Annotated in this window: 53 protein-coding genes and 1 rRNA gene (1 of these 54 cut by a window edge); 29 read left to right on the top strand and 25 right to left on the bottom strand. The window is 71.1% G+C overall.

Going from position 1 to position 57,118, the window contains the following annotated elements; all coding sequences use genetic code 11:
• Positions 1-710 carry the start of an oligopeptide:H+ symporter gene (locus tag AFM16_RS16025; RefSeq protein ID WP_030792755.1) on the bottom strand. The gene continues 787 nt to the left of window position 1, outside the view, so 710 of the gene's 1,497 nt are visible here — the first part of the coding sequence; it begins with the start codon at positions 708-710; its stop codon lies beyond the left edge, outside the window.
• Between the two features lie 533 nt (positions 711-1,243).
• Between AFM16_RS16025 and AFM16_RS16020 the strand changes: the two genes are divergently transcribed.
• Together AFM16_RS16020 and AFM16_RS16015 are read left to right on the top strand one after the other, a co-directional pair.
• On the top strand, positions 1,244-1,921 hold the full coding sequence (locus tag AFM16_RS16020; RefSeq protein WP_030792760.1) for a response regulator transcription factor: 678 nt from the start codon (positions 1,244-1,246) through the stop codon (positions 1,919-1,921).
• Between the two features lie 73 nt (positions 1,922-1,994).
• Complete coding sequence (locus tag AFM16_RS16015) at positions 1,995-3,269, top strand: sensor histidine kinase (protein WP_030792762.1); 1,275 nt, start codon at positions 1,995-1,997, stop codon at positions 3,267-3,269.
• Between the two features lie 68 nt (positions 3,270-3,337).
• On the opposite strand, the gene AFM16_RS16010 is transcribed toward AFM16_RS16015, so the two are convergent.
• On the bottom strand, positions 3,338-3,886 hold the full coding sequence (locus AFM16_RS16010) for a GtrA family protein (protein WP_030792765.1): 549 nt from the start codon (positions 3,884-3,886) through the stop codon (positions 3,338-3,340).
• Between the two features lie 222 nt (positions 3,887-4,108).
• On the opposite strand from AFM16_RS16010, the gene AFM16_RS16005 reads away from it, so the two are divergent.
• Genes AFM16_RS16005 through AFM16_RS39365 form a run of 4 tightly spaced genes read left to right on the top strand, consistent with a single transcriptional unit; the run spans position 4,109 to position 7,161 of the window.
• A complete protein-coding gene (locus AFM16_RS16005) occupies positions 4,109-5,248 on the top strand; it encodes a 5-(carboxyamino)imidazole ribonucleotide synthase (RefSeq protein ID WP_030792767.1) in 1,140 nt (379 codons plus the stop codon).
• The gene (gene purE / locus AFM16_RS16000) at positions 5,245-5,769 is read left to right on the top strand and encodes a 5-(carboxyamino)imidazole ribonucleotide mutase (protein ID WP_030792769.1); all 525 of its coding nucleotides are present in this window, start codon (positions 5,245-5,247) and stop codon (positions 5,767-5,769) included. The genes AFM16_RS16005 and purE overlap by 4 nt, the downstream gene beginning before the upstream one ends.
• Positions 5,770-5,774: 5 nt before the next feature.
• The gene (locus AFM16_RS15995; RefSeq protein ID WP_078633709.1) at positions 5,775-6,953 is read left to right on the top strand and encodes a dipeptidase; all 1,179 of its coding nucleotides are present in this window, start codon (positions 5,775-5,777) and stop codon (positions 6,951-6,953) included.
• A gap of 34 nt (positions 6,954-6,987) precedes the next feature.
• On the top strand, positions 6,988-7,161 hold the full coding sequence (locus AFM16_RS39365; protein ID WP_167797194.1) for a type II toxin-antitoxin system Phd/YefM family antitoxin: 174 nt from the start codon (positions 6,988-6,990) through the stop codon (positions 7,159-7,161).
• A gap of 79 nt (positions 7,162-7,240) precedes the next feature.
• Here the strand turns inward: AFM16_RS39365 and AFM16_RS15990 are convergent, their stop codons facing one another.
• Complete coding sequence (locus tag AFM16_RS15990; RefSeq protein WP_030792777.1) at positions 7,241-7,642, bottom strand: VOC family protein; 402 nt, start codon at positions 7,640-7,642, stop codon at positions 7,241-7,243.
• 37 nt (positions 7,643-7,679) lie between these two features.
• Positions 7,680-8,039, bottom strand: coding sequence for a VOC family protein (locus AFM16_RS15985; protein ID WP_078633708.1), 360 nt, complete (start codon positions 8,037-8,039; stop codon positions 7,680-7,682).
• A gap of 128 nt (positions 8,040-8,167) precedes the next feature.
• Between AFM16_RS15985 and AFM16_RS15980 the strand changes: the two genes are divergently transcribed.
• Positions 8,168-8,674, top strand: coding sequence for a CGNR zinc finger domain-containing protein (locus AFM16_RS15980; protein ID WP_078633707.1), 507 nt, complete (start codon positions 8,168-8,170; stop codon positions 8,672-8,674).
• Positions 8,675-8,802: 128 nt separating this feature from the next.
• On the opposite strand, the gene AFM16_RS15975 is transcribed toward AFM16_RS15980, so the two are convergent.
• Positions 8,803-10,146, bottom strand: a complete 1,344-nt coding sequence (locus tag AFM16_RS15975) for a UDP-glucose dehydrogenase family protein (RefSeq protein ID WP_030792786.1) — start codon at positions 10,144-10,146, stop codon at positions 8,803-8,805.
• A 225-nt stretch (positions 10,147-10,371) separates the two neighbouring features.
• On the opposite strand from AFM16_RS15975, the gene AFM16_RS15970 reads away from it, so the two are divergent.
• On the top strand, positions 10,372-11,529 hold the full coding sequence (locus AFM16_RS15970) for an acyl-CoA dehydrogenase (protein WP_078633706.1): 1,158 nt from the start codon (positions 10,372-10,374) through the stop codon (positions 11,527-11,529).
• Positions 11,530-11,602: 73 nt separating this feature from the next.
• Here the strand turns inward: AFM16_RS15970 and AFM16_RS15965 are convergent, their stop codons facing one another.
• The 6 genes from AFM16_RS15965 to AFM16_RS15935 form a co-directional block, all read right to left on the bottom strand.
• A complete protein-coding gene (locus tag AFM16_RS15965) occupies positions 11,603-12,070 on the bottom strand; it encodes a hypothetical protein (RefSeq protein ID WP_078633705.1) in 468 nt (155 codons plus the stop codon).
• A gap of 94 nt (positions 12,071-12,164) precedes the next feature.
• Positions 12,165-12,398, bottom strand: a complete 234-nt coding sequence (locus tag AFM16_RS15960) for a DUF397 domain-containing protein (protein ID WP_078633704.1) — start codon at positions 12,396-12,398, stop codon at positions 12,165-12,167.
• Positions 12,399-12,732: 334 nt separating this feature from the next.
• Positions 12,733-13,590, bottom strand: coding sequence for a helix-turn-helix domain-containing protein (locus AFM16_RS15950; protein WP_245177707.1), 858 nt, complete (start codon positions 13,588-13,590; stop codon positions 12,733-12,735).
• Positions 13,574-14,110, bottom strand: a complete 537-nt coding sequence (locus tag AFM16_RS15945; RefSeq protein ID WP_030792797.1) for a DUF6879 family protein — start codon at positions 14,108-14,110, stop codon at positions 13,574-13,576. Before AFM16_RS15945 ends, AFM16_RS15950 begins: the two co-directional genes overlap by 17 nt.
• Positions 14,091-14,309: a hypothetical protein gene (locus AFM16_RS15940; RefSeq protein WP_370628039.1), complete on the bottom strand. Its 219-nt coding sequence runs from the start codon at positions 14,307-14,309 to the stop codon at positions 14,091-14,093. Before AFM16_RS15940 ends, AFM16_RS15945 begins: the two co-directional genes overlap by 20 nt.
• 182 nt (positions 14,310-14,491) lie before the next feature.
• The gene (locus tag AFM16_RS15935) at positions 14,492-14,899 is read right to left on the bottom strand and encodes an ATP-binding protein (RefSeq protein WP_078633702.1); all 408 of its coding nucleotides are present in this window, start codon (positions 14,897-14,899) and stop codon (positions 14,492-14,494) included.
• Positions 14,900-15,062: 163 nt separating this feature from the next.
• On the opposite strand from AFM16_RS15935, the gene AFM16_RS15930 reads away from it, so the two are divergent.
• On the top strand, positions 15,063-15,920 hold the full coding sequence (locus AFM16_RS15930; protein ID WP_030792803.1) for a helix-turn-helix domain-containing protein: 858 nt from the start codon (positions 15,063-15,065) through the stop codon (positions 15,918-15,920).
• Between the two features lie 17 nt (positions 15,921-15,937).
• Positions 15,938-16,141, top strand: coding sequence for a DUF397 domain-containing protein (locus AFM16_RS15925; protein WP_030792809.1), 204 nt, complete (start codon positions 15,938-15,940; stop codon positions 16,139-16,141).
• Here the strand turns inward: AFM16_RS15925 and AFM16_RS15920 are convergent.
• A complete protein-coding gene (locus tag AFM16_RS15920) occupies positions 16,116-16,475 on the bottom strand; it encodes a MerR family transcriptional regulator (RefSeq protein ID WP_030792812.1) in 360 nt (119 codons plus the stop codon). The genes AFM16_RS15925 and AFM16_RS15920 overlap by 26 nt on opposite strands.
• Positions 16,476-16,540: 65 nt before the next feature.
• Between AFM16_RS15920 and AFM16_RS15915 the strand changes: the two genes are divergently transcribed.
• Complete coding sequence (locus tag AFM16_RS15915) at positions 16,541-17,617, top strand: alkene reductase (RefSeq protein ID WP_078633701.1); 1,077 nt, start codon at positions 16,541-16,543, stop codon at positions 17,615-17,617.
• A gap of 55 nt (positions 17,618-17,672) precedes the next feature.
• Here AFM16_RS15915 and AFM16_RS15910 read toward each other — a convergent pair whose 3' ends face one another.
• The gene (locus AFM16_RS15910; RefSeq protein ID WP_030792817.1) at positions 17,673-18,230 is read right to left on the bottom strand and encodes an acyl-CoA thioesterase; all 558 of its coding nucleotides are present in this window, start codon (positions 18,228-18,230) and stop codon (positions 17,673-17,675) included.
• 119 nt (positions 18,231-18,349) lie between these two features.
• Between AFM16_RS15910 and AFM16_RS15905 the strand changes: the two genes are divergently transcribed.
• Both AFM16_RS15905 and AFM16_RS15900 read left to right on the top strand, forming a co-directional pair.
• A complete protein-coding gene (locus AFM16_RS15905) occupies positions 18,350-19,636 on the top strand; it encodes an LCP family protein (RefSeq protein WP_078633700.1) in 1,287 nt (428 codons plus the stop codon).
• A complete protein-coding gene (locus tag AFM16_RS15900) occupies positions 19,629-20,312 on the top strand; it encodes an HAD-IA family hydrolase (protein WP_370628038.1) in 684 nt (227 codons plus the stop codon). The genes AFM16_RS15905 and AFM16_RS15900 overlap by 8 nt, the downstream gene beginning before the upstream one ends.
• 66 nt (positions 20,313-20,378) lie before the next feature.
• Here AFM16_RS15900 and AFM16_RS15895 read toward each other — a convergent pair whose 3' ends face one another.
• The gene (locus AFM16_RS15895) at positions 20,379-20,741 is read right to left on the bottom strand and encodes a four-helix bundle copper-binding protein (RefSeq protein WP_030792825.1); all 363 of its coding nucleotides are present in this window, start codon (positions 20,739-20,741) and stop codon (positions 20,379-20,381) included.
• Between the two features lie 145 nt (positions 20,742-20,886).
• Entirely contained in the window at positions 20,887-22,341 is a 1,455-nt protein-coding gene (locus AFM16_RS15890; protein ID WP_078633699.1) for an LCP family protein, read from the bottom strand.
• Positions 22,342-22,472: 131 nt separating this feature from the next.
• On the opposite strand from AFM16_RS15890, the gene AFM16_RS15885 reads away from it, so the two are divergent.
• Complete coding sequence (locus AFM16_RS15885; protein WP_030792831.1) at positions 22,473-23,528, top strand: glycosyltransferase family 2 protein; 1,056 nt, start codon at positions 22,473-22,475, stop codon at positions 23,526-23,528.
• Between the two features lie 85 nt (positions 23,529-23,613).
• Here the strand turns inward: AFM16_RS15885 and AFM16_RS15880 are convergent, their stop codons facing one another.
• The 4 genes from AFM16_RS15880 to AFM16_RS15865 form a co-directional block, all read right to left on the bottom strand.
• Positions 23,614-25,305, bottom strand: coding sequence for an LCP family protein (locus tag AFM16_RS15880; protein WP_078633698.1), 1,692 nt, complete (start codon positions 25,303-25,305; stop codon positions 23,614-23,616).
• A gap of 115 nt (positions 25,306-25,420) precedes the next feature.
• Entirely contained in the window at positions 25,421-27,229 is a 1,809-nt protein-coding gene (locus tag AFM16_RS15875; RefSeq protein WP_030792837.1) for an LCP family protein, read from the bottom strand.
• Between the two features lie 268 nt (positions 27,230-27,497).
• Positions 27,498-28,718: an LCP family protein gene (locus tag AFM16_RS15870; RefSeq protein ID WP_107419283.1), complete on the bottom strand. Its 1,221-nt coding sequence runs from the start codon at positions 28,716-28,718 to the stop codon at positions 27,498-27,500.
• 508 nt (positions 28,719-29,226) lie between these two features.
• Positions 29,227-29,985, bottom strand: a complete 759-nt coding sequence (locus tag AFM16_RS15865; RefSeq protein WP_078633697.1) for a TIGR03089 family protein — start codon at positions 29,983-29,985, stop codon at positions 29,227-29,229.
• 161 nt (positions 29,986-30,146) lie between these two features.
• On the opposite strand from AFM16_RS15865, the gene AFM16_RS15860 reads away from it, so the two are divergent.
• Positions 30,147-31,787, top strand: coding sequence for a peptidoglycan recognition protein family protein (locus AFM16_RS15860; protein ID WP_245177706.1), 1,641 nt, complete (start codon positions 30,147-30,149; stop codon positions 31,785-31,787).
• Between the two features lie 176 nt (positions 31,788-31,963).
• A complete protein-coding gene (gene manB / locus AFM16_RS15855; protein ID WP_030792855.1) occupies positions 31,964-33,046 on the top strand; it encodes a mannose-1-phosphate guanylyltransferase in 1,083 nt (360 codons plus the stop codon).
• A 136-nt stretch (positions 33,047-33,182) separates the two neighbouring features.
• Here the strand turns inward: manB and AFM16_RS15850 are convergent, their stop codons facing one another.
• The 4 genes from AFM16_RS15850 to AFM16_RS15835 all read right to left on the bottom strand — a co-directional run bounded on the left by AFM16_RS15850 (position 33,183) and on the right by AFM16_RS15835 (position 37,263).
• Complete coding sequence (locus tag AFM16_RS15850) at positions 33,183-34,199, bottom strand: DNA-3-methyladenine glycosylase family protein (protein WP_078633696.1); 1,017 nt, start codon at positions 34,197-34,199, stop codon at positions 33,183-33,185.
• Between the two features lie 116 nt (positions 34,200-34,315).
• Positions 34,316-35,620 carry a coenzyme F420-0:L-glutamate ligase gene (locus AFM16_RS15845; protein WP_078633695.1) on the bottom strand — a complete coding sequence of 435 codons (1,305 nt, stop codon included), beginning with the start codon at positions 35,618-35,620 and terminating at the stop codon, positions 34,316-34,318.
• Entirely contained in the window at positions 35,617-36,576 is a 960-nt protein-coding gene (gene cofD / locus AFM16_RS15840) for a 2-phospho-L-lactate transferase (RefSeq protein WP_078633694.1), read from the bottom strand. The genes AFM16_RS15845 and cofD overlap by 4 nt, the downstream gene beginning before the upstream one ends.
• A 132-nt stretch (positions 36,577-36,708) precedes the next feature.
• A complete protein-coding gene (locus tag AFM16_RS15835; RefSeq protein ID WP_030792864.1) occupies positions 36,709-37,263 on the bottom strand; it encodes a cysteine dioxygenase in 555 nt (184 codons plus the stop codon).
• A 722-nt stretch (positions 37,264-37,985) separates the two neighbouring features.
• On the opposite strand from AFM16_RS15835, the gene AFM16_RS15825 reads away from it, so the two are divergent.
• The 3 genes from AFM16_RS15825 to AFM16_RS15815 all read left to right on the top strand — a co-directional run bounded on the left by AFM16_RS15825 (position 37,986) and on the right by AFM16_RS15815 (position 43,691).
• A complete protein-coding gene (locus AFM16_RS15825) occupies positions 37,986-38,249 on the top strand; it encodes a WhiB family transcriptional regulator (RefSeq protein ID WP_030792866.1) in 264 nt (87 codons plus the stop codon).
• Positions 38,250-38,424: 175 nt separating this feature from the next.
• Positions 38,425-42,153, top strand: coding sequence for a glycosyltransferase (locus tag AFM16_RS15820; protein WP_078633692.1), 3,729 nt, complete (start codon positions 38,425-38,427; stop codon positions 42,151-42,153).
• Positions 42,150-43,691, top strand: coding sequence for a DUF5719 family protein (locus AFM16_RS15815; RefSeq protein ID WP_078633691.1), 1,542 nt, complete (start codon positions 42,150-42,152; stop codon positions 43,689-43,691). The genes AFM16_RS15820 and AFM16_RS15815 overlap by 4 nt, the downstream gene beginning before the upstream one ends.
• An 88-nt stretch (positions 43,692-43,779) precedes the next feature.
• Here AFM16_RS15815 and AFM16_RS15810 read toward each other — a convergent pair whose 3' ends face one another.
• Positions 43,780-44,229, bottom strand: a complete 450-nt coding sequence (locus tag AFM16_RS15810) for a metallopeptidase family protein (RefSeq protein WP_078633690.1) — start codon at positions 44,227-44,229, stop codon at positions 43,780-43,782.
• 304 nt (positions 44,230-44,533) lie between these two features.
• On the opposite strand from AFM16_RS15810, the gene AFM16_RS15805 reads away from it, so the two are divergent.
• The 8 genes from AFM16_RS15805 to AFM16_RS15765 all read left to right on the top strand — a co-directional run bounded on the left by AFM16_RS15805 (position 44,534) and on the right by AFM16_RS15765 (position 52,849).
• Positions 44,534-44,956: a DUF3499 domain-containing protein gene (locus tag AFM16_RS15805; RefSeq protein ID WP_030792877.1), complete on the top strand. Its 423-nt coding sequence runs from the start codon at positions 44,534-44,536 to the stop codon at positions 44,954-44,956.
• Between the two features lie 149 nt (positions 44,957-45,105).
• Positions 45,106-46,470 carry a phosphomannomutase/phosphoglucomutase gene (locus AFM16_RS15800; RefSeq protein WP_078633689.1) on the top strand — a complete coding sequence of 455 codons (1,365 nt, stop codon included), beginning with the start codon at positions 45,106-45,108 and terminating at the stop codon, positions 46,468-46,470.
• Between the two features lie 119 nt (positions 46,471-46,589).
• Complete coding sequence (locus AFM16_RS15795; RefSeq protein ID WP_078633688.1) at positions 46,590-46,760, top strand: Trm112 family protein; 171 nt, start codon at positions 46,590-46,592, stop codon at positions 46,758-46,760.
• Positions 46,761-46,828: 68 nt separating this feature from the next.
• Positions 46,829-47,962 carry an SIS domain-containing protein gene (locus tag AFM16_RS15790; RefSeq protein WP_078633687.1) on the top strand — a complete coding sequence of 378 codons (1,134 nt, stop codon included), beginning with the start codon at positions 46,829-46,831 and terminating at the stop codon, positions 47,960-47,962.
• Positions 47,963-48,011: 49 nt separating this feature from the next.
• Positions 48,012-49,163 (top strand): mannose-6-phosphate isomerase, class I, encoded by a 1,152-nt coding sequence (gene manA / locus AFM16_RS15785; RefSeq protein ID WP_078633686.1) that lies wholly within the window; start codon positions 48,012-48,014, stop codon positions 49,161-49,163.
• Between the two features lie 125 nt (positions 49,164-49,288).
• Complete coding sequence (locus AFM16_RS15780; protein WP_030792889.1) at positions 49,289-50,269, top strand: cation diffusion facilitator family transporter; 981 nt, start codon at positions 49,289-49,291, stop codon at positions 50,267-50,269.
• A 326-nt stretch (positions 50,270-50,595) separates the two neighbouring features.
• Positions 50,596-52,053: an adenosylhomocysteinase gene (gene ahcY / locus AFM16_RS15770; RefSeq protein WP_078633684.1), complete on the top strand. Its 1,458-nt coding sequence runs from the start codon at positions 50,596-50,598 to the stop codon at positions 52,051-52,053.
• 172 nt (positions 52,054-52,225) lie between these two features.
• A complete protein-coding gene (locus AFM16_RS15765) occupies positions 52,226-52,849 on the top strand; it encodes a hypothetical protein (RefSeq protein WP_030792896.1) in 624 nt (207 codons plus the stop codon).
• A gap of 12 nt (positions 52,850-52,861) precedes the next feature.
• Here AFM16_RS15765 and AFM16_RS15760 read toward each other — a convergent pair whose 3' ends face one another.
• Positions 52,862-53,809, bottom strand: coding sequence for an RDD family protein (locus tag AFM16_RS15760; RefSeq protein ID WP_078633683.1), 948 nt, complete (start codon positions 53,807-53,809; stop codon positions 52,862-52,864).
• A 129-nt stretch (positions 53,810-53,938) separates the two neighbouring features.
• Here AFM16_RS15760 and AFM16_RS15755 point away from each other — a divergent pair, with 129 nt between their 5' ends.
• Positions 53,939-54,946 carry a stage II sporulation protein M gene (locus AFM16_RS15755; RefSeq protein WP_030792902.1) on the top strand — a complete coding sequence of 336 codons (1,008 nt, stop codon included), beginning with the start codon at positions 53,939-53,941 and terminating at the stop codon, positions 54,944-54,946.
• A gap of 572 nt (positions 54,947-55,518) precedes the next feature.
• Positions 55,519-57,044, top strand: a 16S ribosomal RNA gene (locus tag AFM16_RS15745).
• Positions 57,045-57,118: the final 74 nt, after the last annotated feature.

The raw sequence follows: 57,118 nt of genomic DNA, 5'->3' as shown, positions 1-57,118 counted from the left end.
GCCCACAGACCGGCCTTGCGCAGGGTGGCGCTCTTCTCGGCGGCGCTCATCGGGGTCGGGACGAGGTCCGAGCGGGCGTCGAGGTGGCGGCTGCCGAGCAGGAACTGGGCCAGGCCCAGGCCCATGCCGAGCGCGGCGAGCGCGAAGCCGAGGTGCCAGTTGACGTTCTCGCCGACGGTGCCGATGACCAGCGGGGCGGCGAAGGCGCCCAGGTTGATGCCGATGTAGAAGACGGTGAAGCCGCCGTCGCGGCGCGGGTCGTCCGGGCCGTCGTAGAGGTGGCCGACCATCGTGGAGATGTTGGCCTTCAGCAGACCGGAGCCGATGGCGACCAGGCCGAGACCGGCGTAGAAGGTGCCGGAGTTCGGCAGGGCCAGCGTGAGGTGGCCGAGCATGATGATCGCGCCGGCCACGGCGACCGTCTTGCGGGGGCCGAGGACGCGGTCCGCGAACCAGCCGCCGGGCAGGGCGAGCAGGTACACGAGGGACAGGTAGACCGAGTAGATCGCGGTCGCGGTGGCCGCGCTGAGGTGCAGGCCGCCCGGTGCCACCAGGTACAGCGGGAGCAGGGCCTTCATGCCGTAGTAGGAGAACCGCTCCCACATCTCGGTCATGAAGAGAGTGGCCAGTCCGCGGGGGTGGCCGAAGAAGGTCTTCTCGGAACCGGGGGTGCCCGGGCGGACCGAGTCCTTCGTCAGGCTGGACGCCATGGTCGTTCCTTGCTGGTCGGGACGCGCGCATGCGTGAGCGGACGCGCGCCCGGTGGGGGGCGGCCGGCACCGGCGGGTCGTGGCCCGTCCACCCCACGCCCACGGGGATTCCGCTCCGGATCGCGAAGCGGTGGACGGCGACCACCGGGATCCACGCCCCTGCGCGTGTCACGCGGTCGGGGCCCGGCCGTAGGTCATTCCTTTCAAGGCCGGAGGGGACGTCCCGCACCGGCCCGCACACAAAAGAGACCCTCGGCGTCAAGCGAGCCGAAGGCCGCCCCGGTGCTACAGGCGTTGTTTCACCATACGTCAGCACAGTGCCTGATATGGAAGGACTTGAGACACGGATCACAGGCGATCATGGAACCGCGCTCGTGGTTTTGAAGGTGGAGCCATCCTGCCATCCACTGACCATAGGTCTGTACCACTGGGGACGGTGCGGGGCGGGCCCCGATGCCCGACTTGTCCCTCGGTAAGAAACGGGGCCGCCGATCACACTTCGGGCCCTGCTCCCCGCGGACTACCATCAGCTCATGACCCGTGTACTGCTCGCCGAGGACGATGCGTCCATCTCGGAGCCGCTGGCCCGCGCACTGCGCCGGGAAGGGTACGAGGTCGAGGTGCGTGAGGACGGACCGACCGCGCTCGACGCCGGGATGCAGGGGGGCATCGACCTGGTCGTGCTGGACCTGGGCCTGCCCGGCATGGACGGTCTGGAGGTGGCGCGCCGGCTGCGCGCCGAGGGCCACACCGTGCCCATCCTGATCCTGACCGCGCGCGCCGACGAGGTGGACACCGTCGTCGGGCTCGACGCGGGCGCCGACGACTACGTCACCAAGCCCTTCCGCCTCGCCGAACTGCTCGCCCGGGTCCGGGCCCTGCTGCGGCGCGGCTCCGCCGAGCCCGCGCAGCCGCCGGCCACCCACGGGGTGCGGATCGACGTCGAGTCGCACCGGGCGTGGATGGGCGACGAGGAACTCCAGCTCACGGCGAAGGAGTTCGACCTGCTGCGGGTGCTGGTGCGGGACGCGGGCCGGGTCGTCACCCGCGACCAGCTCATGCGCGAGGTGTGGGACACCACCTGGTGGTCCTCCACCAAGACGCTGGACATGCACATCTCCTGGCTGCGCAAGAAGCTCGGGGACGACGCGGCCAATCCGCGGTACATCGCCACCGTGCGGGGTGTGGGTTTCCGGTTCGAGAAGAGCTGACCGGAACCGCTTCGAGAAGAGCTGAGCCGGGCCCTCCGGCCCGGCTCGCCGACCCACCGCTGCGGAGAGCACCGTGCGCCGTCGTCTCATCCAGTCCACCCTCGCCGTCGTCCTCGTCGTGATCGCCGTGTTCGGGGTCTCGCTCGTGATCGTGGAGACCCGCACGATCAGCAACAGCGCCCAGGAGCGGGTGGACTCCGAGGCGCTGCGGCTGGCCAGCATCGTGGACAGCAGGCTGGTGGGGGCGGAGGACGTCACCTCCGAGATACTGCGCGACCAGGTGGCGCAGGACCGGTACGCCGTGGTCCGGATCCCCGGGCGGCCGGCCATCGAGGTCGGCAGCAAGCCCGGCGGTGACGTCATCGAGTCCACCGCCAAGGGCGAGGAGGGCGAGAGCGTCCTGGTCCAGGAGCCGCGCTCCACGGTCACCCGGGAGGTCGGCCGGACCCTGCTGATCATCGCGCTGGTGGCGCTGCTCGCGGTGATCGCGGCGGTGCTGCTCGCCATCCGGCAGGCCAACCGGCTCGCGTCCCCGCTGACCGACCTCGCGGAGACCGCCGAACGCCTCGGCTCCGGCGACCCGCGCCCCCGCCACAAGCGCTACGGCGTCCCCGAGCTGGACCGGGTCGCCGATGTGCTGGACTCCTCGGCCGAGCGGATCGCCCGGATGCTCACCGCCGAGCGCCGGCTCGCCGCCGACGCCTCCCATCAGCTCCGCACCCCGCTCACGGCGCTGTCGATGCGGCTGGAGGAGATCACCCTCACCGACGACCCGGACACGGTGAAGGACGAGGCGACGATCGCGCTGACCCAGGTCGAGCGGCTGACGGACGTCGTGGAACGCCTGCTGACCAACTCCCGCGACCCGCGCACCGGCTCCGCGGTCACCTTCGACCTCGACGAGGTCATCCAGCAGCAGCTCGCCGAGTGGCGCCCCGCCTACCGAGGGGTGGGCCGGGCCATCGTCAGCTCCGGCAAACGGCATCTGCGGGCGGTGGGCACCCCCGGCGCGGTCGCCCAGGTGCTGGCCGCGCTGATCGAGAACTCCCTGATGCACGGCGGCGGCACGGTCGCCCTGCGCACCCGCGTCACCGGCAACCAGGCCGTGATCGAGGTCACCGACGAGGGCCCCGGCATCCCCCTCGAACTGGGCGCGCGCATCTTCGAGCGAGCCATCAGCGGCCGCAACTCGACAGGCATCGGCCTCGCCGTCGCCCGCGACCTAGCGGAGGCCGACGGCGGCCGCCTGGAAATGCTCCAGGTCCACCCCCCGGTCTTCGGCCTCTTCCTCTCCCGCACGGCTCCCCCGAAGAAGTCTCCGGAGGACGGCGAGACGACGGTGAGGTGAGGGGGCACGGGGGCACGGGGGCTCGGTGACCGGGACGCGAGGACTCGGCCCCCGGTCCGGGCTCGCGCTCAGGCCCGCTGCCGCGCCTTCGGCTTGCGGGGCTGTTGGCGGGTCACCCGGGAGCCCTCGGCCACGAGGATGGACTCCGCGCGGGCCACGGCCTCCTTCGCGGGCAGGGTCCGGAACACCCAGGTGCGGTAGGACCAGAAGCGGAACAGGGTGGCGACGCCGATGCCGAGGAACTTGAAGATGTTGCTCTGGAGCGGGGTGTCCCAGCCGAAGCCGTAGGTCGCCGTGAACAGCAGGCCGTTCTCGATGACCAGGCCGACCACGCTGAACAGCAGGAACAGGGTCAGTTCCCGGGTCCGGCCGCTCTTGTCGCGGTCACGGTAGGTGAAGTACCGGAACCCGATGTAGTTGAAGATGATCGCCACGACCGTCGCGATGACGCTCGCGCGCACCACCGGCAGGTCCGTGACCTGGCGGACGAGGTTGAAAACGCCCAGATTGACCAGAAGCCCCGCGCCACCCACGGCACCGAACTTCGCCAGCTCGCGGAAAAGGCGCCGCAACCTGGACGAATGCACCGACGATTGCCCCGAGGAACCATGTGCCATGGTCGTACAGGCCCCCGTCCGGGTTCGGTTTCGTCAACCCAGCCATGCTAACCACGACCCCCGCCGGTTTCCTGTGGTCGGACTCACGGGTCGGGCCACGAGAGGGCGAGAACCCGGGAAACGCCCGGTGTGAGCGCGGAAAGCGAACGGTAAGAGACCCGCTCCGGCCGGCCGCGACGGCACGGGATCCGGCCGCCCCGGCGCGGCCGATACCCTGGGGGAGTGACGTTCCCGGTAGTCGGCATGGTCGGCGGGGGTCAGCTCGCTCGTATGACACACGAGGCGGGCATCCCGCTCGGCATCAGGTTCAAGCTCCTCAGTGACACCCCGCAGGATTCCGCGGCGCAGGTGGTGAGCGAGGTCGTCGTCGGCGACTATCGCGACCTCGACACGCTCCGTGACTTCGCGCGGGGCTGCGATGTGATCACCTTCGATCACGAACACGTACCCACCGAACACCTCCGGGCGCTGGAGGCGGACGGCATCCCCGTCCGCCCCGGCCCGGACGCGCTCGTGCACGCCCAGGACAAGGGCGTCATGCGGGCGCGGCTCGACGCGATCGGCGTGCCCTGCCCACGGCACCGCATCGTCGCCGACCCGGCCGACGTGGCCGCCTTCGCGGCCGAGGGGGAAGGTTTCCCCGTCGTCCTCAAGACGGTCCGCGGCGGCTACGACGGCAAGGGCGTCTGGGTCGTCGACTCGGCCGAGGAGGCCGCGGAGCCGTTCCGCGCCGGCGTGCCCGTGCTCGCCGAGGAGAAGGTCGACTACGTCCGAGAGCTGGCCGCCAACGTCGTGCGCTCCCCGCACGGCCAGGCCGTCGCCTACCCGGTGGTCGAGTCCCGGCAGGTCGCCGGCGTCTGCGACACCGTGATCGCGCCCGCCCCCGACCTCGACGAGGCGCTCGCGCTGAAGGCCGAGGAGATGGCGCTCACGATCGCCAAGGAACTCGGCGTCGTCGGCCATCTCGCCGTCGAGCTGTTCCAGACCCGCGACGGCCGGATCCTCGTCAACGAACTGGCGATGCGCCCGCACAACTCGGGCCACTGGACCCAGGACGGCGCGATCACCAGCCAGTTCGCCAACCACGTCCGCGCGGTCCTCGACCTCCCGCTCGGCGACCCGCGCCCGCGCGCCCCGTGGACCGTCATGGTCAACGTGCTGGGCGGCGACTACCCGGACATGTACTCCGCGTATCTGCACTGCATGGCGCGCGACCCCCAGCTCAAGATCCACATGTACGGCAAGGACGTGAAGCCCGGCCGCAAGGTCGGACATGTCAACACCTACGGCGACGACCTCGACGACGTGCTGGAGCGCGCCCGTCACGCAGCCGGCTACCTGAGAGGCACGATCACCGAATGAGCCCCGTTGTTGGCATCGTCATGGGGTCGGACTCCGACTGGCCCGTGATGGAGGCCGCCGCCCAGGCCCTGGACGAGTTCGAGATCGCGTACGAGGTGGACGTCGTCTCCGCGCACCGCATGCCCCGCGAGATGATCGCGTACGGCGAGCAGGCGGCCGAGCGCGGCCTGAAGGTGATCATCGCCGGTGCCGGCGGCGCGGCCCATCTGCCCGGCATGCTCGCCTCGGTGACCCCGCTGCCGGTGATCGGCGTCCCGGTCCCGCTGAAGTACCTCGACGGCATGGACAGCCTGCTGTCGATCGTGCAGATGCCGGCCGGTGTCCCGGTCGCCACCGTCTCCGTCGCCGGCGCCCGCAACGCGGGCCTGCTCGCCGCCCGGATCCTCGCCTCCCACGACGAGGAACTGCTCGGCCGGATGCGCGAGTTCCAGCAGGAGCTGAACGACCAGGCCACCGAGAAGGGCAAACGGCTGCGCACCAAGGTCGAGGGCTCCGGCAACGGCTTCGGCTTCGGGAAGTGACGCGGATGACCTCGCTGGAGCGGGCCCGGGAACTGCTCGCCGAGTTCCCGGTCGCCGACGGGCACAACGACCTGCCCTGGGCCCTGCGCGAGCAGGTCCGCTACGACCTCGACGCCCGTGACATCGCCGTCTCCCAGACCGCCCACCTGCACACCGACATCCCCCGGCTGCGGGCCGGCGGCGTCGGCGCGCAGTACTGGTCGGTGTACGTGCGCGCGGACCTGCCCGACCCGGTCCCGGCGACGCTGGAGCAGATCGACTGCGTACGCCGGCTCATCGACCGCCACCCGGCCGACCTGCGCGCCGCGCTGACCGCCGCCGACATGGAGACGGCGCGCGAGCAGGGCCGTATCGCCTCGCTGATGGGCGCCGAGGGCGGCCACTCCATCGCCAACTCGCTCGGCACCCTGCGCGGTCTGTACGAGCTGGGCGTGCGGTACATGACGCTCACCCACAACGACAACGTGGACTGGGCGGACTCCGCGACGGACGAGCCCGGGGTGGGCGGTCTGTCGGCGTTCGGCCGGGAGGTCGTCCGCGAGATGAACCGCCTCGGCATGCTGGTGGACCTCTCGCACGTGGCGGCGACGACCATGCGGGACGCGCTGGACGCCTCCTCGGCGCCGGTGATCTTCTCCCACTCCTCGGCCCGCGCCGTCTGCGACCACCCGCGCAACGTCCCCGACGACGTCCTGGAGCGGCTGCCCGCCAACGGCGGCATGGCGATGGTGACGTTCGTGCCCAAGTTCGTGCTCCAGGCGGCGGTCGAGTGGACCGCCGCGGCCGGCGAGAACCTGCGCGCGCACGGCTTCTTCGACCTGGACACCACCGCCGAGGCGATGAAGGTCCACCGGGCCTTCGAGGAGGCCAACCCGCGCCCGGTCGCCACCGTCGCGACGGTCGCCGACCACCTGGACCACATGCGCGAGGCGGCCGGCATCGACCACCTCGGCATCGGCGGCGACTACGACGGGACGGCCTTCACCCCCGACGGCCTGAACGACGTCTCCGGCTACCCCAACCTGATCGCCGAACTCCTCGACCGCGGCTGGTCCACCGCCGACCTCGCCAAGCTGACCTGGAAGAACGCGGTCCGGGTCCTGGGCGCCGCGGAGGACGTGTCCCGAGCCCTTCAGGCCACCCGGGGCCCGTCCCACGCGACGATCGAGTCGTTGGACGGGTGAGTCCGGTACCGCTCCAGGAGGGTTGCACACGACCATGAGCGTTCACATGCCCGCCGACGACCACGAGTCCTGGCAGGAGACCAGCTACCTGCTGCGCTCTCCTGCCAACGCCCGCCGTCTCAGGGATGCGGTCGCGCGCGACAAGGACGGTTCCGCCACGGTCCCCACGACGTCGGCGGAACTGCGCGCCCTGTCGGGTGACGAGTGACGAGTGACGAGTGACGACAAGAACGTGAAGATCCTCAAGGCCCGGTACCACTACCACGGCTGACGGCCGCCCCGTCACCTCAAGGCCGCTCGATCCGGCACAGGCAGAACGGGTGGCCCGCCGGGTCGGCGTACACCACGAAGTCCTTCTTCTCGCGGTCCTCCAGGTCCAGGGGGCGTGCGCCCAGCTCCCGTACCCGTTGCTCGGCCGCGTCCACCTCCGCCCAGGTGGTGCCCGCGTCCAGGTCGAGGTGGAACTGCTGCGGGTTGCGGTCGGCGCGCGGCCACTCGGGCGGGGTGTAGCCCTCGACCCGCTGGAACGCGAGACGGGGGCCGCCGGGGATCCTCAGGACGTACCAGGAGTCCCCGCCGCCCTCCTCCGCCTCCGGTGTCCCGCCCAGGAACGCCGCGTAGAAGGCGGCGAGCGCGCCCGGGTCGGGGCAGTCGAGCACCACGGAACGGAAACGGACTACGGGCGGCATGGGCCCCTCCTCGGTCGGCGGACGCGCGGCCGCCGGATCAGCAGGCGCACAGACAGAACGGGTGCCCGGCCGGGTCCGCGTACACACGCCAGCTCCGTGAGCGGTCGTCCGTGTCCAGCGGCTTGGCCCCCAGCGCCAGCACCGACTGTTCCGCCGCGTCCAGGTCCTCGACGGTCAGGTCCAGATGGAACTGCTGGGACTGCTCGGGCGCGGGCCACGCGGGCGGGACGAACCCGGGGGCGGCCTGGAAGGCGAGCGTCCGCCCGTCCGGCACCTTGAGGTCCACCCACTCCTCGTCGCCCTCGACGGTGCCGCCCAGCACCTCGGCGTAGAAACCGGCGAGCGCGCGCGGGTCGGGGCAGTCCAGGACGACGGCACCCAGCTTGGCGACAGTCATGACTCCTCCTCGATACGGGGATACGGGGGTTACCTGCTGAGATGGGTAACCGGTAACCGTTACCTCATGCTCCCGTAGTGGAGGTAACCTCGCAAGGGGATTCCCGGACCGGGAGGTAGCGTGCGGCCATGAGCGAGAGAGCGCCCGCGCCGGGAGGGCTGGCCCTGGTCGAGTCCCTGGTCAACACCCTGGACCTGGAGTCGGGCGCCGACGCCCTCGACACCGTGGAAGGGCGGGCGCGCCTCGGGCTCAGCGACGACGAACTCCCCGCCGCCCGCGCCCTGCGCGAGTCCCTGCGCGCCACCCTGCTGGCCCACGCCGGCCACCCGCCGCACCGCTCCGTGACCCCGCTCGGCGAACTGCTCTCGGCCGCCCCGCTCCGCGTGACGGTCGACGCGCGCGACGGCTCGGCCCGGCTCGCCCCCGCCGACCCGGACCCGCTGCTCTCCCGGATCGCGGCCGCCGTCGCGGAGGCGCTGGTCGCGGGCACCTGGGACCGGCTCAAGGCGTGCGAGGCCACCACGTGCCACTGGGCGTACTACGACCGCAGCCCGGCCGGACGCGGCCGCTGGTGCTCGATGCAGGTGTGCGGCGCACGCGCCAAGATGCGGCGCTACCGGGCCCGGGAAGCGTGATCCACAAGACGTTCCTACGCCATGTACCGGCCATGTGCGGCAGAATGCACGCAGACGCCGGTTCGGCCGACTGAGCCTCGGCCGAACCGGCGTCGTCCGTACGTCACATGTCGCACGTCACCCGTGTGTCAGGCGGTGGGGCGGCCCATCGCCCGGTACGTCCAGCCCGCGGCCCGCCACAGCGCCGGGTCCAGCGCGTTGCGCCCGTCGAGAATCAGCCGCACCGACGCGACCTCCCCGAGCGCCACCGGGTCCAGCTCCCGGAACTCCCGCCACTCGGTCAGATGCAGGACGACATCGGCGCCCCGGACGGCGTCCAGCGCGGTGTCGGCGTACCCGAGCGTCGGGAAGACCCGGCGGGCGTTCTCCATGCCCTTCGGGTCGTAGACGGTCACCTGGCCGCCCTGGAGGTGTATCTGCCCGGCCACGTTCAGCGCGGGCGAGTCGCGCACGTCGTCGGAGTCCGGCTTGAAGGTGGCGCCGAGCACCGCGACCCGCCGGCCCAGGAACGACCCGCCGCCCAGCGCCTCGCGGGCCAGCTCGACCATCTGCCCGCGCTGGCGCATGTTGATCGAGTCGATCTCGCGCAGGAAGGTCAGCGCCTGGTCCGCGCCCAGCTCACCGGCGCGCGCCATGAACGCCCGGATGTCCTTGGGCAGACAGCCGCCGCCGAAGCCGATCCCGGCCCGCAGGAACTTCTTGCCGATCCGGTCGTCGTACCCGATGGCCTCGGCGAGCTTGGCCACATCTCCGTCCGCGGCCTCGCACACCTCGGCCATCGCATTGATGAAGGAGATCTTGGTGGCCAGGAAGGAGTTCGCGGCGGTCTTCACCAGCTCCGCCGTCGGGAAGTCGGTGACGACGAACGGCGACCCCTCGGCGACCGGGCCTGCGTACACCTCGCGCAGCAGCTTCTCGGCGCGCTCGCTGCGCACGCCGACGACGATCCGGTCCGGGTGCAGGGTGTCGTCGACGGCGAAGCCCTCGCGCAGGAACTCCGGGTTCCAGGCCAGTTCGGCCGCCGCGCCCGCCGGGGCCAGCTCGGCGATCGTCGCCGCCAGCCGGTCGGCGGAGCCCACCGGCACGGTCGACTTGCCGACCACCAGCGCGGGCCGGGACAGATGCGGGGCCAGCGAGCCGATCGCGGACTCGACGTACGACATGTCGCAGGCGTACTCGCCGTGCTTCTGCGGCGTGTTCACACAGACGAAGTGCACATCGCCGAACGCGCCGACCTCGGCCCAGTCCTGGGTGAAGCGCAGCCGCCCGGTGGAGCCCTCGATCCCGGCGACATGCCGGCGCAGCAGCTCCTCCAGCCCCGGCTCGTACATCGGGGTCTCGCCGCGCTCCAGCTTCTCGATCTTCTCCTTGACCACGTCCAGCGCGAGCACCTCGAAGCCCAGCTCGGCCATCGCCGCGGCGTGCGTGGCGCCGAGATAGCCGGTGCCGATCACGGTGATCTTGAGGCTCATGGGTGCTCCAGGAAGAAAAGCCGGGGATGCGCGCTGCCTGAGCATAGTCGGGACGGGACGGCGCCCTCACCGGGCGGTTTCCCCGGCCGGGGGCCCGCCTCGCTCCGGCCTCGTTCCGCCTTGTTGCCCACCTCACGTGCCACGGGCACGGGCGGAGCCTTAAAATTTGAGTTACTTAACGGTAATTAGCGTGATCACCCCAGCGTTCATGGAGCGTGAGAGACCTTGGCCGGATCGGCTGACTTCGACCTGTACCGCCCGTCCGAGGAGCACGACATGCTCCGCGACGCCATCCGCTCACTGGCCGAGGCGAAGATCGCGCCGTACGCCGCCGCGGTGGACGAGGAGGCCCGCTTCCCCCAGGAGGCGCTGGACGCCCTCGTGGCGAGCGACCTGCACGCCGTGCACGTACCCGAGACGTACGGCGGCGCGGGCGCGGACGCCCTCGCCACGGTGATCGTCATCGAGGAGGTGGCCCGCGCCTGCGTGTCCTCCTCGCTGATCCCCGCGGTGAACAAGCTGGGCTCGCTCCCGGTGATCCTCTCCGGCTCCGAGGAGCTGAAGAAGAAGTACCTCGGCCCGTTGGCCAAGGGCGACGCGATGTTCTCGTACTGCCTCTCCGAGCCCGACGCGGGCTCCGACGCGGCCGGCATGAAGACCAAGGCGGTCCGCGACGGCGACCACTGGATCCTCAACGGCGTGAAGCGCTGGATCACCAACGCGGGCGTCTCCGAGTACTACACGGTGATGGCCGTCACCGACCCCACCAAGCGCTCCAAGGGCATCTCGGCCTTCGTCGTCGAGAAGTCCGACCCGGGCGTCTCCTTCGGCGCGCCGGAGAAGAAGCTCGGCATCAAGGGCTCCCCGACCCGCGAGGTCTACTTCGACAACGTCCGCATCCCCGCCGACCGCATGATCGGCGAGGAGGGCACCGGCTTCGCCACCGCGATGGCCACCCTGGACCACACCCGCATCACCATCGCCGCCCAGGCCCTCGGTGTCGCCCAGGGCGCCTTCGACTACGCCAAGGGCTACGTCCAGGAGCGCAAGCAGTTCGGCAAGCCGATCGCCGACTTCCAGGGCATCCAGTTCATGCTGGCCGACATGGCCATGAAGATCGAGGCCGCCCGCCAGCTCACCTACGCGGCCGCCGCCAAGTCCGAGCGCGGCGACAGCGACCTCACCTTCCAGGGCGCGGCCGCCAAGTGCTTCGCCTCGGACGTCGCGATGGAGGTCACCACCGACGCCGTCCAGCTCCTCGGCGGCTACGGCTACACCCGCGACTACCCGGTGGAGCGCATGATGCGCGACGCGAAGATCACCCAGATCTACGAGGGCACGAACCAGGTCCAGCGCATCGTGATGGCCCGCAACCTGCCGTAACGACCCTGCGCTGACCCTGCGCGATCGAAGGAGCCCCGGCTGTTCGACGGCCGGGGCTCCTTGGCCTCTCCGACTACGTTTCGGGGCAGGCCAGTTCGGCATGCGCACGATGCAGGGAGCACGCCACGACTGCCAGGGACAGATACGCGGGACGTTCCAGATAGAAGCCGTACGACACATCGGCACCCGATCGCAGTCGTTCGGCGGCGGCGTTCACTGCCCGTGCCAGCCGTACGGTGTCCCGGTCGGTCTCCGATGCGAACCGCGGCGCGTACTCGGCCAGCCGCTCACCGAGCCAGGTTGCCGCCTCCTTGGCCTCCTCCCAGGTCCCCCGGACCAGAGAACGAGGCTTGATGAGCCAGTACGCCGTCTCCAGCGGAGGCAGATCGGACGCGGGGAACTCGGCAGCCACCTCGCGGTAACGCCGGATCAGCTCCGGCCTGCTGCCGGCTGGAGGCGGTTCAGGGTGCGGGGGTCGACGCAGTGCTTCTTGGTCGAAGCGGTCTTTGGGACCGGCCCAGAGATAGCCGTGATGGTGCACCGGACGTTCCCGATCCGTGTCGGCGGTCGACGGAGCCACCGGCCCGGGCCGCGAAGGAGAACGTGCCCGGGCCGGTTGGGGTGAGGTCGGAGACTCAGACGCTCAGACCGAAACGCGCGGGGTCGATCCCTGCCGCGCCCAGTTCCTCCGTGCTGAACCGCAAGGGCTGCGCCTCGGGCCGCTTGCTGTCACCGAGGGCCCAAGCGTCGTCACCGATCCGGGCCAGGGTCACGCACGACTCGCCGTCCGGGTGGGTGTTGCCCCCGCACGCCTTCACGAACGAGGCCCCGTCGATGTCAAGGGCGTACAGGTCGCTTCCGTTCTGCATCTCAGCACCTTCCTGCTCAACTGATCACGGCCATGACCGACCGCCGCCGCCCATGCCGGGCGGGAGTTCATGGGGGGGGAGGAGAACGGAAAGTTTCAGCGCCTGTGTCCTTGACCACGTCCCGTGCAGCACCAGCATGCGCATGGTGGCCAAGCACCCGTGAGCAGAGGCGGAAGGCCCTGCGTCGCGTACACAGCTCGCTCCGGCCCCCAGGTCCGCCCGGAGTCACGAGAGACCCGCAGGGTCATCATGGGCTGGTCGCTGAAAAGACCGACTGGATCCGTTCGCGCTCTCATGAGTTCATCATGGCCTCTCAATGAGCCCATTTTGTGCGCTAGTTACGTTGACGCATAAACCCGCTTGCCGCCTCTTCCAGGAACGCGGAAGCATCTTCGCCTGTCAGAGCATGCGACCAGAAAAGTTCGAAGAGATTAAGGTGCTGTGTTATGTCCCGAGGATCACGCAGCACCACTTCGCCGGAAAATAGTTCGACGGTCACGAGGCGATCGTCGTAGACCACGAAGATGTTCATGGGGATGCCGGGTACATGAACCCCCTGTGGGACTATCCCGATGTCGACGTTGGGTTTCCTGTTGACCTCGGCCATGTGTGAGCACTGCGCCGCCATGGTTTTGAAGCCTGCCCGTTGCCACTTGACAGCTTGTTCGGTCAGCAGGAACCGAAAGGAACGTGATGTGTCATCCAGGATGGCCTGGCGGTCCATGCGGGCCTGCACGGCCCGTACGACATCCCTGGCTGGGTCACTGACCACCGTGGGTGAAAGGGTCTCGACGGCGTATTCGTATACGTGGAGCAGGCCGGTGGGGATCGCGGGGAGGAAGTGCCGCATCACCCGTGAAGAAGACTCAAGGGCCCTCAGTTCGGCCTGCTTGTGATAGAGGCCGACGCGCGCATAGGCCCGCCAGGACGCATAGTCCACGTTGGCTCGGCGTGCGAGCCGAAGAAGTTCGTCGGCCACTTCGTCAGGCACATCGAGGGCTTTGAGAATGCGTTCGACATCGATGACCGTCGGCAGGGCGCGGCCGGTCTCAATACGACTGATCTTCGTTTGGCTCATGTTGCAGCGCAGAGCCAGACGTTCGCCGCTGAGGCCGGAAGCGCGACGGAGACCCCGGAGGGCCTCCGCCAGATCCTTCCGCTCCCGTGCTTGCGTCTCAGGTTCGATAGGCACTGAACGGCACAGCACTTTCTAGCGCAATATCCCGCCACGCAAGATACTTGCCGATGTCCGGGTCGCGAATCAGTTCCCGATTTATCTGCGTGCCGTCGGGGCGGTAGTTGAGATGCACCACGACAGCTTCGTCGAACAGCCAGAAATCTTGGTCCGGCAGTCCAGGGTTCGGCCGATCCGTCACATCGACTATCTGATAGTCCTCCCCGGCGGCGACATTTCCGGGGATACACCATTCGAACAGGTACCGACTGTACGGCGTCAGGGGCCGGCGCACGATCTTGGCTCGGGTCATCGTCCGCCCGGCTGCCGCGTGATCCCGGATCGTCTGGTGCCACGGCGCGTTGAAGCCCTCCGGCATTGACGCACCGCCGAGGAAGTCACGGACCGTCGCAGCCTCCGCAGGCATGGTGTAGGTCTGGTGGACCTCCAGTCGGAAGGCGGAGCGCTCGAAGTTGCGGAAGTACGCCTGCCACTCCTCGCCGTCCAGCAGAACAGGGCTAGAGCCATCCACGGGCACGCGCGGCCTCCTTGAGGATGTCTTCCGGGATCAGTACGACCGACTCGCCTTTCGGGGTCGGGTGGGTCACGTCGTAGCCCTGGATGGCCAGCATGCCGGGTTCCGGGGTGGCGTACACGGTCGGACAGTCTCCGTTCCCGCACTTGTCGTCGTCGCCGCTCCTGCACGGCCCGCCCGCGATCATCCGCAGTTCATCCACTGAGACCCCTTCGGTCTGTGTGTTCAGCAAGCTACGGACCGTCATGCATGAGGGGCAAGGGTGGCCCGTCGCCCAGTCACGAAGTCGCATAGACCTGTGAGTGCGAGTCACCGGTCGACGCGGCCTGAGCAGGGAGGACGGGGCCGCTCCCGACGTACGGTGCATGACCGGCCGAGGGCCCGTCATCGGCGTAGTTCGAACCAAGTGACCTTGCCCGACCCGCCCCGATCGGCGTGGCTGCCCCACGCGTAGGCGCACCTGCTGACGAGCAACAGCCCACGGCCACCCTCTGCTTCGTCGTCCCCACCAGCGGCGGCGGGCAGCACGCCACAGGTGTCTCGCACGCTGACCCGAAGCGCGCCGTCCGCCCAGCGCACACCTACGATCGCGGGCCCGGAGGCATGCCGGTACGCGTTGCCGCACAGTTCGCTGGTCAGCAGTTCGGCAGTGTCGGCGAGGACGGGCAGGGAGTGCCGGGTGAGGATCGAGCGGACGGTATTTCGGGCGACACCGGCGCCGATGGCGTGGTGGGGGAGGGTGAGGGCGTACTCCCAAACGTCGTCGGGTGGTGGCAGAGGAGGGGCACTCATCGTTGAACTCCCTTACAGAGAGCGTCGTGAAGGGTGAGGACTCGATGCACGACGCTAGCCATGGGGAGACGAAAGGTGCAGCGTTCCCCCTTGCAATACCTCCTTCTGGGGAACCGGCTCGTTCTTCCGTTGGCCCGGCAACGGAACTGCTAGGACATCCGGTATGCCGCCACGCAAGAATCCGACCATCCGCCAGAAACGCCTGGGGGGAGAGCTGCGCAAGCTGCGCGAAAGCGCCGGCCTGTCGATCGACGCGGCAGCCCAAGTGCTGGAGTGCGGCAAGGCGAAGATCAGCCGGATCGAGACGGGCCTGAACGGCATCCGTGCCGCGGAACTCAAGGCGCTGCTCCAGGCTTACGACGTGAAGGACGACACCCTCGCCCAGGCGTTGGCCGACATGGCGCGCGAAGGCCGTCGCCGCAACTGGTGGAACCGCTACGGCGACGTGCTCAGCGGAGGCTTCGCCGACCTGATCGAGCTGGAGTCCAAGGCCGACAGTCTGCACTCCTGGGAGACCATCCTGGTACCGGGCCTTCTCCAGACCCCCGACTACATGCGCGTGCTTTTCCGCCGAGGCCGTCTCGACATGCCGGAAGGCGAGTTGGAGGAGCATGTGCGCGGCCGCACGCTCCGCCAAGGGATCCTCGACGATCCCGACCGGGCGCCGGAACTCCGGGTCGTCCTCTACGAGGCCGTGCTGCACGCCAAGTTCGGCGGACCGGAAGTCATGCGGGGCCAGCTCTCGCACCTCGCGGACATGGCGCAACGCGAGCGTGTGACCGTCCAGGTGCTCCCCTACACGACCGACTCCCACCGCGGCGTCAACGGCCCCTTCGGGATCGTCGTCCTGCCGGAGCCGGAGACGGACGTGGTCCGTACCGAGACCGCCGTATCCACTCTGTACGTGGAGGACGACGCCCAAGTGGCCGCATATAAACTCGTGTTCGACCAACTGGGGGCGACGGCCCTCAGTCCCGGGGCGTCGCTGAACCTCGTGAGGAGTCTGGCTCGGCGGCTTTGAGTGGGAGCGGGGTAGCCGTGCCGGAACCGAAGTGGCAGAAGTCCAGCTTCTCCGGCGACGACGCCAACCGGGACTGTGTGGAGGTCGCCCGTGTTCCCGGTGGCGAACTGCTGCTGCGCGAGTCCGATGAGCCGGGCGCGGTGCTCAGCGCCGACCTCGCTTCCTTGAGCGCGCTGATGGAGGCCCTGGCGCCGGTCAGCCCTCCCTGGCCGTGCGGATGACCTCGTCCAGGGTGTCCCGGGAGCGGAGGAGGTCGGTGATCGTGCGGTCGATGCGGGCGCGTTCGGCGGTGAGGTCGTCGACCAGGCGGGGGGTGGCGACGGCGGAGGGGCCGCCGTCGGTGTCGCGCATGCAGGGGAGCAACTGGGCGATCTTCGTGCTGTGCAGGCCGGCCGCGAACAGTTCCTGGATGAGGACGACCCGGTCGACGGCCGTCTCCGGGTAGTCCCGGTGTCCGCCGGGGGTGCGGGCGGCCGTCAGCAGGCCCTGGGTCTCGTAGTAGCGCAGGGAGCGCTCGCTGACGTTGGTCCGCCGGGCCAGTTCACCGATCCGCATGCCGTGCCTCCCGAGGCCCGCGCCGACTTGAATCTGACACTGATGTCAGATTCTACGGTACGGCCATGAACGCGACCAAGGACACCCCGTTCCGGCTGGGAGGTCTCACCCTCCCGCACCGGCTCGTCATGGCCCCGCTGACCCGCAACCGCGCGGAGGCCGACGGCACCCCGACCGGCCTGATGGCCACCTACTACGCGCAGCGCGCCTCCGCCGGGCTGATCATCGCCGAGGCGGCGACGCCCAACGCGGTCGGGCAGACGTATCCGAACATCACCGCGATCCACTCCCCGCGCCATGTGGCGGGCTGGCGGAAGGTGACCGACGCCGTGCGGGCCGCCGGGGGCGGGGGGATGTTCCTCCAGCTCCAGCACGGCGGGCGGGTCGGGCATCCGGCGACCAGCGGGCTGACGCCGGTCGCCCCCTCCGCCGTCCCGCTGCCGGAGACGATCTTCACGCCGGACGGGCACCGGCCCGCCGTCACCCCGCGCGCGATGACCGAGGACGACATCCGGGCCACCGTCGCCGACTTCGCGGCGGCCGCCCGCCGGGCGCGGGACGCCGGGTTCGAGGGGGTGGAGGTGCACGCGGCCAACGGCCATCTGCTGCACCAGTTCCTGGCCGGCTCCACCAACCGCCGCACCGACGCCTACGGCGGCTCGCCCGCCGGGCGGATCCGGTTCCCGGCGGAGGTCGTGGAGGCGGTGGCGGCCGAGATCGGCGCGGACCGGGTGGGCGTACGGATCTCCCCGGGCAGCACCGTCAACGGCGTCCGGGAGGACGACACGGACACCCTGCACCCGGCGCTGGTGGCCCGGCTGAAGGACTTGGGGCTCGCCTATCTGCACCTGGTGCACGCCGACCCGGACACCGCGCTGTTCCACCGGCTCCGGGCCGTCTGGCCGGGGGCGCTGATCGCCAACCCGGTGCTGCCGGACCTCACCACGGACGCCGTCGCCGCCGGCATCGACCGGGTGCTGGGCGCCGGTGCCGAGCTGGCCGCGCTCGGCCGGCCCTTCATCGCCAACCCCGACCTGGTCGAACGGCTGCGGCTCGGGGCGCCGCTGAACCCCGTACGGGAGCGGTACTTCATGTATGTGGGCGGGGCGGCCGGCTACACCGACTACCCCGCTCTCGTCTGAGCGTCCCTAGGTGGACGGCTCCAGATGTCGCGGTGTCGATCACCCCGCCGACCGCTCAGTGGTCGTACCCCTCCGCGATCCGCCGTTCGCGCAGTTCCCGGATCGCCCGGCGGCGGGCCAGGCGGTGGGTGCGGCGGATCTGGGCCTCCTGGTAGCGGCGTTCGTCGCGTTCGGTCTCCGGGAGGACCGGGGGGACCACGCGCGGTTTGCCGTCGGCGTCCACGGCCGCGAAGACCAGGTAGGCCGAGCCGACCTGGGTGGGCGGTGCCGACTCGTTCCAGCGTTCGGCGAGGACCCGGACGCCGACCTCCATCGAGGTCCGGCCGGTCCAGTTGACCTGGGCCTTCACATGGACGAGGTCGCCGACGCGGACCGGTTCGAGGAAGGCCATCTCGTCCATGGACGCGGTGACGGCGGGACCGCCGGAGTGCCGTCCGGCCACGGCGCCCGCCGCGTCGTCGACGAGTTTCATGATCACGCCGCCGTGCACCGTGCCCAGGAGGTTGGTGTCGTTGTGGGTCATGATGTGGCTGAGCGTGGTGCGGGACGCGGACGTGGGCTTGCCCGGGATGTCCGGGGTGTCCGAGTCCGCTGCGGTGACCTGGTCTGTCATGTCCTCCACCTTATGCCGAGGGGGACAAGCCGGAACTTTGTGTCAGCTTGGCAACAGCGGGGCTGTGATTTTCCGACGCCCCTATGGGGGACCCAGCCGCTGCCTGCACACTGGTCCGCATGAACGATTGGCCCGAGGGATGGTCCGACAGCGACCGCGGCTCCCGGTACGGAAACGGCAGCGCCGCCGCACAGCCCGAGAGCGCGCGCGTCATGCGGCAGGTCCGGCGCGGCCCCGCCGCCCCGCCGCACGGCGCCGGCGTTCCCCAGCAGCCGTCGTACGTCAACGGCCAGGGGTACGGCGACTACACCGACGCCCGGCAGACCGGCTACGACAGCGGCTACAACACGGGCCAGGTCTACGGCGGTCCCGGCGGTCCGGGCGGCCCCGGCCCGGAGGACCCCTACGGCTCCGCCCCGCGGCCCGCGCCGAACTGGCGGCGGCGCATCAAGTGGACCGCGATCACCGTCGTGAGCGTGCTGGTCGTCACGACCGTGGGCACCTACTTCTGGGCCGACGGCAAGCTCAAGCGCGAGGTCGACCTCTCCAAGGTCATCGACCGTCCCGAGGCGGGCGAGGGCACCAACTTCCTGATCGTCGGTTCCGACAGCCGTGAGGGCATGTCCGCCGAGGACAAGAAGAAGCTGCACACCGGCTCCGCCGAGGGCAAGCGCACCGACTCGATGATGATCCTGCACACCGGGTCCAACGGCGACACCCTCATCTCGCTGCCCCGCGACTCGGACGTGGAGATACCGTCCTTCGTCGGCTCCGAGTCCGGCAAGACGTACAAGGGCACCGGCCGGCACACCAAGCTGAACGCCGCCTACGCCGAGGACGGCCCCGAACTCCTCGTGCGCACCGTCGAGTTCAACACCGGCCTGCGCATCGACCACTACGTCGAGATCGGCTTCGCCGGCTTCGCGAACATCGTGGACGCCGTCGGCGGCGTCGAGATGGACATCCCGCAGGACATCAAGGACACCAAGTCCGGCGCCGACTTCAAGAAGGGCAAGCAGACCCTGGACGGCCAGGAGGCCCTCGCCTTCGTCCGCACCCGGTACGCGCTCGCCGGCTCCGACCTGGACCGCACCAAGAACCAGCAGAAGTTCCTCGCCGCCCTCGCCAACCAGGTGGCCACCCCGGGCACGGTCCTCAACCCGTTCAAGCTCTACCCGACCATGAGCGCGGGCCTGGACACCCTGATCGTCGACAAGGACATGGGCCTGTACGACCTGGGCTCGATGTTCTTCGCGATGAAGGGCGTCAACAGCGGCGACGGCAAGTCGATGAACATGCCGATCTCCGGTTCCAGCGGCGGCAACCTCGTCTGGGACAAGGCCAAGGTGAAACAGCTCGTCAGCCAGCTCAAGAACGACGAGAAGGTGACGGTCTCGGGTGGCTGACACCCCTGGCGCCGGACCGGCGTCCCCCGCCGGACCGCTGTCCCCCGCCGGACCGCTGTCCTCCACCAGGCCGCCGTTCGACGCCGTCCTGTGCGACGTCGACAACGTGATACGGCACTTCGACTCCGCCCATCTGGAGGCGCTGGAGCGCGCCGCGGGCCTCGCGGAGGGCACCACCAAGAAGGTGGCGTTCTCCCCGGAGGTCGACGGACCGCTCCTGCTGGGCCGGATCACCGAGCAGGAGTGGGTGGCGGCCATCGCCGAGGGCCTCGCCGGACTCGTGGACGACGAGACGGGCTGGGCCCTGGGCACCGCCCTGCTGGAGTCGCCCTTCCACGCCGACGAGGCCGTGGTGACCCTGCTGCGCCGGGCCCGGGTCCGGGTGCCGGTGGTCCTCGTCTCCAACGCCACCCTCGGCCTGGAGCGCGACCTCGACGCCCTCGGCCTGTCCGAACTCGCCGACCACGTCGTCAGCAGCGCCCGCGTCCAGCTCGCCAAGCCCGACCCGCGCATCCTGCACCTCGCGGCGGCCAAGGCGGGCGTACGGCCCGAGCGGTGCCTGTTCGTGGACGACACCGAGGAGAACGTGGCGGCGGCCGCCGCGCTCGGCATGCGGGCCGTCCACTTTCGCGAAGCGGCCGACCTGGAGCGGGAGTTGGCGCCACTGCTCGGCTGAGCGGGCCCCGGACGGCAGCACTCGGGGGCACCCGCGGGGGCGCCCCCGAGCGGTTGCGGGGCGGTGTCACATCGTGGCGCCCGCCATCGCGCGGCACATCTCGGCGCAGCGGCGACAGGAGTCGGCGCAGCGCATCATCTGGGGATCGTCCGGCATGGACATACACGCCTCGGCGCACATGTCACAGGCCGTGGCGCACATCGCGCACATCTCGGCGGCGAGCGGCGAGCGCCGCATCATCATGTCGGCGCACATCCGGGTCGTCTCGGAGCAGTCCATGAGCGCGCGCATGATCTGCATCTGGGCCTGGCCGCCCATGTTCATGCAGGCGCTCATGGTCTCCTCGCACACGCCGTGGCACGCCATGCACGCCTGGACGGCGTCCTGCATCTCCTGGGTCATGGTCGTCATGGATCCGGACTGGGTCATGGCTCCTCCTGCGGGGTGAGAGGCCGGCCCGGGCGGGCCCCGGGCCCTGCCTGCCCTTCCGTCCTACGCCCGCACGCCCCCGCCCGCCATCCGACGGCCCGGAACCGGGCACCGCGCCCAGGGACAGCCGCCCAGGGGCAGCCGCCTAGGGACAGCCCACCTCGTTGCCGCGCACCACCTCGGACTCCTTGCCCACCGGCTCCGGGCCGCGCACCGGGCGGACCTCGTGGAACTCCGTGCCGGCGATCACCTTCAGCGTGGGGCCGAGTCCGGGGACGGCCTTCAGTTCGGCGCCGGGCAGCGCGGCGGCCAGGGAGCGCGCCGAGCGGTCCCAGCGGGGGTCGTAGGCGACGACCGTGCGCCGTACGGTCCGGTCGGCGGCGTCGACGGGGCGGCGGGTGGTGCGGAAGCCCGTCGCCGCCAGGGCGGTGTCGACGCGCTGTCCGAGCCCCTTCACCGAGGTGCCGTTCTCCACCTGCACGTTGATCTGCTGCGGGGGCACGGCCACCCGCACCACCGGCGCGCTGCGCTCCCGCGGCGCCGACGCCAGCGGCTTGTCGTCGCGCAGGGCCCGGAAGAGCCGTTCCGACTTCTCGGGGTCCCACTTCAGCGTCGAGCCGATGCCGTCGACCATGAAGCCCATCCGGCCGATGGGCACGGTCGTGAACTCGGAGGACGACGGCGAGAACGTCCGCATCGCCCGCCCCAGGTCCAGCAGCTCGTCCGTGCCGAAGCCGCGGTCGGCCCGCACCGAGCCCAGCACCGCCCGGGTCACGTCCCGGAACTTCAGCGGGTTCAGCAGGATCCCGGACGAGGTGGCCTGCGCCACCAGCGACGCCAGGAAGCGCTGCTGGCGCTTCATCCGGCCCAGGTCCGAGGAGGCGTCGGCGTGCCGGGAGCGCACGTACTGGAGCGCCGCCCCGCCCCGCAGGGTGTGGGTGCCGGGCGCCAGGTCGAGGCCCGTGTACGTGTCCTTCAGCGGCTGGGCGGTGCAGATCTTCACGCCGCCGACGACGTCCACCGTCTTCATGAAGCTCGCGAAGTCGACCTCCAGATAGTGGTCGATCTTCACGTGCGTCATGCTCTCCACGGTGCGCACGGTGAGCTGCGGGCCGCCCTCCGCGTAGGCGGCGTTCAGCTTGATCGGGTGACCGCGGTGCTCCTTGCCGGTGACCTGGTCGGTGTGCGGGGGCGTCTCGGCGTAGGAGTCGCGCGGCAGGCTGACCACGCTCGCCCGCTCCCGGTCCTCCGAGATGTGCACGATCATGATCGTGTCGGTGCAGTTGCAGGGCGCCCCGCCGAGCCGGAAGCGGCGCCGCTCCGTGTCGTCGATCTTGTCGCGGCCGTCGGTGCCGACCAGCAGCACGTTCATGCCGTGACCCGCGCGCGGACGGTTCTTCATGTCCTTGAAGGGGTCCACCCGGGCGATGTCCGCGTCGAGGCTGGTGACCACCGAGTGGCCGATGCCGGCCGAGGCGAGGACGACGACGGACAGCGTGGTCGCCGCCCGCATGGCCCAGCGGGGCCGGCGTCTGCGGACGGGGCGCACCGGGGGGCGCGGCGGACGGCGCCGGGACCGGGGCGGCGGTGTGGCGGGCATGGGGACACCTCCGGGCGACGGCCTGGGCGGGGGGAGCCGTGAGTACCGTAGGCCCGTACGATCTGTCGCCCGGGGCAGCGCACCCGGCGGGGCGCACCGGTGTCCCCCGTTCGCGGTAACGTGAGCCCCCTATGAACGCCAAGTCCGACGTGCAGCTCCCCGCCGTGTCCGTCATCATGCCCGTCCTCAACGAGGAGCGGCATCTGCGCGGAGCCGTCCAAGCGATCCTCGCGCAGGAGTACGCCGGCGAGATGGAGGTCGTGATCGCCCTCGGTCCGTCCACGGACCGTACGGACGAGATCGCGGCCCAGCTCGTCGCCGAGACCGCGTCGAGCGAGAACAAGCGTGTGCACACGGTCCCCAATCCGACCGGCCGCACCCCCGCCGCCCTCAACGCCGCGATCAAGGCGTCCCGCCATCCGGTCGTCGTCCGCGTCGACGGGCACGGGATGCTCTCGCCCGACTACATCACCACCGCCGTACGGCTCCTGGAGGAGACCGGCGCGCAGAACGTCGGCGGCATCATGCACGCCGAGGGTGAGAACGACTGGGAGCACGCGGTGGCCGCCGCGATGACCTCGAAGATCGGGGTCGGCAACGCCGCCTTCCACACCGGCGGCCAGGCCGGGCCCGCCGAGACGGTCTACCTCGGGGTGTTCCGGCGCGCGGCGCTGGAGCAGCAGGGCGGCTACAACGAGGAGTTCATCCGTGCCCAGGACTGGGAGCTGAACTTCCGGATCCGCGAGGCCGGCGGGCTGATCTGGTTCTCGCCCGAGCTGAAGGTGTCGTACCGGCCGCGGCCCAGCGTGAAGGCGCTCGCCAAGCAGTACAAGGACTACGGGCGCTGGCGGCACGTCGTCGCCCGCTACCACGAGGGCTCGATCAACCTGCGCTACCTGGCGCCGCCCACCGCGGTGTGCCTGATAGCGGCCGGGATCGTGGTGGGCGCGGCGCTCACCCCGCTCGGTTTCGTCGTCCCCGGCGGCTATCTCGCGGCGATCGCCGCCGGGTCGGTGCCGGCCGGCAAGGGGCTGCCGCTCAAGGCGCGGCTCCAGATCCCCGTCGCGCTGGCCACCATGCACATGTCGTGGGGGTTCGGCTTCCTCACCAGCCCCAGGTCGCTGGCGCGGAAGGTCATCGCCTCGCGGCGCCCGGCGGTCCTCGGCTCCTCCGAGAACGCCCTCTGACGAAGGCGTTCCCGAGGAGACGAAGGCTTCCCGACGAACTGAGGCCCGCGCGGGCCCGCCGTACCCGGTCCACCAGCTGTACGGTCTACCAGCTGTAGGCCGGGTCCACGTGCATGCACTGGCTCTCGTCGGCGCCGTTCATCGCCTGCGCCGACTCGGGCGTGGTGTCGTCCTCCTCCTTCTTCTCCGGCGCCTTGTACGTGTCGCCGGAGCGCCAGTCGGCGCCCACGAAGAGGGTGACGCCGGAGACGTCGGTGGACTTCTTCACCTGGTCCGCCGGGATGCCGAGGACGGTGGCGACCCGCAGCGCGTCGGCCTGGAGGTCGGCGCTCGGGTAGCGGATCACCGTGGTCTCCTCGGAGGTGGCCGCGGAGGTGTCCGCGAGGGCCCCCGTGAGCCCCTTCTCCTGGAGCAGCTCGGTGACCGCCGTCGCGCGGCCGCCGGCCGGGGCGAGGGTGTCGGTACGGGTGCCGTTGTGGACCTGCACGGCGATCTTCCCGTCGTCCGCGGCCACGTCGGTGACCGTCGGCGCGGGGCTCGCGGTGGGCTTCTTCTTGTCCTTGCCGTCCAGCGCGATGTCCTCGCGCACCAGCCGGAACAGCTTGTCGGCGTCCTCGGTGGGCACCACCCGGCCGGTGTCGTAGGTGTCGTACCGGTTGGGCATCGTCGTCATGGTGATGCGCTCGGTGGGCACCTTCTGCAGCTCGGTGGCCAGGTCGTACATCTTGGTGATGCTGCCCAGCCCGTCGTCCACGGTGATCGCCTTCGTGGCCGCCTCGGCGAGCTTGCGCAGCGAGTTCGGCTTGGTCAGCTTCGCCTCCGAGCGGAGCTGACGGACCATCGAGTTCATGTACATGTGCTGGGCCTTGGCCCGCGCGAGGTCGGTGTCGTCCTCGAAGCCGTAGCGGGTGCGCAGCCACTGGAGGGCCTGCTCGCCCTTGACGGCGGTGGTGCCCTCCTCCAGCTTCAGACCGGAGCCCTTGCCGGTGCTGGTGTGCGAGTGGACGTTGGCGTCCACGCACACCGGGACGCCGCCGATGGCGTCCGCCATCGACACCACACCGGCGAAGTCGATCATCATGAAGTGGTCGATGTGGATGTCGGTGAGCTTCTCCCAGGTGGCGACCGTGCAGCCGGGGCCCCCGCGGCCCAGGGACTCGTTCGTCATGGCACGGTCGCTCGCCCCGTACACCTTCCCGGACTCGGGGTCGGTGCACTTGGGGATGGAGAGCAGGGTGTCGCGCGGCATGCTCACCACGGACATGTTGGTGCGGTCCGCGGAGACGTGCAGCAGCATCTGGACGTCGGCGAGCGGCGGCCCGTCGAAGGTGTCCCGGGCGCCGCCGAGCTTCTGGTTCTCGGTGGAGTCCCGGGCGTCCGAGCCGATCAGCAGGATGTTCAGCGCGGTCTGCCCGGCCGAGTTGGCCCGGGTCTGCGCCGCGCGGTCCTTGGCGTCGCCGAGGTTGAGGTCGGCGCTCTTGATGTTGGCGTTGAGATGACGGTAGTAGAGGTATCCGGCGCCGGCCGTCCCGAGTATGACCAGCGCCAGCACGGACGCCGACCAGCGCAACGCGCGTCGACGACGGCGTCTGCGGTCCGCGGGACGGCGGCCGCCCCCGCCGCTGTCGCCGTCGCCGGTGCCGTCCTGGTCGCCGCCGCCGCTGCCCTTGCCGCCGTGCTCGCTCTGCGACGCGTCGCCGTCCCGCGGTGCCGGGAACGCCGTCTCCGCGTCCTCGACCGCCGGTACCTCCGCGCGCACCCCGCTTCTCCCCGCCATGCCCCTGCCCCTCCCCGCCGAACGCCTGACACGGGCCCGTCCCGCGTCCAGTCAGACGCACGACGGGCCCGAAGGGTTACCCCTGTTCGCCTACCCGGCTTTCACCGATCGGCGCCTACTTGGCGCACTGCACCTTGTCCGCCGTGGACTTCTGGACCGAGTCCGGCACCTTCGTCGCCGCCGTCAGCGGCACACCGGCGCCCTTGAAGTCCTTGCCCAGGGTCAGGGTCATCGTCGGCAGGCCCTGCGCGTTCTCGACGCTCTCGCCCGGCTTCAGCGCGGTCCCCGGCAGGCCCATGATCTCGGCCAGCCTGCGGGCCTGGTCCGCCTGCTCGGGGTCGTACTCCAGCGTCGTCCTGCTGAGCGCCTTGGGCGCGTTGCCCGCGTTCTCGGACTTGGTGACGCCCTCGTCGATCTGGAGCCAGTTGAGGGTCTCCTGCGCGCTGCCGGCCGGGGCGCCGCCGTTCATCACCTGCACCCGGACCTCCGAGGCGGCGGACTTGGTCCCCTTCAGCCGGGCCGCGGCCGCGGCCGCCGCCGCGTCCTTGGACGCCTTGGCCTTCTGCTTCACCTCGGTGAAGGACACATCGTCCTTGATCATCTGGAAGACGGTGGGTGCCGTCGACTCGTTCAGGACGACGGTGGCCTTGACCTTCTCCGCCGGGTTGTCGACCACCGGCACCGTGGTGAAGGTCAGGTTCTTGATGTTGAGCTTGCCCAGCTCCAGACCGAGGTCCTTGAGCTTGTCGATGCTGTCCAGCTGGGAGTCGACGGTGAGCGCCTTGGTGCCCGCCTCCGCCAGCTTGATCATCTTGGTGGGGCTGGAGAGCGTGTCGTTCGACTTCAGCTTGCGCATCAGCGCGCTGAGGAACTGCTGCTGGATCTCGATACGGCTCAGGTCGCCGCCGAAGCCCACCGAGTGCCGGGTGCGCACGAAGGCCAGCGCCTCCTCGCCCTCGATGGTGTGCGTGCCCTTGGACAGCTTCAGATGGGAGTCCGGGTCGTCGATGTCCTTGCCCAGACAGACCTCCACGCCGCCGACCGCCGAGGTCAGCGTCTTGACCGCGTTGAAGTCGGCCACCATGAAATTGTCGGCCTGGATCCCGGTCAGCTCGGTGACCGTGCGCACGGTGCAGCTCGGTGTGCGCTCCTCCTGGCCGAGGCTGGTGTTGAACCGGACACCCTGGGTGCCCTTGATCACCTTGGTGCTGCCGTCCGCCTGCGTGGTCGGGCAGTCCGGGATGTCCACGATCAGGTCGCGCGGGATGCTCAGCGCGGTCGCGTTCGTCCGGTCCTTGGAGACGTGCAGCAGGATCGTGGTGTCCGCGTGGCCGACGCTGTTGGCGTCGCCGTAGCCCTTGTTGCCGGAGCCCGTGCGCTTGTCGGTGCCGATCAGCAGGATGTTGATCGCCTTGTCCGAGCTGAAGCCGCCGGTGCTCGCGCCGTCGTCGGAGACGGACGTGATGTTGTCGTTGAGGTGCTGGAGATAGAGGTAGGCCGCGCCGGCCGTGCCCACCAGCACGAAGGCCATCGTCCCGCCGGTCCACAGCAGGATCTTCTTCGCCCGCGACTTCCTCTTCACCGGGCGGCGGCCGCGCCGGTTCGGCGGCTCCTCCGGCACACCGCGGCGGCGGCGCGGTGCCGGGACCCGGCCCGGTGCGTCGTCGTAGTCGTCGGCGTCCGTGTCCGACTCCCGGTCGGGTGCCGCCGTACGGCCCCGTGCCGCGCCCGGCGGCGGACCGCCGGCCGGTGCTCCCGGTGCTCCCGCTGCTCCCGCGCGGGAGGTGACCCTACGGGGTCCGGGGACCGCCGATTGCGGAGCGGAAGGAGTCAGTCGCAGTTCGTATTCGCCGGTTCTCGGGTTGAGCACCCACTGGTCTGCGGGGTCGATGTCGTCCGCCCGCCCACGGCCTTGCGCGTCCACGGTTGTCTGAATCCTCCGTCGGGGCCACGCGGCGCCTCTCCCCCTCAAAAGGCGCTCGGGTCGTCACGCTCAATCAGTCGGTTTCACTAGGTCGCTCAGTGCACGGCGCCAGGACGGACCTCGCGGCCGGGTGCACCGGATCGCTCACACTATCCGGCCGGTTCGGCGTGGAGCGACGCCCGTGACACATTCCACGTCCCTACAACCGGGCAATCCGGCGCATTTCTTTGAACTGGAGTTCCCCATCGGGCACACCTTGACAAGCGCTTTACCCGCAGCCGTCCTCGGCGGCGGTGTTCCCGCGGAACGTGGGGGCGGGGGGAGTGGGCGAAATCCCGGGCGAAACACCGGGTGGGAGCGCGCGGACCCCGTACGGACCGTGGTCGCCCGACTCCGTAGGGATTGTTTTCATGGGAAGTTCCTGAGAAACCACGACGGGTGCGTCGGTGCGCAGCCGCTCGAAGAGTTTCTCCGCCTCGGGCTCCACCAGTTGGTCGCGATTGACGTTGTAGACGTACGACTCCCGCGGAACGGTCAGGAATTGCACGGCTTCGGTGGGAATGTCGCGCAGGCCCCGCACCAGGTCGTAGAGCCCGCGCAGGCTCGCCAGATCCGGGTCCGTGGTGAGGGAGGAGGTGGCCGCGTCCAGCACCGGGTAGAGCTTCGCCGGGTTCAGCAGGACGTCGTTGCTCTGCACCTTGTTGACGAGCGCCCCGAGGAAGCGCTGCTGCCGGTCCATCCGGTCGGTGTCGCTGCCGTTGCCCAGCGACTTGCGCGCCCGCACGTACGCCAGCGCCTGCTCCCCGTCGAGCGTCACCCGCCCCGCGGGCAGCCGCAGCTTCGCCGCCTTGTCGACGACCGGTGCCGTCAGACACACCTGGACGCCGTCGACCGCGTCCACCATCTCCTTGAAGCCGCTGAAGTCGACCACCATGTGATGGTCGATCCGCACCCCGGTGAGCTGCTCCACCGTACGGATCGTGCAGGCCGAACCGCCGGTCTCGAAGGCGTAGTTGAACATCGCGAACATGGGCTCGGTGCGGGTGCCGTCCGGCTTCAGACAGGCCGGCACGTCCACCATCAGGTCCCGGGGTATGGAGACGGCCGTCGCGCTGTGCCGCCCGGCGGCCAGGTGCAGCAGGATCACGGTGTCCGACCGCTCGGTGCCCGAGTCCCGGCCGTACTTCGCGTTGTCCTCGCCCGCGCGCGAGTCGGACCCGATCAGCAGGATGTTCTGCGCGTCCTTCACCAATGAGGTCGGCCGCTCCCCGGCGTACCGCTCCAGCTCCGCGGCGGCGGCCTCGTCGGCCGTGATGTTCCCGTCGAGCTTCGCGTACAGCGCCCACCCGGCGACCCCGGCCCCCACCACGAGCACCGCGGCCACCCCGGCCCCGTACCGCACCCACCGCCGCCGACGCCGCCGCGCCAGCCCACGCCCGTCGGCAGAGGCCCCCACCCCGGGCCCGAGAGGCCGCCCCGAACTGTCGATCTCGCCCACGCCTGGAAACACCCCTCCCACGTCCAGCGGTACGAACGGGCCGCGCTGCTCCTCCTACGACCATGGCGGCTCGGGGGGTGGGGTGCGGGCGGGGGTGGGCCGAACGGGTGACGGCGTGAGTGGGGGAGTGGGAACTCTGCCAGGGCCTGCCGGGCCCCTGCCGAGGGGAGGTGCCCGTTCCCCTGGGCGGGCGGGTCGGCGTTGTGTGGGGACGGCTGGTGGGGCGGTGGGGGCTCGGCTGGACGCACCCCCCCGGCGGTCCGGAGCGGGATCCCCGTCGGCCCTCCGTCCCCCGCGCCCCAGGGGCGTCGGCTGCGTGAGGTCCTGCCGGTCGTCCGGCGTGGGGCACCGGCGGCTGGACCGCGGCCTGGGGGCCCGGAGCGTCCCGCCCGGTCGGCGAGAGCGTCCCGTCGGGTCCTCCGCGAGCGCTCGCCACCCGCGGGTGCTTCCGAAGGAAGGCGACCTGGGGCAGGTGGGCGAGGTAGGGCAGGCGCCGGCGTCAGCGGGCCGTCGCTGTGATGCGTTCGCTGTCGATTCTGCGGGTGAGGGTGTCCTCGGTCGCCTGGTCCAGGTTTCGGCACAGGACCACCGAGCCGTCGCTCGCCAGGGGGCCGTACAGGCCGGCGCTCAGGCCCTCCCAGGTGTCGTACGGGAGGGCCGACAGGAGTCGGGAGCCGGGGCCCGTCAGGCCGAGGCCCGACGCCTCGGCGCGGGCGCGCTCCACCACCTCCGCGCCGCTGTACTCGGCCCCCGCCACCACCAGCGCGGCCGCCTCGGGATCGACGGGTGCGTACGGCGCGAAACGGTCGCCGTACGTCGGGACCTCCACGGCGTAGTCGGCGTACCCCTCCGGCGGCGACGGCACGAACCGTCGGCCGAGCGGCGCGAGGGACAGCGCGTACCGGTCCCCGCCGCAGGCGAGCCCCGCCTCGAAGTGCCCGGGCCCGGCCACCACATGGTCGGCGCGCCCCGGATCCCCGCCCACGTCCGCCACCGCACCCACCGAGGCGCACGCCAGCAGCCACACCGCCGTCTGCCAGTGCGCGGGCAGCAGCAGGGCGATCCGGTCGCCGGGTTCCACCGACATCCCGTCCTGGAGGAGGTTCGAGGTCTTGGCCACCCAGTTGGCGAAGGTGGCCACGGACAATTCGACCCGCTCGCCCGTGGCGTCGTCGTAGAAGGTCACCAGGGGACGCGAGGGATCCGCGGCGAGCGCGGAACGCAGCAGGTCGGCAGGGGTGCGATCGGTGGCGTTCACCCGCGCAAGCGTACGCGCCGCACGACCGGCACCCGTACCGCACGGCCACCGGTTCGGCCGAACGCCCCCGCCCGGCGCACCACCGGTTCGGCGGAACGCTCCCGACAGCCCGTCAACTCACCGATGGACAGATATGTATGGGTATGTCCAGGATCGTTGGCATGCGTGGATTGCTCACTTCCTCGATCGGCGTCACGTGTGCGGCGGCTCTCGCCCTCCCCCTGACGCCGCCCGCCTCCGCGGCGCCGGCGCCAACGGCGCCGAGTGCGGAGGTGGCGCCCGTCGTCGCCCCCGATGCCCCCGACCTCTCGGGCAGCACCCAGTCGCTGCCCCTCACCCCACTGACCCGCGACCGTGCCGCCGGCGCCGCCGAACAGGGTGTGCCCCGCCGGGACGTCCGCCCCTTCTCCCTCCTCGGCGTCGTCTGGGACGACCCGGACACCGACCTCGACGGCACCGTCCAGGTCCGCACCCGCAAGACCGGCACCGGCGCCTGGTCCGGCTGGCAGGACGTCGAGACCCACTACGCCGACCACGGCGCCGACCCCGACAGCGCCGAACGCGCCTCCGGTCACCCCCGGGGCGCCACCGCCCCCTTGTGGGTCGGCGACTCCGACGGCGTCGAGGTCCGCGTCCGCCCCGACGCCTCCCACCGTGCGGAGGGCACCGTCCGCGGCACCCGTACGCCCGCCGCCCCCGCTCCCCTCCCGGCCGGCCTGCGCCTGGAACTCGTCGACCCGGGAGACACGACGACGTCCGCGGCCCGCTCGAAGACGGCCGAAGCCGTTCCCGACACCGCCGTTCCCGACACGGCCGTACCCGACACAGCCGTTCCTGACGCCGTGTTCCCCGACACTCCCGACACCGCGACCGGCGCCCGCCACGGCGCCGACGCCCCCTTGGGACGCACGGCCGACTTCCTGTCGGCCGCCGCCCTCTCCGACGGAACCGTCCTGACCACCGACCCCGCGACCACCCGCACCGCCCCGTCCGCCCACAGCGCCAGATCCATCGGCGCCGGAACCCCCCGCACCGCCGCCTCCGCCGTCTCCCCGTCCGTCGCGGCCTCCGCCGCCAACGCCGCTCTCGCGCCCCTCGGCGCCTCGGAGATCTCCGCGCTCGACGCGGCCGGGACCCGCAGCGAGCTGCTCGCCCTGCGCGGCGGCGAACTGACGAAGGCTCAGCGGGCGAAGCCGTACATCGGCCCGCGCCCGCGCATCGTCACCCGTCACGGCTGGGGCGCCGACGAGAAGCTCCGCGAGTCCGGATTCCGCTACACCAGCACCGTGAAAGCGGCGTTCGTCCACCACTCGGCGACCGGCAACTCGTACAAGTGCTCGCAGGCGCCCTCCGTCATTCGCAGTATCTACCGCTACCACGTCAAGAGCCTGGGCTGGCGGGACATCGGCTACAACTTCGTCGTCGACAAGTGCGGAACCATCTACGAGGGCCGGGCCGGCGGCGTGGCCAAGGCGGTCCTCGGCGCGCACACCCTCGGCTTCAACACCAACAGCATGGGAATCGCCGTTCTCGGCACGTTCACCTCCACCAAGCCCAGCTCCGCCACCGTGAAGGCGGTGGCCAGTCTGACGGCATGGAAGCTGGGTCTCTTCGGGGGTAATCCAAAAGGAAAGACATATCTGAAGTCCGGAGGTGGCAATCTCTACCCAAAGGGAAAGAACGTACGACTGAACGTGATCTCCGGTCACCGGGACGGATTCGCCACGGAATGCCCAGGGCGGCAGCTCTACGGCAAGCTCGGCTCGGCCCGTAACACGGCGGCCACGTACCAGGGCCGCTGAAAGCCGCGGCCGGGGAGATCGCTCAGCGGGGGGCACATTCATCAGCCGTCGTGGGGGGACAGTCTCCTGGGACTGGGACGGAACACCGCACGGCCTCGAACGCGCCACACACGGTCTGCATACACTGGCCGGCCGAAAGACAGTTCGGCCGGTCCCGGCAGGAAGCAGAGACGAAGGTGACAGAAGCGATCCTCCTGGTCGGCGGCAAGGGCACCCGACTGCGCCCGCTCACGGTGCACACGCCCAAGCCCATGGTCAGGGCGGCCGGCGTGCCGTTCCTGACCCACCAGCTGGCGCGGGCCAAGGCGGCGGGGGTGGACCACATCGTCCTCGCGACGAGCTATCTGGCCGAGGTCTTCGAACCGCATTTCGGCGACGGCTCGTCGCTCGGACTCCACATCGAGTACGTCACGGAGGACGAACCCCTCGGCACCGGCGGCGCCATCCGCAACGTGGCGTCCCGGCTGCACTCCGGCCCGGACGACCCGGTGCTGGTCTTCAACGGTGACATCCTCACGGGCCTGGACATCAGACGCCTGGTGGCGACGCACGAGACGACGGGGGCGGACGTCTCACTGCATCTCACCCAGGTGACGGACCCCCGGGCCTACGGCCTGGTCCCCACCGACGAGACGGGCAGGGTCCTGGCCTTCCTGGAGAAGCCGCAGACCCCCGAGGAGATCGTCACCGACCAGATCAACGCGGGCGCCTATGTGTTCCGCCGGTCGGTCATCGACACCATCCCGGCGGGCCGCCCGGTCTCGGTGGAACGGGAGACGTTCCCCGACCTGCTGGCCGCCGGGGCCCACCTCCAGGGCATGGTGGACTCCACCTACTGGCTGGACCTCGGCACCCCGGCGGCCTTCGTGCGCGGCTCGGCGGACCTGGTCCTCGGCCGGGCCCCGTCCCCGGCGATCCCCGGCCGCTGCGGCGACCGGCTGATCCTGCCCACGGCGATGGTCGCGGAGGACGCCAAGCTCACCGGCGGCACGGTGGTCGGCGAGGGCGCCTTCGTGGCGGAGGGCGCGCGGGTCTTCGGCTCGACGATCCTGCCGGGCGCGGTCATCGAGCCCGGCGCGGTCATCACCGACTCGCTCATCGGCACCCGCGCCCGCGTCGGCGAACGCTCCGTCCTCACCGGGACGGTCATCGGCGACGGCGCGATCATCGGGCCCGACAACGAGCTGCGCGAGGGTGCCCGGATCTGGTGCGACGCCCAGATCCCGGCGGGCGCGGTCCGCTTCTCCTCGGACCAGTAGCCCTTCCGGGCACGGAAGCGTCACGGACGCCGGCAGGTTCCCGCAAGGGGGCCTGACCGGCGTCCGGTGCGTGCGATGCCTCCGACGGCGGGGGAGCGGACAGGGGCCAGGCCCCTCTGGGCAGGGGCCAGGCCCCTCACAGCTTCCCGATGTCCCCGCGCGTCATCCGCGGCGCCCGCCGCTCCGGCACCCGCCCGCTCAGCAGGATCAGCCGGGCCGCCCGATGCCGCTGCCCGGCGTACGGCTCCAGCAACTCCAGCATCTCCGCGTCGTCCGCCGACCGGTTCCCGGCCAGCGCCCAGCCGACGATCCCCGGCAGATGAAGATCGCCCACGGTCACCGCGTCCGCCGCGCCGTGGCTGCGCTGCACCGTCTCCGCCGAGGTCCACGGCCCGATGCCCGGCACCAGCTCCAGCCGGGTCTGTGCCGCCCCGGCCTCCATCCCCGACGCCTCCTCCATCCGCGCCGCGACCCGCACAGCCCGCAGGATCGTCGACGCCCGCTTGTCGTCGACCCCCGCCCGATGCCACTCCCACGACGGGATCAGCGCCCAGGTCCGGGGCGCCGGCATCACCCACAGCCTCCCGCCCGCCGCGGGCCCCGGCGCCGGCTCGCCGAACTTCCGCACCAGCAGCCGCCACGCCCGGTACGCCTCGTCCGTCGTGACCTTCTGCTCCAGGACCGACGGGATCAGCGACTCCAGCACCAGCCCGGTCCGCGTCAGCCGCAGCCCGGGACGCCGGTGCCGGGCCAGCGCCACCACCCGGTGCCGCGGCGCGAACGCCTCCGGCTCGTCCGAGGCGCCGAGCAGATCCGGCATCCCGTCGAGCAGCCACTCGCCGCCCGGCCCCCACGCCTCACCGCGTACGGCCCCGCCGCCCGGCACCACCGACACCCGCAGCGTCCCCGGCCCCGACGGCGTGAGACTCGCCCGCCACACCGACCCGTCCGGCATCGCCCGGAACGTCGGATCCCCGGGCCCCCGCCGCAACGGCCCCAGCACCAGCCCCAGATCGACCGGCCCGGCGGACACCCAGGTCCGCACCCGCCCGGCCTCCGCGCGCGCCGGCCGCGGCACCCCGGCGGGCGGCACGGGGACATGGCCGCCGCGCACGGTCGTACGGGTGGGCCGGGGAGCGAATCGTCCTGCCACGGATGAGGTCCTGGAAGTTCGGGAGGGGAAGTCGGGACCCCCGCCGCGTCCGGGAGGGGCCCTACGAGGGTAGGCCGAAACCCGCCTCCCGCCTCACCCCGCGGCCGGTCCCGGTCTCACCGCACCTCGATGAACGCCCCCGCGTCCCGCTCCGGCCGGGCCCGCGGCTCCTCCGCCGGATGTCCGACGGCCACCGCGCCCATCGGGTCCCAGCCCTCCGGCAGCCCCAGCACCTCCCGGACCACGTCCCGGCAGAACATCGTCGACGACACCCATGCCGAGCCCAGCCGCTCCCCGGCCAGCGCGACCAGGAAGTTCTGCACGCCGGCCCCGGCCGCGACGACGAACATCTCCCGCTCGGCCCCGTCCCGCCGCGGGTCGCCGTAGTGGTGCGAGCCGTCCATGACGAGACACGGCACCACCAGATACGGCGCGTTGCGCAGGACGTCCCCGCGCCGCACCCGCTTCGCGATCGACTCCTCCGACTTGCCGTCCCGCCGCAGATCCGCGATCCACGCGTCCCGCATCGCGTCCAGCAGCCGCACGCGCGACTCCTCCGACTCCAGCAGCACGAACCGCCACGGCGTGGTGTGGTGCGGGGCGGGTGCCGTCACGGCCGCGGCCACCGCCCGCCGTACCGCCCCCGGGTCGACCGGTTCGTCGGTGAAGGCCCGCACGGTCCGCCGCTGGGTCACGGCCAGCCGCACCGCCTCCGACGTCCCGAGCCGGAACATGTCGTCGCGCGCGCCGCGCACCATCACCCGGGCGCCGTCCCCGTCGTCCTCCGCCACCACTTCCGGCAGCCCGCGCACCACGGCCACGGGCAGCCCGGCGGCCTTGCCCTTCACCAGGTCCCCGGCCGCCGCGAGTTCGTCCGCGGTCGCCACGACCGTCGCGCTCAGCGCGTTGCCGTGCGCGTCCGTGCCGCCGCGCAGGTCGTCCAGCACGCGTACGCCCGCGGCGCCGATCGCCACGTCCGTGAGCCCGGCGCGCCAGGGCCGCCCGAAGGTGTCGGTGACGACGACGCCGACCTCGACCCCGAGCGCGTCCCGCAGACCGTCCCGGATCGTCCGGGCCGACGCGTCCGGGTCCTCGGGCAGCAACAGCACGGTCCCGGAAGGGGTGTTGGAGGCGTCGACGCCGGCCGCCGCCATCACCAGGCCCTGCCGGTTCTCGACGATCCGCAGCGCACCGCGGCGGGCCACGACCCGCACGGTCTCGGCGTCGATTGCCGCCTCCCGGTCGCCGGCCGCGACGATCCGGCCCTCCGCCTTGGACACGATCTTCGACGTGACCAGCAGGACGTCCCCGTCGCGCAGCCCCGGCTCGGCGGTGGCGATCAGCTTGGCGAGGTCGTCGCCGCGCTGCACCTCGGGCAGTCCGGCGACGGCCCAGACCCGGTAGCCGCTCTCCTCGCTCACGCCCCCCGCACCTCCTCCGCCAGCTCCAGCGCCTCACGGGCCATCCGCGCGGTCGCCTCGATGTCGCTCATCATCAGCGGTACGGCCCGGCAGCGGATCCCGGCCGCCTCGATCCGCTCCACCGACCCCGCGTCCACGGTGTCCACCAGCCAGCCGTCCAGCAGCCCCGAGCCGTAGTGCTCGGCCACCGCCGCGGCCGTCGACTCCACGCCCACCGCGGCGAGCACCTTGTCGGCCATCCCGCGCACCGGCGCGTCCCCGACGATGGGGGAGAGGCCCACCACCGGCACCCCGGCCCCGGCGATCGCCTCGCGGATACCGGGCACGGCGAGGATCGTGCCGACGGAGACGACCGGGTTGGACGGCGGGAACAGCACGACGTCCGCCGCGGCGATCGCCTCCAGCACCCCGGGCGCCGGCTTGGACTGCTCGGCCCCGACCGGCACGACGGCCTCGGCCGGCACCGACGCCCGCAGCCGCACCCAGTACTCCTGGAAGTGGACCGCCTTGCGCTCGCCGTCCACCTTGACGGCGACATGGGTCTCCACCCGGTCGTCGGTCATCGGGATCAGCCGCACCCCCGGCTTCCACCGGTCGCACAGCGCCTCGGTCACCGCGCTCAGCGGGAACCCGGCGCCGATCATCTGCGTCCGCACGATGTGCGTGGCGAAGTCCCGGTCGCCGAGCCCGAACCACTCCGGCCCGACGCCGTACGCCGCCAGCTCCTCCTTCAGATGGAAGGTCTCGTCGGCCCGGCCCCAGCCCTGCTCCTCGTTGATGCCGCCGCCGAGCGTGTACATCACCGTGTCGAGGTCGGGGCAGACCTTCAGCCCGAAGAGATGGATGTCGTCGCCGGTGTTGCCGATGACCGTGATGTCCGCGTCCGGCACGGCCTTCTTCAGACCGCGCAGGAACCGGGCACCACCGATACCGCCTGCAAGAACCACAATGCGCATGGGAGCCAGTCTCGCAGGCGGCCGGGACCCGGCACCGGGCGGTTGTGGACAACCGCCGGCCTGTGGACATCGGGGCCACCCGTACGAGTTGCCCTGTCCCGTTCCGCCGCCGCGCGTCGTCCCGTTCCGCCGCTACGCGCTGACGGTGTCCACCTCGTCGTGCTCGTCGTGGGCTTCCCGCGCCGCGCAGGCCACCGGGGCCGCGGCGGCCGGGCGGAGCCGGGAGCCGGGGTGCATCGGCATCTCCGTCAGTCCCGGGAAGTAGACGTGCAGGCTGACCGCGGGCTCCAGCGCGTCGTTGGCGACCTCGTGCACATACCCGGGGGCGAACACCCGCTGCGCGCCCGCGCCCAGCACCCGCTCGCCGTGCTCGGTGCGCTCGGTCAGCGCGCCGTCCAGGACCGTCAGCACACCGGAGGAGAGTCCGTGGTCGTGCGGTCCGCTGCCCTGCCCGGGCACCCACGACAGCAGCCACACCTCGTAGCCGGGGCCGGTGCGCAGCCGGTGGTACCAGCGGGAGGCGGCGTCGTAGCGGACCAGGTGCTCCCACTGCGAGCGGTCGGCGGCGAGGGAGCGGGCCAGCCCGACGAACTCGGCCACGGTCGCCGGGTGCTCGCGCGGCGGCTGGAGGAGGTGCGGGACCTCGAGGATGTCACCGGCGATCTGGAGGTCGCTGTCGCTGTTCATGGGATGCGGGGTTCCTCGGCGGAAGAAGTGTGGGGGGCTGGGGTCTCGCGTGCCGTCCGCCCGGATCGCGGGTGGAACAGATGCGCCCTGGTACGGGCCAAGGGGAAACAGCAGCCGGGTCTCGGTCGACGCGGGGACAGCCGGAGCGCGTTGGGCTCAACAGCTTGAACAGAGACAACAGCTACAGCGAGCACGGGCAGCACCGTGGGACCCGGCGGAGCGGGTCGAGGTGAGCGCCAAGTTCGCGAGCATGCCCACAAGGACACCGGTTCACACCTTCACTGTCAACTCGACGCCCGGTATGTGGGACATGGTTCACCTCATCCGGTGCACCTGCGAGGCGAAAGGTTTGTGCAGCGGCCGACCGGGACACATGGCGCACATGCCGGGCGCGCAAGCCTTGTGGTGATCCCGTGATCGGACTGTGATCAGGTTCGCTTCCACGCGTGTGTCGCAACGGGATCGCTTCCCTGGACGTCTTTCCCCGCACAAGCGCTGTGCGGGGCCGGGTTTCCGTCGGGGCCTCTTCCGCGTGTCAAGGTTTATGCCGATTTGAACACTTACCGCACGGCCTTGGTTCCGCAGAGTGAATAAGGGGCCCAATAGCAGATCCCGGCTTGACTCGCCCGGAGCAGCACACTTGTAATTTCACTCGTGTCGTTCAGCCGCACATCGGTGACGGCCACGTCACGGGGACGCGAAAGACAGAGCGAGGGGCGCACATGACCGAGCTGGTGCAGCAACTGCTGGTCGACGACGCGGGCGAGGAACTCGGCTGGCAGGAGCGCGCACTGTGCGCCCAGACCGATCCCGAGTCCTTCTTCCCCGAGAAGGGCGGCTCCACCCGCGAGGCCAAGAAGGTCTGTCTCGCCTGTGAGGTCCGCTCCGAATGCCTCGAGTACGCCCTCGCCAACGACGAACGGTTCGGCATCTGGGGCGGTCTGTCCGAACGGGAGCGCCGGCGGCTGAAGAAGGCCGCCGTCTGAGCCCTCCCGGCACGGACTTCGGGACGGGGTGAACGGCCCGTCGCAGGTGGTTGTCCACAGGCGGCGGGCCGTCCGCATGCCCAGCCGCTAGTGTGGGCGCTCGTCCGAGACACCCCGCCGCCGCCACGCGGCGCAGGGGTCCACCACAGTCCACCGAACCGGGGCCCGTACCTCGATGTCCGTGCACAGCCACCCGGCAGCCCACCGCGACGCTGCCACACCTGAGTTCCCGCGTCATGTCGTGACCGCGGTCCTCGTCTCCCACGACGGAGCCCGCTGGCTGCCCGACGCGCTCGCCGGGCTGCTCGGCCAGGAGCGCCCCGTCCAGTCCGTGATGGCCGCCGACACCGGCAGCTCGGACCACTCCGCCCAGCTCGTCGCCGACGCCCTCGGCGACGACCGCGTGCTCCACCTCGCCCGCCGCACCGGCTTCGGCCAGGCCGTCGAGGAGGCCAACCGCACGGCCCCCGTCCTCACCCCCGAGGAACTGCCCTACCTGAAGCGGCCCAGCGGCTGGGACCCCGTCACGCGCACCTGGCGCGACGACGCCTACGACCTGCCCGAACTGCCGTACGGCGAACCCGTGCAGTGGCTGTGGCTGCTGCACGACGACTGCGCCCCCGCACCGGACGCGCTCGCCGAACTGCTGCGCGTCGTGGACAACGAACTCGAACTCGGCCGGGACGACGTGGCCGTCGTCGGCCCCAAGCTGCGCGGCTGGTACGACCGCCGGGCGCTCCTCGAGGTCGGCGTCACCATCGCCCACTCCGGCCGCCGCTGGACCGGCCTGGACCGCCGCGAACAGGACCAGGGACAGCACGACCACGTGCGCCCCGTGCTGTCCGTCTCCTCCGCCGGCATGCTGATCCGCCGCGACGTCTTCGAGGAACTCGGCGGCTTCGACCGCCGGCTGCCCCTCATGCGCGACGACGTCGACCTGTGCTGGCGCGTCACCGCCGCCGGCCACCGCGTCCTCATCGCCCCCGAGGCCGTCGTACGGCACGCCGAGGCCGCCTCCCGCGAGCGCCGCGCCGTCGACTGCGCGGGCCGCACCACCGCCTCCCCGCACAAGGTCGACAAGGCCGGGGCCGTCTACACCCTCCTCGTCAACAGCCGTACGGCCGTGCTGCCGTGGATCCTGCTCCGGCTGGTCCTCGGCACCGTCGTGCGCACCCTCGCCTACCTCGTCGGCAAGGTCCCCGGCCAGGCCCTCGACGAGATCCGCGGCCTGCTCGGCACCCTGCTGCGTCCCGAGCGGATCATCGCCGGGCGCCGCAGCCGCGGCACACCGGTCGTCGACAAGGACGAACTGCGGCCCCTGTTCCCGCCGCCCGGCGCGACCGTGCGGGCCACCGTCGAACAGGTCGCGGGCAACCTCTTCGGCGCCTCCGACGCCGAGGCCCCCGGCGGCGCCGGCCGGCACGGCGGCGGCATCGAGTCCGGACCCGGCGGCGACGACGCCGACTTCCTGGAGATCGAGCAGTTCGCCCGCCTCAAGCGCATCGCCCGCAAGCCCGGCCCGGTGCTCTTCCTGATCCTGCTGTTCGTCTCCCTCGTCGCCTGCCGCAACCTCCTCGGCGGCGGCGCGCTCGCCGGCGGCGCCCTGCTGCCCGCCCCCGCCGACGCCTCCGAGCTGTGGTCGCGCTACGTCGACGCCTGGCATCCGGTCGGTGCGGGCGGCACCCCGTCCGCCCCGCCCTACCTCGCGATCATCGCCTCGCTGGCCACCCTGCTGCTCGGCTCGACCGGCCTCGCCCTCACCGTGCTGCTGGTCTGCTCGGTGCCGCTGGCCGGCCTCACCGCCTACTTCGCCTCCCGCCCGCTCGTGGAGTCCCGCCTCCTGCGCGCGTGGGCGGCCGTCGCCTATGCCTTCCTGCCCGCCGCCACCGGCGCCCTCGCCGGGGGCCGCGTCGGCACCGCCGTACTCGCCGTCCTGCTGCCGCTCATCGCCCGCGCGGGCATCGCCGCGAGCGGCCTCGCCAACAGCTCCGGCGCCCGCGGCAGTTGGCGCGCCACCTGGGCGTACGCGCTCCTGCTGACGGTCACCACCGCCTTCACCCCGATCGTCTGGCCGATCGCGCTCGTCCTCGGCCTCGCCGTCCTGGCCGTGCGCCGCACCGAACTCGCCGCCTACGGCGCCCGCTTCCTGGCCCAGCTCGGCACCCCCCTGCTGATTCTCGCGCCCTGGTCGCTGACCTTGCTGCCGACCGGCTTCTTCACCCAGGCCGGCCTCGACCACGGCGCCTCCACCGCGACCGCGCTCGATCTGCTCGCCGCCAGCCCCGGCGGCCCCGGCACGGTCGACGGACTGATGCTCATCGGCATCGTCCTGGCCGCGCTGGCCGCCCTGCTGCGCGGCCAGCGCCAGTCCGGGATCCGCACCGCCTGGGCCGTCGCCCTGATCGGCCTGGTCTTCGCGGCCCTGTCCAACGCCTCCACCTGGGCCGGTCCCGCCACCCTCGTCTACGGCATCGCCCTGCTGGCCGCCGCCGTCATCGGCGCCGACGGCGCCCGCGCGCGGGTCGCCGAACAGAGCTTCGGCTGGCGCCAGCCGGTCGCCGCCCTCATCGCCTTCGCCTCCGCCGCGGGCCCGCTGCTGCTGGCCGCCGGCTGGATGATCGGCGGCGCCGACGGCCCCCTGGAGCGCCGCGACCCGGTCCAGGTGCCCGCGTTCGTCGCCGAGGAGGCCGGCACCCGCGACCAGGCCCGCACCCTCGTCCTCGACAGCGACTCCACCGCCCGCGTCGGCTACATGCTGGTCCGCGGCTCCGGCGCCCGCCTCGGCGACGCCGAACTCGCCGCCGCGGACGGCGAGAACGCCACCCTCGACAAGGTCGTCGCCAACCTGGTCGCCGGCTCCGGCGCCGACCAGAGCGACGAACTGGGCAAGTTCGCCGTGCGCTACGTCCTCGTCCACAAGGGCGCGCCCCGCGAGGTCACGCGCGTCCTGGACGCCACCCCGGGCCTGAGCCGGCTCAGCCAGCAGGACGGCAGCGCCCTGTGGCGGCTCGACCAGGAGGTCTCCCGCGCGGGCATCGTCGCCGCCGACCGCGAGGGCACGCCGGTCCCGGTCGCCGCGGGCCCCGTCGAGATCCACACCACGATCCCGGACGGCACCGACGGCCGGATCCTGCGCCTGGCCGACACCGCCGCGGAGGGCTGGACCGCCACCCTGGACGGCACACCGCTCAAGCGCACCACCGTCGACGGCTGGGCCCAGGGCTTCGAACTCCCCGCCTCCGGCGGCAAGCTGGACGTCGTCTACGACGACCCGTTCACCCACACCGTCTGGCTGTGGACCCAGGGCTTCCTCGCCCTGGTCCTGGTCGTCCTCGCCCTGCCCGGCCGCCGCCGTGAGATCGACGACGACCTGCCCGAGGAGGCGCTCGTCCCCGCCCAGGCCACCGACGGCGAGGGCCGCCGCGCCCGCCGCCTGCGCGCCCAGGCCGAGGAGGCGGGGGAGGAGCCGGGAGACGCGTCCGATACCGGCCCGGTCACCGGCCCCGACCAGGACGGCGGCTTCCCCGGGGAGCCCGACACCCCGGTCGTGCTCCCGCAGCAGCAGTCCTACGCCGAGTGGGACCAGCCCGACCCCGTGAGCGCCGAGTACGGCGGCTACCCCGCCGAGCAGTACCAGGACGGCGCGCAGCAGTACCCGGCGGGCGGCTACGACCAGCAGTCCTACGACCCCTACCAGGCCGGCCAGTACGACCCGTACGCCTACGACGGCCAGGCCCGGCAGGCGCCGTACGAGCAGACGTACGGCTACGACCAGGGTCAGGGCCAGGGCTACGCCGACCAGGGCTACGACCAGCAGTCCTACGATCCCGCCTACGACCCGGCCCGGCAGGGCCGCGACCCGCACGGCAACGGCAGCGAGCGCCCCGACGGGAGCCAGCAGTGAACCGCACGACCCTCTCCCTGATCGCCGGCACGGCCGCGCTCGCCGCCGTCACCGGGTTCGCCGCCCTCAACCAGCCCGCGGCCGCCGGCCCGGACACCGCCAGGGCGGCCGCCGAACTGCCCGTGGAGCGCACGAGCCTGGTGTGCCCGGCGCCCAGCTCCTCCGACCTCGCGGAGACGGCGTACACGGCCTTCACGCCCGTCACGAAGGGCACGCAGGACAACGGCTCGGCCGAACTCCTGCCCGCCGGACAGGAGTCGACGGACACGGGCGACGAATCAGGCAAGGGCGACGAGGACGACAAGGGCGAGAAGGACGGCAAGGGCGGCAAGAAGAAGGCCGCCGAGAAGCCCCTCCTGACGCAGAAGGCGCCCGGCACCCCGGCCGTCGGAGAGACCACGGGCGGCGACGCGCCCGCGCTGCTCGGCACGGCCGAGGGGCAGTTCGCGCCCGGGTGGACCGTCCAGGCGACCACCGAGGTCGCCGCCGGCAGCGGCCGCGGCCTCCTGGGCGTCACCTGCACCCCGGCCGACACCGAGTTCTGGTTCCCCGGCGTCAGCACCGCCGCCGACCGCACCGACTACGTCCACCTCACCAACCCGGACGACTCCGCCGCCGTCGCCGACATCGAGCTGTACGGCAAGGACGGCGCCCTCCAGACCACGGTCGGCGAGGGCATCACCGTCCCGCCGAACTCCAGCGAGCCGGTCCTGCTGTCCACGCTCACCGACGAGAAGCAGGACGACGTCACCGTCCACGTGAACATCCGCAGCGGACGCGTCGGCGCCGCCGTGCAGGCCCTGGACGACAAGCTGGGCGGCGACTGGCTGGCCGCCTCCGCCGAGCCCGCGGGCAGCCTGGTGATCCCCGGCATCCCCAAGGACGCCACGGCCGTCCGTCTGATCGCCCACACGCCCGGCGACACCGACGCCGACCTGAAGGTGCAACTCGCCTCCCCCACCGGCCTGATCACCCCCGCCGGGCACGAGACGCTGCACATCAAGGGCGGCATGACGACCGCCGTCGACCTCGGCGACGTCACGCGCGGGGAGGCCGGTTCACTGATCCTCACGCCGGCGGACCGGTCGGTCCCGGTCGTCGCCGCCGTACGCGTCCTGCGCGGCAAGGGCGACGACCAGGAGTCGGCGTTCATCCCGGCCGCGGCCCCCGTCGGCACGCGCGCGTCCGCCGTCGACAACTCCGCCAAGGGCACCACCCTCTCCCTGACGGCCCCCCGCGGCACCGCCAAGGTCAAGGTCACGGCGTCCGCGGGCAGCGGCGGAGGCAAGGCCGCCTCCCAGACGTACACGATCAAGAAGGGCACCACCCAGGACGTCGAACTCCCCGTCCCCGACGGCCTGAAGGGCACCTACGCCCTCACCGTGGAGCCCCTCACCGACACCCCGGTCTACGCCGCCCGCACCCTGACGGCCACCCGGGAGGGCGTCCCGGGCTTCACCGTCCAGACCCTGCCCGACGACCGGGGCACGGTGGCGGTGCCGGAGGCCGACGAGGACGTGGCGGTGCTCCAGAAATAGCCAGACCCTCGGCCGCGCGGGGCACGCGGCGGCTAACTCGATCGGGGGACGCCGTCACTCGTAAGGGGGGTGGTGGCGGGGGTGGCGGTCAGTCCTCGCCGTAGCGGGGATCCACCGTCTCCGGGGTCAGCCCGAGCAGCTCCGCCACCTGCTCCACGACGACCTCGTGGACCAGCGCCGCCCGTTCGTCCCGCCCCTTGGTGCGGATCTCGACCGGCCGCCGGTAGACGACGACCCGCGCCCGCCGGCCGTCCCGCGCGGGCACGGTCCCGCCGAGCGGCACCGCCTCGTCGTTCCACGGCTCCCCGGCCGCGGCCGGCCGCGGCACCTCCAGCACCATGAAGTCGATCTCGCCGAGCTGCGGCCACCGCCGCTCCAGCCGCTCCACGGAGTCCTGCACCAGATCGGCGAACACCTCGGCACGACTGGCGGCCAACGGCACCTGCGGCGGCGCGATCGGCCCCCGCATGCCGCGGCCGTGACGATCGCGACGACGCGGCCCGGGGCCTGCGGCAGGGGGCGGTACGGGGTTGTCCATCACTGGTGCAGCCTAGACCCCGCCACGACCCGGCGACCGGCTCCACACCCCTGCCGGGCCGGACGGCCCCGGAGCACCCCGATACACCCCGCATGTCGCCGGATGACCATTCCGGCCAAGCTTGGGCTCGATTCCGTGTCCCTCCGGGACCGGCGAACTCGCGGCAATTGGTGAGGTTTGTACCAGGTGATGACCGGGCGGTGTGTTCTTCCTCCCGTTAATGACTGGTGTTCGCGCAGGTCAGCGGGGTATGACTGAGGAGGCGCGTGGGGCGTTTCACAACACGACACGGTGGAGTGACCTGGTGGAGAGTCGTCGCGGCCCGCTCAAGAGTGCGGTACCGTCCAACGTCGTGAGCCCTGTACGTCGCTGTTCGCGAACCGCCTGCGGCCGACCCGCCGTGGCGACGCTGACGTACGTCTACGCCGACTCGACCGCGGTCCTCGGCCCGCTCGCCACCTACGCCGAACCCCACTGCTACGACCTGTGCGCCGAGCACTCCGAGCGCCTCACCGCCCCGCGCGGCTGGGAGGTCGTCCGGCTCCTCGACGGCTCGGCCCCCGCCCGCCCCAGCGGTGACGACCTGGAAGCGCTCGCCAACGCCGTCCGCGAGGCCGCCCGCCCCCAGGAGCGGCGCGCCGGAGCGGCCGGTGGCGGCCGCGGCGCCGACCCGATGGAAGTCGCCCGCCGCGGACACCTGCGCGTCCTGCGCTCCCCGGACAACTGACGCCACCACGTCGCTCTCCCCGCCGCACCCGCCTCCGATGACTGCGCGCAGGTTACTTCTGTGGGTCCACTCGGCGGACTCACAGCGCCTCCTGAACCGTTCCGGGTAGTTTGTGGCGACGTGAACAGGACTTCCAGGAAGGTCGGCCCGTGGCTGTAGATCTGTCGCAGATCGTGAAGGCGTACGACGTGCGCGGGGTGGTCCCGGACCAGTGGGACGAGTCGCTCGCCGAACTCTTCGGCGCGGCCTTCGCCCAGGTCACCGGTGCCGCCGCGATCGTCGTCGGCCACGACATGCGCCCCTCCTCGCCCGGCCTGACCAGCGCCTTCGCGCGCGGCGCGGCCGCCCTCGGCGTCGACGTCACCGAGATCGGCCTGTGCTCCACGGACCAGCTCTACTACGCCTCCGGCGCCCTGAACCTGCCCGGCGCCATGTTCACGGCCTCGCACAACCCCGCTCAGTACAACGGCATCAAGCTGTGCCGCGCCGGCGCGGCCCCCGTCGGCCAGGACACCGGCCTCACCGAGATCCGCGAGCTGGTCGAGCGCTGGAGCGAGACCGGCGCCCCCGAACCGGCCGCCGTACCGGGAACCGTTACCCGCGCCGACACGTTGAACGACTACGCGGAACACCTGCGCTCCCTGGTCGACCTCACCTCCATCCGCCCCCTGAAGGTCGTGGTCGACGCGGGCAACGGCATGGGCGGCCACACCGTCCCCACGGTCCTCGACGGCCTCCCCCTGACCGTCGTCCCGATGTACTTCGAACTCGACGGCACCTTCCCCAACCACGAGGCCAACCCGCTCGACCCGGCCAACCTCGTGGACCTCCAGAAGCGTGTGAGCGAGGAGTCCGCCGACCTCGGTCTCGCCTTCGACGGCGACGCGGACCGCTGCTTCGTCGTCGACCAGCGCGGCGAGCCCGTCTCCCCGTCCGCGATCACCGCCCTCGTCGCCGCCCGCGAACTGGCCCGGAACGGCGGCACCGGCACGATCATCCACAACCTGATCACCTCCTGGAGCGTCCCCGAGGTCGTGCGCGAGCACGGCGGCACCCCGGTCCGCACCCGCGTCGGCCACTCCTTCATCAAGGCCGAGATGGCCACCTCCGGCGCGATCTTCGGCGGCGAGCACTCCGCGCACTACTACTTCAAGGACTTCTGGAACGCCGACACGGGCATGCTGGCCGCCCTGCACGTCCTCGCGGCACTGGGCGGCCAGGACGGCCCGCTCTCCGCCCTGGTCGCCGCGTACGACCGCTACACCGGCTCCGGCGAGATCAACTCCACCGTCGCCGACCAGGCCGACCGCATCGCCGCGATCAAGGCCGCCTACGCCGACCGCCCCGACGTCACCCTCGACGAGCTGGACGGCCTCACGGTCACCTCGACGGACTGGTGGTTCAACGTCCGCCCGTCCAACACGGAACCCCTGCTCCGCCTCAACGCCGAGGGCCGTGACGAGCCCACCATGGCCAAGATCCGCGACGAGGCACTGGCGATCATCAGGGCGTGAGGGCGTGCGGGATGGGGGGCCGACCCGACCCCCCACACCCGCTGCCGCCCGGCGGTACGCTGACCAGGCACATCCGCATACCCGCACACCCCCTGACCGCCACCCCGAAGGGACACCCCATGCCGCTCGAAGCCGGCCTCCTGGAGATCCTCGCCTGCCCGGCCTGCCACGCCCCGCTCGAGGAGCAGGACGCCGAGCTGATCTGCACGGGACAGGACTGCGGTCTGGCGTACCCCGTCCGCGACGGCATCCCCGTCCTCCTCGTCGACGAGGCCCGTCGTCCCGCGTAACCCGTGACCGGGCCGCGGCCATCCGCGTTCGTCCCCCGAACAACCCCCGGTGATCGGAGACTTCCGCCATGCTCGACGACTCGCTGCTCGACACGCCGGAGGCCCTCGCCGAGGCCGACCGCCGCGCCCTCCTGCGCGGCGCGGCCGAAGCGGGCGCGCGCGTCCGCACCGCCGCCCGCCTGGCCGCCGAGGCCGGTGTCCACGAACTCAAGCCGGACGGCCGCCCCCGCGCCATCCTGATCGCCGGCCCCGGCGCCGCCGCCACCTGCGTCGCCGACCTCCTCGGCACCCTCGCCGGCGCCGCCTGCCCGGTCATCCGCCTCGCCCCCACCGGCGTGGCCCCCGCCGCCGGCGCCCTGCGCTGGGAACTCCCCGGCTGGGCCGGCTCCGTGGACCTCCTCCTCATCGCCACCCCGGACGGCACCGAGCCCGGCCTCTCCCTCCTCGCCGAGCAGGCGTACCGCCGCGGCTGCACCGTCGCCGCCGTGGCCCCGGCCGGCACCCCGCTCACCGAGGCGGCCGTCGCCGCGCACGGCCTCTTCGTACCGCTCGCGACAGCGCCGTACGAACAGGACGAGCAGCCGCCCGTCGCCGCCTCCGCGCCCGGCGTGCTGTGGGCCCTGCTCACGCCCCTCCTCGCGCTCCTCGACCGCATCGCGCTGCTGTCCGCCCCGGCCGACGCGCTGGAGAAGGTCGCCGACCGCCTCGACCAGGTCGCCGAACGCTGCGGCCCCGCCGTCGCCACGTACAGCAACCCGGCGAAGACCCTCGCCGCCGAACTCGCCGACGCCCTCCCGGTGATCTGGACCGAGGGCGTCTCCGCGGGACCCGCGGGCCGCCGCTTCGCCGCCGCCCTCGCCGAACTCGCCGGACGCCCCGCCGTCGTCGCCGAACTCCCCGAGGCCCTCGCCGAGCACAACGCCCTGCTCGCCGGCCCCCTCGCCGCCAGCGCCGACCCCGACGACTTCTTCCGCGACCGCGTCGAGGAAGCCCCCGCCCTGCACGCGCGCGTGGTGCTCCTGCGCGACCGCCCCCTCGGCGGCCTCACCGCCGCCCCCTCCGCACGCGAGCTGGCCCTCAGCCACGACACACCGATCAGCGAACTCGAACCCGAGGACGGCGACGAACTCGTCACCCTCGCCGAACTGATCGCCACCACCGATTTCGCCGCCGTTTACCTGGCGCTCGCCACCCAGAGCTGACACTCAGACAGACACAGATGTAGAGACAGACAGGCAGGCACAGAACCCGATGGACCGCCTCGACAACACCGTCCGCCCCTACGCCTGGGGCTCCCCGACCGCGATCCCGCACCTGCTCGGCACCGAGCCGACCGGCGAACCGCAGGCGGAGATGTGGATGGGCGCCCACCCCGGAGCACCCTCCCGCACCCCCCGGGGCACCCTCGTCGAGATCATCGAGCGCGACCCGCGGCACGCGCTCGGCGCGGCGGCCGTCGACAGGTTCGGCCCCCGCCTGCCGTTCCTCCTCAAGCTCCTCGCCGCCAGCGCCCCCCTCTCCCTCCAGGTCCACCCCGACCTCACCCAGGCCAAGGAGGGCTACGAGGACGAGGAACGCCGCGGCATCCCGCTCGACGCCCCGCACCGCAACTACAAGGACGCCAACCACAAGCCCGAACTCATCTGCGCGCTCACCGAGTTCGACGGCCTGTGCGGCTTCCGCGACCCGCTGCGGGCCGCCGACCTCCTCGACGGCCTCGGCGTCGACTCCCTCAAGCCCTACGTCGACCTCCTGCACGCCCGCCCCGAGGAGGCGGCCCTGCGCGAGGTCCTCACCGCGATCCTCAGCGCCGACCCCGACGAGATGGCGGCCACCGTCAGCGCCGCCGCGGCCGCCTGCGACCGCCTCGGCGGCGACTACGCCCCCTACGCCGGCATCGCCCACCACTACCCCGGCGACCCCGGCGTCATCGCCGCCATGCTCCTCAACCACGTCCGGCTCCAGCCCGGCGAGGCCCTGTTCCTCGGCGCCGGCGTCCCGCACGCCTACCTCGACGGCCTCGGCGTGGAGATCATGGCCAACTCCGACAACGTCCTGCGCTGCGGCCTCACCCCCAAGCACGTCGACGTCCCCGAACTCCTGCGCATCGTCCGCTTCGAACCCGGCGACCCCGGCATCCTGCGCCCTGAGGCGTCCCCCGACGGCGAAGAGGTCTACGAGACCCCCATCGACGAGTTCCGCCTCTCCCGGTACGTCCTCCCCGAGGGCGGCGGCACCCACGACCTCACCCGCTCCACCCCGCAGATCCTGCTCTGCACCGCCGGCACCGTACGGACCGGAGACCTCGAACTGGCGCCCGGCCAGTCGGTCTTCGTCCCCGCGGGCGAGCACACGCGTGTGTCCGGAGCGGGCACCCTCTTCCGGGCCACTGTGATGGTCTGACCGGCCCTGTGGACACCTGACACACCATCGCCGCGCCGTGCTGCAAGAATGACCCACCGGCAAAGGCCGGGCAAAGGCCCGCACGGCGAACCGGCGGTTCGAAGGCGAAGGGACAACGCGGACACATGAGCGCGTCAGGCGGCACCAAAGCGATCGTGGCGGCACTCGCCGCCAACCTCGCGATCGCGGTATCGAAGTTCGTGGCGTTCGCCTTCAGCGGCTCGTCGTCGATGCTCGCCGAAGGCGTGCACTCGCTCGCCGACTCCGGCAACCAGGCACTCCTCCTGGTCGGCGGCAAGAAGGCCCAGCGCGAAGCCACCCCCCAACACCCCTTCGGCTACGGCCGCGAACGCTACATCTACGCCTTCCTCGTCTCCATCGTCCTCTTCTCCGTCGGCGGCATGTTCGCCATCTACGAGGGCTACGAGAAGATCAAGCACCCGCACGAGATCGAGCACTGGTACTGGCCGGTCGGCGTCCTCGTCTTCGCGATCATCGCCGAGAGCTTCTCCTTCCGCACCGCCATCAAGGAGTCCAACCCGCTGCGCGGCGACCACTCCTGGACCGAGTTCGTCCGCCGCGCCAAGGCACCCGAACTGCCCGTCGTCCTCCTGGAAGACCTCGGCGCCCTCGTCGGCCTGATCCTCGCCCTCGGCGGCGTCGGCATCGCCCTCCTCACCGGCGACGGCGTCTGGGACGGCATCGGCACCGTCTGCATCGGTGTCCTCCTCGTCCTCATCGCCCTCGTCCTCGCCGCCGAGACCAAGTCCCTCCTCCTCGGCGAGGCCGCCGGCACGGACGAGGTCCGCAAGATCGAGACCGCCATCGTCGACGGCGACACCGTCACCCGCGTCATCCACATGCGCACCCTCCACCTCGGCCCCGAGGAACTCCTCGTCGCCGCCAAGATCGCCGTCCGGCACGACGACACCGCGACCGAGATCGCCACCGCCATCGACGCCGCCGAGGCCCGTATCCGCGAGGCCGTCCCCATCGCCCGCGTCATCTACCTCGAACCCGACATCTACAGCGAGACCGAGGCGGCCAAGGGCCCCGACCCCGCCGCCACCCCCGGCGGCCCGGTCCAGCCCTCCACCGACCACTGACCTGCACCTCCTCCCCGACGGGGCCCGCCGCACCACCGGCAGGGCCCCGTCGCCGTTCGCCTCACCGTCCGTGATCGGCGCGATCTGATCCCCGGTGGACTGGGGCCGCCCGCCGCCTCCGGTGTAGCTTGGAACGGAGCCAGACGTCGCTGCTGATGGCGGTCGGGCGGTCCCACGCGGACCGACCGAGGGAGAGAGGGCCTCCGACGGACTGCGCTGCGCGCACCGAGGGCACACCCGTGTCCTCAGCAGGGCACCCCTGTGTCCGCCGCCGCGCAGAACAGCCGTACCCACACCTCGACCCAACCTCCGAGGAGCAGCTCACCATGACGACTGTCGACAGCCGACAGGACTTCAAGGTCGCCGATCTCTCCCTGGCCGCGTTCGGCCGCAAGGAGATCACCCTGGCCGAGCACGAGATGCCCGGCCTGATGTCGATCCGCAAGGAATTCGCCGCCGCCCAGCCGCTGGCCGGCGCCCGCATCATGGGCTCGCTGCACATGACCGTGCAGACCGCCGTCCTCATCGAGACCCTGGTCGCCCTGGGCGCCGAGGTCCGCTGGGTGTCCTGCAACATCTTCTCCACCCAGGACCACGCGGCCGCCGCCGTCGCGGTCGGCCCCCACGGCACGCCCGAGAACCCGCAGGGCGTCCCGGTCTTCGCCTGGAAGGGCGAGACGCTGGAGGAGTACTGGTGGTGCACGGAGCAGGCGCTGACCTGGCCGAACAGCCCCACCGGCGGCCCGAACATGATCCTGGACGACGGCGGTGACGCCACCCTCCTCGTCCACAAGGGCGTCCAGTACGAGAAGGAGGGCAAGGTCCCCTCGGTCGACACCGCCGAGAACGAGGAGCACCGGGTCATCCTCGAACTCCTCAACCGCACCATCACCGACGGCTCCCAGAAGTGGACCCAGCTCGCCTCGGAGATCCGCGGCGTGACCGAGGAGACCACGACGGGCGTCCACCGCCTGTACGAGATGCAGCGCGACGGCGAACTCCTCTTCCCGGCGATCAACGTCAACGACGCGGTCACCAAGTCGAAGTTCGACAACAAGTACGGCTGCCGCCACTCCCTCATCGACGGCATCAACCGCGCCACCGACGTCCTCATCGGCGGCAAGACCGCCGTCGTCTTCGGCTACGGCGACGTCGGCAAGGGCTGCGCCGAGTCCCTGCGCGGCCAGGGCGCCCGCGTCATCGTCACCGAGATCGACCCCATCTGCGCCCTCCAGGCCGCGATGGACGGCTACCAGGTCACGACCCTCGACGAGGTCGTCGACAAGGCCGACATCTTCATCACCACGACCGGCAACAAGGACATCATCATGGCCTCCGACATGGCCAAGATGAAGCACCAGGCCATCGTCGGCAACATCGGCCACTTCGACAACGAGATCGACATGGCCGGCCTCGCCAAGACCCCCGGCATCGTCAAGGACGAGGTCAAGCCGCAGGTCCACACCTGGACCTACCCCGACGGCAAGGTCCTCATCGTCCTCTCCGAGGGCCGCCTGCTGAACCTGGGCAACGCCACCGGCCACCCGTCCTTCGTGATGTCCAACTCCTTCGCGGACCAGACCCTGGCCCAGATCGAGCTGTTCACCAAGCCCGACGAGTACCCGACCGGCGTGTACACCCTGCCCAAGCACCTGGACGAGAAGGTCGCCCGCCTCCACCTGGACGCGCTCGGCGTCAAGCTGACGACCCTCAGCCCGGAGCAGGCCGCCTACATCGGCGTCGAGGTCGAAGGCCCCTACAAGTCGGACCACTACCGCTACTGAGCCGCGACCGGCTACTGACCACCGGCTCCGCCCCTGAGCGCACAGCCGCAGGAGCAGCACCCGGCGTCACCGCAGAGACAGGCCCCCGCACCCCCGTGCCGGGGGCCTGTCCCTTCGGCCGCCGACCGGACCACCGCGGCGCCCGACCAGCCCGTCACACCCCAGGACCCCCATGCCCCGCGGCCGCTATTCGCTCCACGATCCGCACGATCACACCCCCCTCTCCCACGAGCACTTCCACTGCGCCCCCGGCCCCTCCGGCTGGCGCTACGTCTCCCAGCTCACCACCCCCACCGGCGATCACACCGGCTCCGTCGACCTCACCCTCGACGAACTCGGCCGCCCCCTCCGCCTCGAACTCCACGCGAGCGCCTGGCAGGTCCGCGGCGCCGCCCTGGACGGCGTCACCTGGGTCCGCACCGACCCCACCGGCACCCACGCCACCGAAGGCAACGTCCCCGCCCACGCCTTCAGCGGCACATCCCCCGCCTTCCTCATCGCCACCACCCGACTCCTGCGCCTCACCCCCTCCGCCCCGGCGACCCGGGTACGCCTCGTCACCTTCACCGATCCGGTCCTCGCCCCCCGCACCGAGGACCAGTCCTGGGCCCTGCTGAAGAGAGAAGCACACGCCACTGACAACGGCCCCCTGACCGTGGACGAATACCAGGTCACAGCCCTCGACACCGGCGAACGGCACACGGTCCACATCACCGGCGACGTCGTCCTCGCGGCCCCCGGCATCGAACTCGAAGACCTCGACACACCCCCGTCGAGCTTCCCCGACCGAACCTGACCGGGCCCGGCCCTACGCCGGAGGCGCGAACCCCGTACCGGCCGCCCGCTCCTCACCCTCGTCCGGCCGGACCTCCTGCGCGGGTGGCGCTACGGGCGCTGGTCCGTAAGAAGCGGGTGGGCCGTAGGCAGGCATGGGAGCAGTGGCCATGGGAGCAGAGGGCAGAGGAGCAGCAGGCACCGGAGGCTGCGGGGCCGACATCCCGCCCGGCGTACCGGCGAACACCCGCCGCGCCTCCCGGACCTGCCGCTCCTGCAACACCGCCGCCAGATACGGAGCAGCCGGCACCCCCGGAGGCACCGGCGTCCCCGTACGCTCCGCCAGATCACCGGCCAGCCGCTCCGCCATCGCCCGGCCGATCTGCGGATCGAGCTGGTTCATCCGCCCCAGGTACTGCCGGATCGCCAGCCACAGCCCGTCCGGCACCGCCGACAGATCCAGCCCCTGGAACCGCCCCGCCAACCACGGCGGAGGCGGCGGCACGAACCCCGACCGGCCCCCCGGCACCCGCTCACGCACCACCAGCGTCCCCGCGAAGACATCACCGAGCCGCCGCCCCCGCGCCGACACCAGCGAGGCGATACACGCGACGACCCCGAGCGTCAGCAGGATCTCCACCACACCCAGAGCACCCCGCACCAGCGCGTGCCGGAACCGGATCGGCCCCCCGTCGTCCCGCACCACCCGCAGCCCGCACGCCATCTTCCCCAGCGACCGTCCGTGGCTCAGCGTCTCCACCGCGATCGGCCCGCCCACCAGCACCAGCAGGAACGTCGCGATCGACACCGCCATCTGCGCCGCCTCGTCCAGGGACGCCGTCGCCGCCAGCAGCGCGAGACTCACGACCATGTAGGCCACCAGCGTCACCGCCAGGTCCAGCAACGTGGCCATCCCCCGGCTGGGCAGCCTGGCAGGCCGCAGCTCCAATGCCACGGCCTCGCCCGTCACCAGCTCACTCACGCCCGTCGTCCCTTCCCTGGCCCACCCCGAGAACCGCCAGTCTGCCAAGCTGAGCGCACTTCGCGCCCCAGTAGGACAAGCTGACACCATCACCGGCCGCCGACGACCAGCCGAGGAGCAGGCACACCGATGGACCTCGACGTCTTCGTCTCCGCCCACCGAGCCGAATGGGACCGCCTCGACGACCTCCTACGGCGCCGACGCAGCCTGACCGGCGCGGAGACGGACGAACTGGTCACCCTCTACCAGCGCACGGCCACCCATCTCTCCCTGATCCAGTCCAGCGCCCCCGACCCGCAGCTCACCGGCCGGCTCAGCCAGCTCGTGGCACGCGCGCGTAGTGCCGTGACAGGGACCCGCCGCGCCTCCTGGCGCGATGTGACCCGCTTCCTCACCCAGGGCTTCCCCGCCGCGGTCTACCGATCGCGCCACTGGTGGGTCCCCACCGCACTCGTCTCCACCGCCGTCGCCGCACTCCTGGGCTGGTGGATCGGCACCCACCCGGAAGTACAGGCGTCCATAGCGGCCCCCGACGAACTCCGTGAGCTGACCCGGCCCGGCGGTCAGTACGAGACGTACTACTCCAGCCACCCGGCCGCGTCCTTCGCCGCCCAGGTCTGGACGAACAACGCACAGGCCGCCGCGATGTGCCTGGTCTTCGGCGTCTTCCTCGGCCTTCCGGTCCTGTGGATCCTGTTCCAGAACATGCTCAACCTCGGTGTCGGCTTCGGCCTCATGTCCTCGGCCGGCCGCCTGGACACCTTCCTCGGCCTGGTCCTCCCGCACGGCCTGCTCGAACTCACCGCGGTGTTCGTCGCCGCCGGCACCGGACTACGACTCGGCTGGACCGTCATCGACCCCGGCCCCCGCTCCCGCCGTACCGCGCTCGCCGAAGAAGGCCGCGCCGCGGTCGGCATGGCCATCGGCCTGGCCCTGGTCCTCTTCGTCTCCGGCGCCATCGAAGGCTTCGTCACCCCCTCCGGCCTGCCCACCTGGGCCCGCATCACCATCGGCGTCGCAGCCGAGCTGCTGTTCCTCGCGTACGTGTACGTCGTCGGCGGCCGGGCCGCCCGAGCCGGCGACACGGGCGACCTCGAAGCCGCCGAGCGCAGCGCGACCGTGCCGACGGCCGCCTGATGTGCGGATGCCGCCGTTGAGCTGCTAGTCTCCTCTTCGCCCCGCAAAAACCGTTGACACGGAGTGCGCGGGGAGGTAGATTCGAACAGTTGCCTGGAACTGGGATTGACCGGTCGGCAACCGTGAGAAACTATCGGCATCTCGGAACTTCAATTCCGCAGAGCCCCCCGATCGCATCGGAAAGCGAAACGCCGGTCAGACCGGCTCGAAACTTCTGATAAAGTCGGGTCCGCCGGAAAGGAAACCGCGAAACAAAAGCGGGAACCTGGAAAGCACCGAGGAAATCGGATCGAGAAAAGGTCTGATAGAGTCGGAGACGCAAGACCGAAGGGAAACTGCCCGGAGGAAAGCCTGAGAGAGTCTCTCGGGTGAGTACAAAGGAAGCGTCCGTTCCTTGAGAACTCAACAGCGTGCCAAAAATCAACGCCAGATATGTTGATACCCCGTCCATGGCAGTGATAGCCGTGGATGAGGTTCCTTTGAAACAAAACACAGCGAGGACGCTGGATGCGAGGGGATCATTCCTCCTCTCGTTCCGCTCTCGTGCGTGTTGTCCCGATCACGGGAAAACATTCACGGAGAGTTTGATCCTGGCTCAGGACGAACGCTGGCGGCGTGCTTAACACATGCAAGTCGAACGATGAAGCCCTTCGGGGTGGATTAGTGGCGAACGGGTGAGTAACACGTGGGCAATCTGCCCTGCACTCTGGGACAAGCCCTGGAAACGGGGTCTAATACCGGATATCACTCTTGCAGGCATCTGTGAGGGTCGAAAGCTCCGGCGGTGCAGGATGAGCCCGCGGCCTATCAGCTTGTTGGTGAGGTAATGGCTCACCAAGGCGACGACGGGTAGCCGGCCTGAGAGGGCGACCGGCCACACTGGGACTGAGACACGGCCCAGACTCCTACGGGAGGCAGCAGTGGGGAATATTGCACAATGGGCGAAAGCCTGATGCAGCGACGCCGCGTGAGGGATGACGGCCTTCGGGTTGTAAACCTCTTTCAGCAGGGAAGAAGCGAAAGTGACGGTACCTGCAGAAGAAGCGCCGGCTAACTACGTGCCAGCAGCCGCGGTAATACGTAGGGCGCAAGCGTTGTCCGGAATTATTGGGCGTAAAGAGCTCGTAGGCGGCTTGTCACGTCGGGTGTGAAAGCCCGGGGCTTAACCCCGGGTCTGCATTCGATACGGGCTAGCTAGAGTGTGGTAGGGGAGATCGGAATTCCTGGTGTAGCGGTGAAATGCGCAGATATCAGGAGGAACACCGGTGGCGAAGGCGGATCTCTGGGCCATTACTGACGCTGAGGAGCGAAAGCGTGGGGAGCGAACAGGATTAGATACCCTGGTAGTCCACGCCGTAAACGGTGGGAACTAGGTGTTGGCGACATTCCACGTCGTCGGTGCCGCAGCTAACGCATTAAGTTCCCCGCCTGGGGAGTACGGCCGCAAGGCTAAAACTCAAAGGAATTGACGGGGGCCCGCACAAGCAGCGGAGCATGTGGCTTAATTCGACGCAACGCGAAGAACCTTACCAAGGCTTGACATACACCGGAAACGGCCAGAGATGGTCGCCCCCTTGTGGTCGGTGTACAGGTGGTGCATGGCTGTCGTCAGCTCGTGTCGTGAGATGTTGGGTTAAGTCCCGCAACGAGCGCAACCCTTGTTCTGTGTTGCCAGCATGTCCTTCGGGATGATGGGGACTCACAGGAGACCGCCGGGGTCAACTCGGAGGAAGGTGGGGACGACGTCAAGTCATCATGCCCCTTATGTCTTGGGCTGCACACGTGCTACAATGGCCGGTACAAAGAGCAGCGATACCGTGAGGTGGAGCGAATCTCAAAAAGCCGGTCTCAGTTCGGATTGGGGTCTGCAACTCGACCCCATGAAGTCGGAGTTGCTAGTAATCGCAGATCAGCATTGCTGCGGTGAATACGTTCCCGGGCCTTGTACACACCGCCCGTCACGTCACGAAAGTCGGTAACACCCGAAGCCGGTGGCCCAACCCCTTGTGGGAGGGAGCTGTCGAAGGTGGGACTGGCGATTGGGACGAAGTCGTAACAAGGTAGCCGTACCGGAAGGTGCGGCTGGATCACCTCCTTTCTAAGGAGCACAGTACCGATTGCAGGCAAATGTTCTGCACGGTCAGCTCATGGGTGGAACGTTGATTATTCGGT

Origin of the sequence: Streptomyces antibioticus, from assembly GCF_002019855.1 — a bacterium.
GTDB lineage: Bacteria > Actinomycetota > Actinomycetes > Streptomycetales > Streptomycetaceae > Streptomyces > Streptomyces antibioticus_B.
This window is presented reverse-complemented; position numbering and strand designations above follow the sequence as displayed.

Coding starts and splice junctions, on each gene's coding strand:
- AFM16_RS15905 (WP_078633700.1), top strand. CDS start 18,350: ATGAACGATTGGCCCGAGGGATGGTCCGACAGCGACCGCGGCTCCCGG.
- AFM16_RS15755 (WP_030792902.1), top strand. CDS start 53,939: ATGGACCTCGACGTCTTCGTCTCCGCCCACCGAGCCGAATGGGACCGC.
- AFM16_RS15780 (WP_030792889.1), top strand. CDS start 49,289: ATGAGCGCGTCAGGCGGCACCAAAGCGATCGTGGCGGCACTCGCCGCC.
- AFM16_RS15960 (WP_078633704.1), bottom strand. CDS start 12,398: ATGCAGAACGGAAGCGACCTGTACGCCCTTGACATCGACGGGGCCTCG.
- AFM16_RS16010 (WP_030792765.1), bottom strand. CDS start 3,886: ATGGCACATGGTTCCTCGGGGCAATCGTCGGTGCATTCGTCCAGGTTG.
- AFM16_RS15975 (WP_030792786.1), bottom strand. CDS start 10,146: ATGAGCCTCAAGATCACCGTGATCGGCACCGGCTATCTCGGCGCCACG.
- AFM16_RS15980 (WP_078633707.1), top strand. CDS start 8,168: ATGAGCGAGAGAGCGCCCGCGCCGGGAGGGCTGGCCCTGGTCGAGTCC.
- AFM16_RS15795 (WP_078633688.1), top strand. CDS start 46,590: ATGCCGCTCGAAGCCGGCCTCCTGGAGATCCTCGCCTGCCCGGCCTGC.
- AFM16_RS15890 (WP_078633699.1), bottom strand. CDS start 22,341: ATGCCCGCCACACCGCCGCCCCGGTCCCGGCGCCGTCCGCCGCGCCCC.
- AFM16_RS15995 (WP_078633709.1), top strand. CDS start 5,775: ATGACCTCGCTGGAGCGGGCCCGGGAACTGCTCGCCGAGTTCCCGGTC.
- AFM16_RS15825 (WP_030792866.1), top strand. CDS start 37,986: ATGACCGAGCTGGTGCAGCAACTGCTGGTCGACGACGCGGGCGAGGAA.
- AFM16_RS39365 (WP_167797194.1), top strand. CDS start 6,988: ATGAGCGTTCACATGCCCGCCGACGACCACGAGTCCTGGCAGGAGACC.
- purE (WP_030792769.1), top strand. CDS start 5,245: ATGAGCCCCGTTGTTGGCATCGTCATGGGGTCGGACTCCGACTGGCCC.
- AFM16_RS15885 (WP_030792831.1), top strand. CDS start 22,473: ATGAACGCCAAGTCCGACGTGCAGCTCCCCGCCGTGTCCGTCATCATG.
- AFM16_RS15860 (WP_245177706.1), top strand. CDS start 30,147: ATGCGTGGATTGCTCACTTCCTCGATCGGCGTCACGTGTGCGGCGGCT.
- AFM16_RS15920 (WP_030792812.1), bottom strand. CDS start 16,475: ATGCGGATCGGTGAACTGGCCCGGCGGACCAACGTCAGCGAGCGCTCC.
- AFM16_RS15790 (WP_078633687.1), top strand. CDS start 46,829: ATGCTCGACGACTCGCTGCTCGACACGCCGGAGGCCCTCGCCGAGGCC.
- ahcY (WP_078633684.1), top strand. CDS start 50,596: ATGACGACTGTCGACAGCCGACAGGACTTCAAGGTCGCCGATCTCTCC.
- AFM16_RS15895 (WP_030792825.1), bottom strand. CDS start 20,741: ATGACCCAGTCCGGATCCATGACGACCATGACCCAGGAGATGCAGGAC.
- manA (WP_078633686.1), top strand. CDS start 48,012: ATGGACCGCCTCGACAACACCGTCCGCCCCTACGCCTGGGGCTCCCCG.
- AFM16_RS15810 (WP_078633690.1), bottom strand. CDS start 44,229: ATGGACAACCCCGTACCGCCCCCTGCCGCAGGCCCCGGGCCGCGTCGT.
- AFM16_RS15915 (WP_078633701.1), top strand. CDS start 16,541: ATGAACGCGACCAAGGACACCCCGTTCCGGCTGGGAGGTCTCACCCTC.
- AFM16_RS15835 (WP_030792864.1), bottom strand. CDS start 37,263: ATGAACAGCGACAGCGACCTCCAGATCGCCGGTGACATCCTCGAGGTC.
- AFM16_RS15820 (WP_078633692.1), top strand. CDS start 38,425: ATGTCCGTGCACAGCCACCCGGCAGCCCACCGCGACGCTGCCACACCT.
- AFM16_RS15935 (WP_078633702.1), bottom strand. CDS start 14,899: ATGAGTGCCCCTCCTCTGCCACCACCCGACGACGTTTGGGAGTACGCC.
- cofD (WP_078633694.1), bottom strand. CDS start 36,576: ATGCGCATTGTGGTTCTTGCAGGCGGTATCGGTGGTGCCCGGTTCCTG.
- AFM16_RS15930 (WP_030792803.1), top strand. CDS start 15,063: ATGCCGCCACGCAAGAATCCGACCATCCGCCAGAAACGCCTGGGGGGA.
- AFM16_RS15765 (WP_030792896.1), top strand. CDS start 52,226: ATGCCCCGCGGCCGCTATTCGCTCCACGATCCGCACGATCACACCCCC.
- AFM16_RS15910 (WP_030792817.1), bottom strand. CDS start 18,230: ATGACAGACCAGGTCACCGCAGCGGACTCGGACACCCCGGACATCCCG.
- AFM16_RS15985 (WP_078633708.1), bottom strand. CDS start 8,039: ATGACTGTCGCCAAGCTGGGTGCCGTCGTCCTGGACTGCCCCGACCCG.
- AFM16_RS15990 (WP_030792777.1), bottom strand. CDS start 7,642: ATGCCGCCCGTAGTCCGTTTCCGTTCCGTGGTGCTCGACTGCCCCGAC.
- AFM16_RS16020 (WP_030792760.1), top strand. CDS start 1,244: ATGACCCGTGTACTGCTCGCCGAGGACGATGCGTCCATCTCGGAGCCG.
- AFM16_RS15880 (WP_078633698.1), bottom strand. CDS start 25,305: ATGGCGGGGAGAAGCGGGGTGCGCGCGGAGGTACCGGCGGTCGAGGAC.